This is a genomic window from Pseudomonas sp. B5(2017) (assembly GCF_002112825.1).
GTDB classification, from domain to species: Bacteria; Pseudomonadota; Gammaproteobacteria; order Pseudomonadales; family Pseudomonadaceae; genus Aquipseudomonas; species Aquipseudomonas putida_Z.
Window position 1 is genome coordinate 285,034 of sequence record NZ_NEIR01000001.1, and the last position, 57,671, is coordinate 342,704.

Consider the following 57,671-nt stretch of genomic DNA (forward strand, 5'->3'; position numbering starts at 1 on the left):
ACATGATCGACAAGGCCCGCGAGCGCAAACGGCTGTGCATCCCCCGCGTGCGCACAGTCATCGCTGACATTGCCGGCTGGTCCGCCCCCGAGCCGCAGGACCTGATCCTGGCCAATGCCTCGCTGCAATGGGTACCCGACCACGCCTCGCTGTACCCGCACCTGGTGCGCCAGCTGAGCGAAGGTGCCAGCCTGGCCGTGCAGACCCCGGACAACCTCGACGAGCCGGCCCACCGGCAGCTGCGCGAAATCGCCAGCCAGGGCCCCTGGGCGGCGAAGTTCGCTGATTTCCAGCTGCCGCCACGGCACAGCGCGGCGTTCTACTACGACCTGCTCAGCCCGCTGTGTGCGCGGGTGGATGTGTGGCGCACCACCTACCACCACCCGTTGGCCGGTGGCGCAGAAGCCGTGGTGGAATGGTTCAAGGGTTCGGCCTTGCGACCGTATCTGGGGCGGTTGGATGCCCAGGAGCAGGTGGATTTCCTGCAGATGTACCTGCAAGCGATGCAGCGCGACTACCCGCCGGCCACCGATGGCAAGGTGCTGTTGCCGTTCCCGCGGCTGTTCGTGATCGCTACCCGCTAGGGCTGCGCCAGCGCCAGGCCACGTAACCGTAGACGCCGAGGTTGAGCAGCAGCACGAAAGTGCCCAGCAGCAGCTGGATGTGCGGTGTCAGCCCGGCGGGGTAGATCAACGGCCAGATATAGTGCTCGACGAAGCCGCCCTGGTAGCCCGCGTCACCAGCCGCGCTGCGCATGCGGTTTTCCCAGGTGGTCAGCGGGCAGCCCAGGTGCAGGCATTCCACCGCCAGGCCCCAGGCCAGCGCCGGCAGGTGCAGCAGCAGGGCAGGGCGCCAGCGCAGTACCAGCAGGCCGCCGAACAGCACCAGCAGGATGAAGAGCAGGTGCAGCAGGACCAGGCTGTCGGCGGCAAGGCGGTAGAGCATGGTTTGTGTGCCGAGGGTTGAGGTTATCCCAGCATAGTTGGGTTGCCTGTACCGGCCTCTTCGCGGGCTTGCCCGCTCCCACAGGCACAGCACAGCATTCAAAACCTGTGGTGATCCTGTGGGAGCGGGTTTACCCGCGAAGAGGCGGCACAGGCTTACAACCCTTCCTCCACCATCTGCAGGAAGGTCGCCACCACCCGCCGCGTGCGCTGCTCGCTCAGGCACACCAGGGTCTCGGTCAGGTGCCGCTGGCAATCGACGATCGGCAAGGCGCACACCCGCGCATCCGCACCAAACTCCGCCGCCGACACCACCCCCACACCAATCCCCACCACCACCGCTTCCCGCGCCGCTTCCCGGCCTTCCACCTGGATAGCCGGGCGAATCCGCAGCCCGGCCCGTTGCATTTCTTCTTCCAGCGTCTGCCGCGTCACCGACCCGGGCTCGCGCAGCACCAGCGGCGTATCGTCCAGGTCTGCCAGGCTGATCGCGCCGCGGCTGGCCCATGGGTGCTGGTGCGAGACGAACGCCACCATCGGGTCGCGGCGCAGCGGCAGGCAGTGCAGCCGCTCATCGTCGACGTCCCGCCCCAGCAGGGCCAGGTCGGCCTGGTAGCTGAACAGCCGGGCCAGCGATTCGTCGGTGTTGCCAGTCTCGATCTTCACCTGGATGCCCGGGTAGCGCTGGCAGAAGCGGGCGATCTGCGGCAGCACGTGCACCGGCGCGTCCACCGCCAGCACCAGGCTGCCGGTGTGCAGCGCACGCGAATCCTGCAGCAGTTCATGGGCCTCGGCCTCGCAGGCGAAAAGGCGCTGGCTGATGCCCAGCAGGCGTTCGCCGAGGTCTGTGAGCTGCACCGAACGCTTGTTGCGGTGGAACAGCAAGACGCCGAAGCGCTCCTCCAGTTTGCGCACCTGGTCCGACACCGCCGGCTGGGTAAGAAACAGCTTTTCGGCGGCGCGGGTAAAGCTGCCGTGAACGGCCACGGCATGGAAGGCCTTGAGTTGTGCGTGGGAAACCGACATGACGACCTCAGTAACAAGCTGGGCTTATGTGTGAAATACGATAAATCGATTTTATTTATCTTAGCGCAACTGTTTCCATGCATGTCAGCCCTACGCTGGTACCACAAGTGCCGCCAGGGCCATGGCACCCACACGGCGCCATCTGACCCGATGACAGCCTCGTCATCGCTGTGCGTAACACAAGAACAAGACAGGCGTTTCTTCACATTCTGCCGGCACACTCAAGCAAGAGGTCAGACTTACATGAACCAATCCCTAGCCGCGTTCAAACGCTGGCGTATACAGATTTTCGCCATTACCTGGCTGGCCTACGCCGCCTTCTACTTCACCCGCAAGGCCTTCTCGGTGGCCAAGCTGGGCATCGGTGAAGACCCCAACTTCATGCTCGACAAGGCCGCCATGGCCAACCTCGACGCCATCTACCTGGCCGCCTACGCCGTAGGCCAGTTCACCTGGGGCATGCTTGCCGACCGCTTTGGCCCACGCGTGGTGGTGCTCGGCGGCCTGCTGATTTCTGCTGCTGCGGCGGTGGTGATGGGCAGTTACGCCACCTTCCCGATCTTCGCCACCTGCATGCTGGTGCAGGGCCTGGCGCAATCCACCGGCTGGGCCGGGTTGTGCAAGAACATCGGCAGCTTCTTCCCGGCGTCGCAGCGTGGGCGGGTGCTGGGCCTGTGGAGTTCCTGCTATGCCTTCGGCGGCCTGGTGGCCTCGCCGTTCGCCGGCTGGTGGGCCTATACCCTGGTCGGTACCTGGCACGCGGCGTTCTTCTCCAGTGCCGCGGTGGTGGCGCTGGTGGCCGTGCTGTTCTTCTTCCTGCAGCGCAACAAGCCTGAAGACGTCGGCCTGCCGGCGGTGGAGCCCGAGCCGCAGAGCATGGCCCCGGCCGGCAACCTGTGCAGCGTGTGGGCGCCGCTGAAGGAGATCATGCGCAACCGCACGGTGCTGACCCTGGGGCTGGCGTACTTCCTGTTGAAGCCGGCGCGCTACGCCATCCTGCTGTGGGGGCCGGTGATCGTCTTCGAGCAGATGCCCTCGGTGGGCAAGGTGGGGGCAGCAATCATCCCGACAGCCTTCGAACTGGCCGGGCTGCTCGGCCCGATCATCATCGGCCTAGCCTCCGACAAGCTGTTCGGCGCCCGGCGCATGCCGGCCTGTGTCATCAGCCTGGTGTTGCTGACCGTGGCGTTGGCGGCGTTCATGGCGGCCATGCACACCGGCAGCGTGATCCTGGTGGTGGCCCTGCTGTTCGTCATGGGCCTGACCCTGTACGGGCCGGACTCGATGATCAGCGGCGCTGCGGCCATCGACTTCGGCACTGCCAAGGCCGGCGCCACCGCAGCAGGCTTCGTCAACGGCTGTGGCTCGGTGGGGGCGGTGCTGGGCGGGCTGCTGCCGGGGTACTTCGATGGTGTCACGGTGTTCATCGTGTTCGCCGGCTGCGCGCTGTTCTCGGCGCTGGTGCTGCTGCCGCACTGGAACAGCCGCCCGGCCAGCGCTGCGCAAAGCACTGATGTGGCACCGAATACCAGCATGGCAATCAAGCCACTGCGTACCTGAAAGGAAAGCGAGCGAATGAGACCCTTCTGGCTGCAACAGGCCCTGGATTCGGCGCAAGAGGCGGTGTGCCCGCCGCTGCAAGGCGATGCCCGTTGCGATGTGTGCATCGTCGGCGGCGGCTATACCGGCCTGTGGACCGCGCTGATGCTCAAGGAAGCGGTGCCGGCCCTGGATATCGTGCTGATCGAGGCCGATATCTGCGGTGCCGGTGCCAGTGGCCGCAATGGTGGCTGTGCGTTGTCCTGGTCGGCCAAGTACTTCACCCTCGAGCGGCTGTTCGGGGTGGCCGAGGCGGTGCGCCTGGTGCGTGAGTCCGAGCGCAGCATCGGTGAGATCGGCGCGTTCTGCGCGGCCAATGGCATCGATTGCGACTACCGCCTGGACGGCACGCTGTACACCGCCACCAACACCGCGCAGGTCGGCGCCACCGACGCGGTGATCGCTGCGCTGGAGCAAAAGGGGATCAATTCGTTTCGCCGCCTGCCGCTGCAGCAGGTGCAGCGTCTGGCGGGTTCGGCGCGGCACCTGGAAGGCTGGTTCTCGCCGGCCGCGGCCACGGTGCAGCCGGGCAAGCTGGTGCGCGGCCTGCGCCGGGTGGCCTTGCAGCGCGGCGTGCGCATCCATGAGGGCACCGCCATGACCGGCCTGGAGCACGGCGCCCCGGTGCAGGTGCGCACAGCCCATGGCACGGTGCGCGCCGACCGCGTGGTATTGGGCCTGAATGCCTGGATGGCGCGGGCTTTCCCACAGTTCGAGCGCAGCGTGGCGATTGTTTCCAGCGACATGGTAATCACCGAACCTTGCCCCGAGCTGTTGCACCAGGTCGGCCTGGACAGCGGCATCAGCGTGCTCGATTCACGGATATTCGTGCATTACTACCACAACACCTCCGATGGTCGGCTGATGCTCGGCAAGGGCGGCAATACCTTCGCCTATGGCGGGCGCATGCTGCCGGTGTTCGACCAGCCGTCGCCGTACCGGCCGCTGCTGCGTGAAAGCCTGGGCGGGTTTTTCCCGGCGCTGGCCGAGGTGCCGCTGGCGGCCAGCTGGAACGGGCCGTCCGACCGCTCGGTGACCGGTTTGCCGTTCTTTGGCCGGCTGGACGGGCAGGGCAACGTGTTCTACGGCTTTGGTTACTCCGGCAGCGGCGTCGGGCCGTGCCACATGGGCGGGCAGATTCTGTCGTCGCTGGCGCTGGGGCTGGACAACCCATGGACCCGTTCGCCGCTGGTCAAGGGGCCGCTGGGGCTGTTCCCGCCCGAGCCGATTCGCTATCTGGGCTCGCTGATGGTGCGCAATGCCATCCGCCGCAAGGAGCGGGCCGAGGACCGTGGGCTGCGGCCGCGCAGGCTGGATGTGCGCCTGGCGCGGTTTGCCGCGGCGGCGGGCAAGGCCGATAAAGGCTGATGAGATTTCTTGTCGAACACAGGCCAGAGGGCGTATAAACTGCACCCACTTTTGGCCGGTCGCTTCCTGAACCGGCCGCTGAAACAAGAGAGTCGACATGGGCGCACAGTGGAAAGCCAAACATAAAGAAGCCGCGGCCAACGCCAAAGGCAAGATCATGGGCAAGCTGTCCAAAGAGATCCAGATCGCCGCCAAGTCCGGCGCCGACCCGGACATGAACCCACGCCTGCGCCTGGCCATCGAGCAGGCCAAGAAGGCCTCGATGACCCGCGAGACCCTGGAGCGCGCAATCCGCAAGGGCGCGGGCCTGGACGGCGATGCCGTGCAGTACTCGGCGGTAAGCTACGAAGGTTTCGCCCCGCACCAGGTGCCGCTGATCGTCGAGTGCCTGACTGACAACGTCAACCGCACCGTCGCGCAGATCCGCGTGCTGTTCCGCAAGGGCCAGCTGGGTGCCAGTGGTTCGGTGGCCTGGGATTTCAACCATGTCGGCCTGATCGAAGCCACCCCGAGCGGCGAAGCCGACCCGGAAATGGCGGCCATCGAAGCCGGTGCCCAGGACTTCGAGGAAGGCGACGAAGAGGGTTCGACCCTGTTCATCACCGACACCACCGACCTCGACGCCGTGCAGAAGGCCCTGCCGGAGCACGGCTTCACCGTGACCTCGGCGAAGATCGGCTACACCCCGAAGAACCCGGTGAGCGCGGCAACCCTGAGTGCCGAAGCGCTGGCCGAGGTGGAAGCGTTCCTCGAAGCCATCGACGAGAACGATGACGTGCAGAACGTTTATGTTGGTCTGACTGACTGATCTGCTTCTCTGGGGCCGCTTTGCGGCCCATCGCGACACAAGGCCGCTCCTACAGGGGAACGCATGACCCATGTAGGAGCGGCCTTGTGTCGCGAAACGAGGGCAAAGCCCTCGCCAGCGGTCTGGAGCCGAACCCCGATGAACCCCGCTTTCGCCTCCCTCAGCCTCGCCCACCTGCGCACCCTCGACCACCTGCTGCAGCTGAAGAACCTCAGCCATGCCGCCGAGCGCCTCGGCGTCAGCCAGTCCGCACTTAGCCGCCAGCTGGCCCACCTGCGCGAAGCCTTCGATGACCCCTTGCTGGTACGCCAGGGCCGTGGTTACGTGCTCAGCGAACACGCCGAAGCCCTGGTCGAACCCCTGCGCCAGGTTCTCGAGGAGCTGCACGCCCTGCGCCAGCCCGCGGTGTTCGACCCGGCGCGCTGCGAGCGGCGTTTCTGCCTGGCCGCTTCGGACTACGTGGCCGAGCACATGCTGCCGCTGCTGGTGGCGGCGCTTGAGCGCGAAGCGCCGGGTGTATCGCTGGAGTACCGCACCTGGCAGGCCGGCCAGTACGCCTTGCTGGCCAGCGGCGAGATCGACCTGGCCACCACCTTGTTCGACGAGTCGCCACCCAACCTGCACGGGCGCCTGTTGGGCGAGGACCGCGCGGTGTGCCTGATGCGCCACGACCACCCGCTGGCCGCCCACGGCGCGCTCAGCCAGGCCGACTACCTGGCGCACAAGCATGTGCGTATTTCCGGTGGAGGCGACAAGGACAGCTTCATCGACCGCCACTTGCGCGCCCAGGGCCTGCAACGGCGGGTCAGTTTGGAAGTGCCGTTCTTCTCCGCCACCGTGCAGGTGATCGCCAACAGCCAGGCGCTGGCCACCGTGCCCGAGCACATCGCCCGGCAGCTGTGCCGCCTGCATGACCTGGCCTGGCGGCCGTTGGGCTTCATCGACCACAGCCAGCGCTACTGGGTAGTGTGGCACCAGCGCCTGCAGGCCTCGGCCGAACACCGCTGGTTGCGCAACCGGGTGTTCGAGTTGTGGCGCCAGTCGCAGTTCGGTGTGCAGGGCGGGCATGCGGGTTTGCCATAGCAGGTATGCGCGAGGCGGGGTTATTTGCCTGGGGATAGGTGCCTAGACTGGGGGCATTATGTTGCCTGTACCGGCCTCTTCGCGGGTAAACCCGCTCCTACAAACGATGCAGTACCTGTGGGAGCGGGTTTACCCGCGAAGAGGCCAGTACAGGCAGCGAACCACCCACAGGAGACCCCAGGTGACCCCCGAACAATTCCGCCAGTACGGCCACCAACTGATCGACCTGATCGCCGACTACCGCCAGACCGTCGGCGAGCGCCCGGTCATGGCCCAGGTCGAGCCCGGCTATCTCAAGGCCGCCTTGCCCGCTCAGGCCCCCCTGCAAGGCGAACCTTTCGCAGCGATCCTCGACGACGTCAACCAGTTGGTCATGCCCGGCCTGTCCCATTGGCAGCACCCGGACTTCTACGGCTACTTCCCCTCCAACGGCACCCTGTCGTCGGTCCTCGGTGACTTCCTCAGCACTGGCCTGGGCGTGCTTGGCCTGTCGTGGCAGTCCAGCCCGGCCCTGAGCGAGCTGGAGGAAACCACCCTCGACTGGCTGCGTCAGCTGCTCGGCCTGTCTGGCCAATGGAGCGGGGTGATCCAGGACACCGCATCCACCAGTACCCTGGTGGCGCTGTTCTGCGCGCGGGAACGCGCCAGCGACTACGCACTGGTACGCGGCGGCCTGCAAGCCCAGGCCAGGCCGCTGATCGTCTATGTCAGCGCCCATGCCCACAGCTCGGTGGACAAGGCCGCATTGCTGGCCGGTTTCGGTCGCGACAACATCCGCCTGATCCCGACCGACGAACGCCATGCCCTGCGCCCGGAAGCACTGCAGGCGGCGATCGAGCAGGACCTGGCCGCCGGCAACCAGCCCTGCGCCGTGGTCGCGACCACCGGTACCACCGCTACCACGGCCCTCGACCCGCTGCGGCCGATCGGCGAGATCGCCCAGGCCCATGGCCTGTGGCTGCACGTGGACTCGGCCATGGCCGGCTCGGCGATGATCCTGCCGGAATGCCGCTGGATGTGGGACGGCATCGAGCTGGCCGATTCGCTGGTGGTCAACGCGCACAAGTGGCTGGGTGTGGCCTTCGATTGCTCGATCTACTACGTGCGCGACCCGCAGCACCTGATCCGGGTGATGAGCACCAACCCCAGCTACCTGCAGTCGGCGGTGGATGGCGAGGTGAAGAACCTGCGTGACTGGGGTATCCCGCTGGGCCGCCGGTTCCGTGCGTTGAAGCTGTGGTTCATGCTGCGCAGCGAGGGGGTCGAGGCGTTGCAGGCACGGCTGCGGCGTGACCTGGACAATGCCCAGTGGCTGGCCGGGCAAATCGGCGCGGCGGCGGAGTGGGAGGTGCTGGCGCCGGTGCAGTTGCAGACGTTGTGCATTCGCCATCGGCCTGCGGGGCTGGAAGGGGAGGCGCTGGATGCGCATACCAAGGGCTGGGCCGAACGGCTGAACGCGTCCGGGGATGCCTATGTGACACCGGCGACGCTGGATGGGCGGTGGATGGTGCGGGTGTCGATTGGCGCATTGCCGACCGAGCGGGAGCATGTCGAACAGCTCTGGGCGCGCTTGCAGGAAGTGGTCAAGGGTTGAAACTGCCGGGGCCGCGTTGCGGCCCTTTCGCTGGCAAGCCAGCTCCCACAGGGACCGCACAAGACCTGGAGCCTATGCGGTCAAGGTGGGAGCGGGCATGCCCGCGAATGGGCTGCAGAGCAGTCCCCTGCAATCTGTCAGTGGCTCACCGCCTGAAAGCTCCCTTTACGGCTAGCCTCATACGCGGTCTTGTCCATCGGCTTGGCATCGGGGTTGCCAAGGTCTTCCATTGCCAGGCGATGGGTTTCCGGGGCGATGTACGCTGCCAGGGCACACACGCAGGTGATGAAGAACGCCAGGCCACCGACCACCAGCGGGATGTTGTCCGAACCAGGCGGGGCTACCAGGGCGAACAGCGCCGGCAGCATGGCGGTCAGCATGGTGCCGATGTTCTGCGCGATGGCCATGGCCGAAACACGGTAGCGGGTGTGGAACAGCTCTGGGTAGAAGCTTGGGAACACCGCGTTGTAACCCTGGTACACCATGCCCCACATCACGATCGACGAGGCGAACGCCAGCGGTACGTTCTGAATGCTGATCGCATACAGGTAGACGAAAGCCAGCAGGCCCGAGCCCAGGCAACCGGCGATCATGGTCGGGCGACGGCCGATCTTGTCGGACAGATTGCCGACAAATGGAATCACCAGCACCGCGACGATGTTGCCGACTACCGGAATCCACAGGTACACGCTCTTGTCGAAGCCGATGCCATAGGCTGGCTGCACCGCGTAGGCCGCACCGAAGATGGTGGCGACTACCGGGATCACGTTCATCAAGGCCATGAACATCACCAGCACCATGTGCTTCCAGCTGTGGCGGAAGGCCTCGCTGATCGGCGACTTGGCGACTTTGTCCTGCTTCTCTTCCTTCACGAACGCCGGGGTTTCGTGCACTTCCTTACGAATGATGAAGCCGGCGATCAGCACGATGGCGCTCATCAGGAATGGAATGCGCCAGCCCCAGTCGTTGAAGGCTTCGCTGGGCATGAAGTAGGCCAGTGGCAGGAACACTGCCGCCGCCAACACCTGGCCAGCCTGCACGCCTTGCAGGGTGAAGCTGGCGTAGTAGCCCCGTCGACCGAACGGTGCATGCTCCATGATCATCGAACTGGCACCGGAGATTTCCCCGGCCACGGCAAAGCCCTGGATCAGGCGCAGCACTACCAGCAAGGCCGGGGCGAGCAGGCCGATGTCGTGGTAGGTGGGCAGCAGGCCAACGGCCATGGTCGACAGGCCCATCAGGAACATGCACAGCAGCAGTACGTTCTTGCGGCCGCGGGTGTCACCCCAGTGGCCCAGCACGAAGGCGCCGACCGGGCGCGCCAGGTAACCCACGCCGTAGGTGGCCAGCGAGGCAATGATGGCCATTTTCGGGTCGGTGTTGGGGAAGAAGATCTGCGGGAAAATCAGCGCAGCGGCCTGGGCGTAGATGAAGAAGTCGTAGTACTCGAGTGCCGAGCCTATCCATCCACTGGCGGTCGCTTTCTTGGCTTGAGAGCTGGAGTGAGCCATCGTTGTCTCCGTTGTTATTGTTGTTTGCACAGGTTCCGCCGGAGATTCGCCAAGGCAGGAGGCGAGGGTCGGTGTGCCTGCGTCTGTGGTTCATGTTGACCACGGGCCAGTGGACTGGCAATTCGCTAAAACCGGTTTTGTGCGATAATCGAACGCAAAACTAACCATTCCGTACAAAGAGATTGAAGCGACGACTTTACCTGCGAATAATCGATCGTGCCAGGAACTGTGGTCCTGATTTTCCAGGTCTGGCCCTATCGCCGGCAAGCCAGCTTCCACAAGGTATGCGCCAATCCTGTGGGAGCTGGCTTGCCGGCGATTGGGCCGGTACAGGCAGCCCTGGCCTCAACCCTCTAACAACAAGGAACTCCCGCCATGCAGCGTTCGATCGCTACCGTGTCCTTGAGCGGCACCCTGCCGGAAAAGCTCGAAGCCATCGCCGCCGCCGGTTTTGACGGCGTCGAGATCTTCGAAAACGACCTGCTCTATTACGCCGGCAGCCCGCGCCAGGTACGGCAGATGTGCGCCGACCTGGGTATTGCCATCACCCTGTTCCAGCCGTTCCGCGATTTCGAGGGCTGCCGCCGCGACCGCCTGCAGAAAAACCTCGACCGCGCCGAGCGCAAGTTCGACCTGATGCAGGAACTGGGCACCGACCTGGTGCTGGTATGCAGCAACGTCCAGGCCGATGCCCTGGGCGAAGAACAATTGCTGGTTGATGACTTGCGCCTGCTGGCCGAGCACGCTGGCAAACGCGGCCTGCGCATTGGCTACGAAGCGCTGGCCTGGGGCCGCCACGTCAACACCTACCAGCAAGTCTGGAACCTGGTGCGCCAGGCCGACCACCCGGCCCTCGGGGTGATTCTCGACAGCTTCCACACCTTGTCGCTCAAGGGCGACCCGAGCGCGATCCGCGACATCCCCGGCGACAAGATCTTCTTCGTGCAAATGGCCGACGCGCCGATCCTGGCCATGGATGTGCTGGAGTGGAGCCGCCACTTCCGCTGCTTCCCGGGGCAGGGCGAGATGGACATGGCCGGTTTCCTGGCGCCAATTCTTGCCACTGGCTACCGCGGGCCGCTGTCGCTGGAAATCTTCAACGATGGGTTCCGCGCCGCACCGCCCCGGCAGAACGCCGCCGACGGCCTGCGTTCGCTGCTGTACCTCGAAGAGCACACACGCCTGCGCCTGGAGCAGGAAGGTACCTCGATCGAGCCCGGTGTACTGTTCACCCCACCGGCGGCCAGTGCCTATGACGGTGTGGAGTTCCTCGAATTCGCGGTCGACGAAGCCGTTGGAGCGCGCCTGGGCAGCTGGCTGAAGCGCCTGGGCTTTGCCGATGCCGGCAAGCACCGCAGCAAAGAGGTGCAGCTGCTGCGCCAGGGCGATATCAACATTGTGCTGAACGCCGAACCCTATTCCTTCGGCCACAACTTCTTCGAGGCCCACGGGCCGTCGCTGTGTGCCACCGCGCTGCGGGTCAAGGACCAGCAAGCCGCCTTGAAGCGCGCCACCGCCTTCCGTGGCCAGCCGTTCCGTGGCCTGGTCGGGCCCAACGAGTGCGAAGTGCCGGCGGTACGTGCGCCAGATGGCAGCCTGCTGTATCTGGTGGAGCAGGGCACTGCCGGCCAGACCCTGTACGACACCGACTTCAGCCTTGACAAGAACGCCACGGCCACCGGCGGCCTGCGCCGTATCGACCACATGGCCCTGGCCCTGCCGGCCGAGTCGCTGGACAGCTGGGTGCTGTTCTACAAGAGCCTGTTCGATTTCGCTGCCGACGACGAAGTGGTGCTGCCGGACCCTTATGGCCTGGTCAAGAGCCGCGCCCTGCGTAGCCAATGCGGCACTCTGCGCCTGCCGCTGAACATCTCGGAAAACCGCAACACCGCCATCGCCCATGCGCTGTCCAGCTACCGTGGCTCGGGCGTGCACCACATCGCCTTCGATTGCGACGACATCTTCCGCGAGGTGGCGCGGGCAAAACTGGCTGGGGTACCGTTGCTGGAGATCCCGCTGAACTACTACGACGACCTAGCGGCGCGTTTCGATTTCGACGACGAGTTCCTCAGCGAACTGGCGTACTACAACGTGCTGTACGACCGCGATGCCCAGGGCGGCGAGCTATTCCACGTGTACACCGAGCCGTTCGAAGAGCGTTTCTTCTTCGAGATCATCCAGCGCAAGGGGGGGTATGCCGGTTACGGTGCGGCCAACGTTGCGGTGCGCCTGGCAGCCATGGCCAAGGCCCGCAGCGGGGCGGCGCGCAAGCCGGTCCTCTGAGCCCGGCGCGGTCCCTGTAGGAGCGGCCTTGTGTCGCGATGGGCCGCAAGGCGACCCCAGGATTTCAGCAGCACCGCATGAATCTTGGGGCCGCTTTGCGGCCCATCGCGACACAAGGCCGCTCCTACACCGACCGCGTATGCTTCAAGGGCGTTCGGCCACCAACAGCAGCGACTGCGGCAGCGCACTCTGCGGGTGCTGTGGCTCCTGCAGGCTGACCAGCCGCAACCCCGCCATGTCCAGCGCGTTCAACCAGCTGGCCAGGGTACGGAAGTACCACGGCATCACCTGCCAATCCCCGGCGAACCCGGCAAACGCCTCCTCCCGCCAGCCATCCTGGTAATCCCCATCCGCCACGCCCCACGGGTGCAGGGTCTGGATCACCAGCGCACCGCCGGGCGCCAGCAACGCATTCATCGCCGCCAGCAGCGGGATGATGTCCTGCTGCAACAGGGCGAAGTTGGCGCAGATCAGGTCATAGTCCTTGCCAACATAGGCCTGCCCGGCGGCCAGCTGTGCATAGCTGGCCAGGTGCACCTCGGCGGAACCTGCAGCACGCGCGGCATCCACCAGCGCCCGGTCTCCATCCACACCTACCGCCTCGACACCCCGGTCGCCCAGCGCGCGCAACAGCCAGCCTTCACCACAGCCCAGGTCGAGCACCCGTTCGGGCTGGCGGCCAAGAATGGCCAGCAGGATGGCCTGGTCGGTGACCTGGCGGCGGTTCTCGATACTGCCGCTGCGTACCGCATCGATCCAGGCCTGGGCGTTGTGCTGCCAGCTGTCGAGCAAGGCGTCTTCAGGGTTGCGCATGGTCATCTCCGTCGTGCTCGTTTCCGCTGGCGGCCGCCAAAGCGCTCAGCCGGCCGCAGCGTGCTGTCGCTTGATCCGGTACATATCGCCATCAGCATGGCGCAGCAGCATGTCGGCATCGTTGCCGTCCTCGGGGAAACGGGCCACGCCAATGCTGCAGGATGGCGCATCGATGCCCGCAAACTCGGCGCCGAGTGGCTCCGCCATGGCGGCCAGGATGCGTGCCACCTGCTCGGCGATGGCCTCTGGCGACACGTAGTCGGTCAGCAGCACGGTGAACTCGTCACCACCCATCCGCGCCACTGTATCGGTCGCACCTACGCAGCCTTCCAGGCGCCGCGCCAGGGTGCACAGCACCCGGTCACCCACGCTGTGGCCGTGGTTGTCGTTGATGTCCTTGAAGTCATTGATATCGATGAACAGCAACGCCAGCGGGTGGTTGTGGTGCCGGGCCGCGGCAAGGGCGGTGTCCAGCCGCTCATTGAACATGGCCCGGTTGGCCAGGCGGGTGAGTGGGTCATGGTGGGCCAGGAAGCGCAGTTCCTCCTCGGCCTGGCGTTGGGCGGTGACATCCCGCGCCACACCGACGCGGGCATCGGCCTCATCGGACCAGCAGGCGGCCCACAGGATATGCACGATACCGCCATCCTTGCGGATGTAGCGGTTGCGGAAGTCGTAGTGGGATTGGCCGTTCATCACCCGGACGATCGATGCGCGGGTGATCGCCAGGTCGTCAGGGTGCATGTAGTCGGTGATCGGGGTGCCGATCAATTCGCAGGCCCGGTAGCCCAGCAGCGCCTCGCAGGCATCGCTGACGAAAACGATCTGGTTGTCCCGGTCGACCACGAACACCGTGTCCAGCATCAGGTGGATCAGCCTGGGGTATAACGCTTGCAGGTCTACGGGCATGGGGCAGGGCGTCCGCGGCGGGGTGACCGATCATAGCCTGAAATGGAGCAAAATGCGGTAGGCGCCGCATACCCTGTGGGAGCGGCCTTGCGTCGCGATGGGCTGCGCAGCAGCCCCAGGGTTTCAGCACCAATGCAGAAATTGCCGGGGCCGCTTTGCGGCCCTTTCGCGACACAAGGCCGCTCCCACAAAGGCAGCATCAATTGGTAACCAATAGTTCCGGCCCGAGGTAATCGTTGATCTGCTGGATATCGTCATCCCCCAGGCTGCCCACCGACGATGCCAGGCGCAGCCGCGACATCAGGTAGTTCAGCTTCGCCTCGAACAGGTCATGCCGGGCGTCAAACAGCAATTCCTCGGCATTGAGCACATCCGAGTTGGTGCTGGTACCGCCTTCCCGGAAACCCTTGCGGGCCGAAAGCAGCGAGCGTTCGTTCGACGCCACGGCCTTTTCCAGCGCCTGAATGCGCAAGGCGCCACTCTGCACGCCGCGGTACTCGCGAGTGGTGCCGGAAATCACTTCCTCGCGCGTGGCGTCCAGTTCATCCAGGGCCTTGGAACTGTTGGCGCTGGCCTGGCGGGTGAGGGCGCTGGTGCTGCCGCCGCTGTACAACGGAATGTTCAGCTCCAGCCCGATCGAGCTGTAGTGGTTGCGCTGGTTCAGTTCGGAAATCGACTGGCTGCTGCCGGCGGTATAGCCCGCCACGAAATCCAGGGTCGGCCAGTGCCCGGCGCGGGCGCGTTTCACTTCTTCTTCGGCCAGCTCGTAGTTGTGCCGGCGCGCATGAATCAATGGGCTGTCGGCCTGGGCCTTGACCAGCCAGTCCTGCAGGTTGCCCGGCATCAGCGGCGGGGTGCTGAAGCCCGGCTGCAAGGTGGTCAGCGACTCCGGCGTTTCACCGATGTATTCCTCCAGCTTGCGGCGGGCGTTGACCAGGTTGTCCTGGGCCTCGATCAGGTCGGCCTCGGCCAGGTCGCGACGGGCTACTGACTCGTCGATGTCGGTAATGGTGCCGGCACCCAGCTCCATGCGCCGCTTCGCCGACGCCAGCTGCTCTTCGAAGGCATTCAGCTTGGCTTTGGCCAGGGTGATGGTTTCGCTGGCCAGCAGCACGTCGAAGTAGGCGTCGGCCAGGCGCACCGCAGCGTCCTGGGTCTTGGCATCGAACACCGCCACGCTGTAGTCGGCACGTTGCTGGCCCTGGCGGTACTCGGCCATCTTCTGCTTGTTGAACAGCGGTTGGCGCAACCGCACGTTGGCGCCCTTGGAGTCATAGTCCAGGTCGCTGTCCCGGCCATTCTGCCGCTGGCTGCCATTGACCTTGTTGAAGTAGCCCGCAGCGTTGATCTGCGGCAGCAGGCCGGCCTCGCCGATGGCGCGGTTCTCACTGCCGGCTTCTTTCTCGTGCACCGCGGCGCGGTAGATCGGGCCCTGGTACTGCAGCAGGTCCCAGGCTTGCTTCAGGTCCATGGCACTGGCCTGTACGGACAACCCCAACAGGCACAACATCAGGCACGGGCGATTCATGTCATTGCTCCTTGAACGAGGCGTCCACGCGTTCGAGCATCGGCTTGAGCAGGTAGCTGAGCAGGTTGCGCTCGCCGGTCTTGATGGTGACGGTGGCCGGCATGCCGGGGCGGATGTGGTTGCTGCCCAGCAGGCCCATGCCGCCTTGCGTCACTTCCACTTGGGCCAGGTAGTACGGCTGCTTGCTTTCTTCGTCCATCAGGCGGTCGGCGGAAATGGTCATGACCCGCCCGGGGATGTTCGGCGTCTTCGCATGGTTGAAGGCCGGGAAGGCGAGGTCCACGTCCAGGCCCGGCACCATCTTGTCGATGGCCTGCACCGGGATCATCGCGTCGACCTGCAACGGCTGGTCGAGCGGCACCACCTCCATGATCTTGGCTCCAGGCTGGATGATGCCGCCGACCGTGGCGATGCTCAGTGCCTGGACCATGCCGTCGATCGGCGAGCGGATCACCGTGTGGGTCACTTCGTAGTCCAGCGCGCGCAGGCGATCGGCCAGGGTGGTGTTCTCCTTGGCGGTATCGGTCAGTTGCGATTCCACTTCCTTGAGGTAGTCGTGCTGGCGTTGCAGGATGCGCAGCTTGATCTCGGTGGCCTGGCTGCGCGCCCGGGCAATGTTGTTGAGGTTTTCGGCCTGGCCGGCGGACAGGTCGGCATTGTTGCGCTCCAGCTCCAGCAGGCGGTTGCGTGGCACATAGCCTTCGGCGGCCAGCACGCGTGTGCCTTGCAGTTCCTGGTTGAGGAAGCCGATCTGCGAGGCGCGGGCGCCGTACACCTGCTGCAGGCCCTTGAGCTGCACCGCCGTGGCGGCCAGGTTTTCCTCGAGGATGCTCAGTTCGCCAGCAAGGCCGGCGCGGCGGGTGTCCAGCAGGCGCTGTTGCAGGTCCATGGCTGCCAGCAGGCGCGGGTCGTTGCCGTAGTGCTTGAGCAGGGCAGGGTCGAAGGTGACCTTGTCGCGGCCATCGCGTTCGGCTTTCAGGCGGTTTTCCACGGTCTTGCTGACGATGTACTGGGCACTGACCGCGCCCTGTTCGGCCACCGCGCGCAGGGCGTCCAGGCGTACCACCTCCTGGCCTTTCTTCACCATGTCGCCTTCACGCACCAGGATCGCCTCGACCGTGCCGCCGGTCAGGTGCTGCACCGCCTTGCGGTTGCTGGTGACCTTGACCGTGCCGGTGGCGACCACCCCGGCATCAAGTGGCGCCAGGCACGACCACAGCAGGAAGCCGCCAAAGCCGGCGATGACCATCCATACGCCCCAGCGTGCCGGCCGGCCCATGTCCAGGTCGATACCGTTGCGGGCCTCGGCGGGAATCAATTCGGTGTGTTGGGTCATCTGCATGATCGATCACTCCCGTGCTTTTACCGAGGCCAGCGGCGCTGCGGTCGCCGCCGGGATCACGCTGGCCTTGCGCAGCGCCGCGAACACTTCGTCGCGGCTGCCGAGCATGTGCACGGCACCGTCACGCAGCATCAGCACCTTGTCGACCGCGCACAGCACATTAGGCCGGTGGGAAATCAGGATTACCGTGGCCCCGCGCGCCTTGAGTTCGGCCAGCGCATCGACCAAGGCCTTTTCGCCAACGTCATCGAGGTTGGCGTTGGGCTCGTCCAGCACCACCAGGTTCGGCTCGCCATACAGCGCACGGGCCAGGGCGATGCGTTGCTTCTGGCCACCGGACAGCGGGCTGCCGTCGGCTGCCAGGCGGGTGTCGTAGCCCTGCGGGAAGCGCAGGATCATGTCGTGCACGCCACTGCTGCGGGCAGCGCGGATCACCGCTTCGCTGTCCACTTCGGTGAAGCGTGCGATGTTCTCGGCGATAGTGCCCTCGAACAACTCCACATCCTGCGGCAGATAGCCGAGCCACGGGCCAAGTTCGGCCTTGTTCCAGGTGAAGATGTCGGCGCCGTCCAGGCGCACCTTGCCGGCCTGGGTCGGCCACACGCCTACCAGCAGGCGGGCGAGGGTGGATTTGCCCGAGGCCGAAGGGCCGATGATGCCCAGGCTTTCACCCGGGACCAGGCTGAAGCTGACCCCGCGCACGATGTTGTTGTTGGTGCCGGGGGCGCCTGCGATCACGTTTTCCACGGCCAGCATGCCCATTGGCCGCTGCAGCGACATGCTCGGTGGCCGCTGCGGGTAGTCGTGCAGCAGGTCGTTGAGCCGGCCCCAGGCGGAACGGCAGCCCAGCAGTTGCTTCCACGCGGCGATCGCCTGTTCAACCGGGGCCAGGGCGCGGCCGGTAAGGATCGAGCAGGCGATCATCATGCCGGGGGTGATCTTGCCCTCGATCGCCAGCAGTGCGCCGGCACCGAGGATCACTGACTGCAAGGTGATGCGCACGAAGCGCCCGGTGCTGCTGATCATTGCGGCGCGGTCGGAGGCCAGGGTCTGCATCTGCAGGATGCGCAAGTGCCCCTGGTACCAGCGCTTGCCTATCTCCGGCAGCATGCCCATGGCTTCGATCACTTCGGCGTTGCGCAGGTTGTTGTTGGCATAGCTGGCCGACGACATGGCCGCCTGGTTGGCCTCGGCCAAGGGTTTTTGCGTGGCCTTCTCGGTGAGGTAGGCCAGGCCCACCAGGATCAGCGAGCCGATCAGCGTCACCAGCCCCAGCAGTGGGTGGATCAGGTAGCAGACCAGCAGGTAGATCGGCGTCCAGGGGGCATCGAAGAAGGCGAACAGGCCGTTACCGGTCAGAAACTGGCGCACCTGCGCAAGGTCCTGCAGGGCCTGGGCCGGGTTGCCGCCGGCGCGGCTCAGGTTGCGTTCGAAGGCAGCGCTGAAGATGCGTCGGTTGAGGTCCATGTCGAGGAAGTTGCCGACCCGGATCAGTACGCGGGTACGGACCATCTCCAGGGCCGACATCAGCATGAACAAGCCGATCACCAGCAGGGTGAGCATGGTCAGGGTGGTGACGTTGCGGCTGACCAGGGCGCGGTCGTACACCTGCAACATATAAATTGCTGGCGTCAACATCATGACGTTTATGACGCCGCTGAAGGCGGCCAGGGCAAAAAAGCTGCGGCGCAGGCGGAACAGCACGTCGGCCAGCTCGGAACGAGTGCGTGGTGGCTTGTGCATCGGGGCCTCCCTTTATCACAAATCGGGAAGCCCTTGCGGCGCCCCGTGCAGCGGTAATCGTGGCTTCTGGTTGGCTCGCAGGCGGATCGCTCTAATGGCGGATGCTCCAAAACGCTGCGCTGCTCCCACATGCTGGAGCGTAGGTTGCAGCGACATAGCCGGTAATATCGTTTCGCTCTATGAAGTCTTTGAACTTTTCATAAGTGCCAAAAAAACAGCTATTTGCATCGCATTATCATCGGACGATGATTTTTTCGACGGGATATTGACAACCTTTTCGCCTGCGACTTTAGTCTGATGTATTCGGGCCCTGTGCGAGCTGGGGTCGATGCATGTGCGTTACAGCTGTATCGCATGCTTAACAAGGCTCCCCGGATGGTGGGTGCCGGCTTGCGAATGATGAGGCCAGTGGGGGCCAGCACAAGAGTGTTGTGCCCACTGAACCTGGACCACCGAACCAGTATCTGCGCACGTCAACACTGACTGGGCGCGGGAAGGACCCTGTTGCCCTGTGTCATCTCCGGACAGATCGAGGGCAATTGAAATGGCAGATTTCAGCAAGTCGGACCTGGAGTTCATCCTTCAACAGATTTTCATCGCCGAAGCCCACGCCGATGGCGCGAGCCTGACCGACCTGCTGCCCAACAGCCAGGTACCGTTCGGCCTGCGCACCGTGGACGGCAGCTACAACAACCTGGTAACCGGGCAGAGCGAGTTCGGTGCCGCCGACAACTCGTTCCTGCGCCTGCTCAGCCCCTCCTTCAGCGGCGACTATGCCGGCACCGGCACGGTCACCGATTCGCAACCACGCACCATCAGCAACCTGATCGTCGACCAGACGGCGAACAACCCGGCCGCGGTCGAGGCCAATGGTGGTGCCGCTCCGGTGATCAGCCCCGGCATCGACGGGGTGTTCGGCACCGCTGACGACACCGAAGTGTTCTTCATCCCCAACGTGTCGCCCGACGTCGGCCTGACCGCCGGCTTCAACGCCTGGATGACCTTCTTCGGCCAGTTCTTCGACCACGGTCTGGACCTGGTCACCAAGAGCAGCACCGACTTCGTGTTCATCCCGCTGCAGCCGGACGACCCGCTGTTCGTCGAAGGCAGCCCGACCAACTTCATGGTGCTGCCACGGGCTGTGCGTACCGCAGGCGCCGATGGTGTTGTGGGTACCGCCGACGATGGACAGACCAACACCACCTCGCCGTTCGTCGACCAGAGCCAGACCTACAGCTCGCACCCCTCGCACCAGGTGTTCCTGCGTGAATACACGCTCAATGCCGCAGGCGACCCGGTAGCCACCGGGCGGCTCATCACCAACCGTGACCTGGGCGCCGATGGCCGCTTCGGCACCGCCGACGATGGCAACGGCGAAAGCGGTGGCATGGCCACCTGGGCGGTGGTCAAGGCCCAGGCCCGCGACCTGCTCGGCATCAATCTGACCGACGCCGACGTGCACAGCGTGCCGCTGCTGGCCACCGACCCCTACGGCAACTTCGTGCGCGGGCCCAACGGCATGCCGCAGGTGGTGATGCGCGTTAGCAATGGCGCCGACAACATCGCCGGCACCGCCGACGACGTCACCACGCTGGTCGAAGGCAACCGCGACGCGCCGATCAGCCTGGCCAATGCCGTGAGCACCGGGCATGGCTTCCTCGACGACATCGCCCACAACGCCGCGCCGGTGATCGTGAACGGTGTGCTGCAGGCCGACGCCGATACTGCCGTCGGCAACGCACAGCCGGTGGGGCCGGGTGGCAACAACCTGACCTACGACAACGAACTGCTCGACGCCCACTACATCGCCGGCGACGGCCGGGTGAACGAGAACATCGGCCTGACTGCCGTGCACCATGTGTTCCACTCCGAGCACAACCGCCTGGTGCAGCAGACCAAGGACACCCTGCTGGCTTCCGGCGACGTGGCGTTCCTCAACCAGTGGCTGATCGATGATGTCGCTGCCATCCCCACCACGCCCGCCGAAATCGCTGCGCTGGTATGGGACGGCGAGCGGCTGTTCCAGGCGGCCAAGTTCGGCACCGAGATGCAGTACCAGCACCTGGTGTTCGAAGAGTTCGCCCGTACCATCCAGCCGCAGATCGACGAGTTCCTGGCCCCCAACGGCTACGACACCTCGATCGACCCGGCCATCCTCGCCGAGTTCGCCCATGTGGTTTACCGCTTCGGTCACTCGATGCTGACAGAGACCGTCGACCGCTTCGACCCGGCGTTCGCCCCGGTGAACGGCGACCCGCAGCTCGGCCTGATCGCTGCCTTCCTCAACCCGCTGGCCTTCGCCGGCAGTGGCGCTACCGCCGACGAAGCGGCCGGCGCGATCATCCGTGGCGTCACCCGTCAGCTGGGCAACGAAATCGACGAGTTCGTCACAGAGGCGCTGCGCAACAACCTGCTTGGCCTGCCGCTGGACCTGCCCGCGCTGAACATTGCCCGTGGCCGTGACACCGGCATCCCCACCCTCAACGAGGCGCGGCGCGATTTCTATGCCATGACCGGCGACAGCCAGCTCAAGCCTTACATCAGCTGGGCCGACTTTGCCGACCATCTCAAGCACCCGGCGTCGCTGATCAACTTCATCGCCGCCTACGGTACCCACGCCACCATCACCGGGGCGGACACCGAAGCGGCCAAGCGCGCCGCCGCCGTGGCGCTGGTGCTTGGCGGTGACGGCGCGCCAGCGGACCGCCTGGACTTCCTCAACGGCACTGGCGCCTACGCCAACGTGACACTGGTCGGCGCGGACGGCATCCCCGGCACCGCCGATGACATCACCGGAGTGACCGTGACCGGCGTCGATGACATCGACTTCTGGGTCGGCGGCCTGGCCGAGCAGAAAATGCCCTTCGGCGGCATGCTCGGCTCCAGTTTCAACTTCGTCTTCGAGACCCAGCTGGAAGCCCTGCAGAACGGCGACCGGTTCTACTACCTGTCGCGCACCGCGGGCATGAACTTTGGCACCGAGCTGGAGAACAACTCCTTCGCCAAGCTGATCATGCTCAACTCCGATGTCACCCACCTGTCCAACACCGTGTTCCTCACGCCGACCTTCACCCTCGAGGTGAACCAGGCCAACCAGTTCACCGGGCTGGGGGCCGATGGCCGGGCCGACCCGACGGGCGGCATCATGATCAACGGCGTCGAAGTGGTGCCGCTGGTGATTCGCGACAACCCCGATACGGTGGGCACCGACACCAACTTCCTGCATTACACCGGCGAAGACCACGTGGTGCTGGGCGGCACTTCCGGCAACGACATCATCATCTCCGGTGAGGGCGACGATACTGTCTACGGCGACGCCGGCAACGACACCCTGGAAGGCGGTGCGGGCAATGATGCGGTGCTGGGCGGTGCCGGTGATGACATCATCACCGACTCCTTTGGCGACAACCGCCTGGAAGGCAACGACGGCAACGACGTGATCGTCGCCGGCAGCATGCTGGTGGGCGGTAACCTGATCCTGGGCGGCAACGGCCAGGACTTCATCATCACCACCGAGGACATCAGCACCACCTTTGGCGGCCAGGGCGACGACTTCATCCTTGGCGCCAAGACCAACCTGCCACCGACCGGCAACGAGGGTGACGACTGGATCGAGAAGGGCACCCAGGACGGTGCGCCCGGCGACAACTTTGCGCCGCTGCTGGGTGACGAAGTGGTCGGCAACGACATCTTCGTCGGTGGCGGTGGCTTTGACGAGATGATCGGCGAGGGCGGTGACGACATCTTTGTCGGCAGCGACGCCCAGGACAAGATGGACGGCATGTCCGGCTTCGACTGGATTACCAACAAGAATGACCAGGTTGGCGTCACCGTCGACCTGACCCTGGCCGCCCTGGCTCAACCCCATGGCAACGCACCGAACCAGAACACCGGTATTTTCAACCCGGTCGGCGCCTCGCCGGCTTCCATCCTCGACCGCTTTGCCGAGGTCGAGGGCGTGTCCGGCTCGAACTTCGCCGATGTGCTCAAGGGCGATAATGTCGATGCCGTGACCATCCTCAACCACGGCGGTGCCACCGGCAGTGCGCTGACCAACGTGGCACTGATCCGTGGCCTGCAGCAGTTCCTGGCCGATGCCGGGTTGCCAACCACCGGCTTTGCCACCGGCAACATCATGCTCGGCGGCAACGGCAGCGACCTGATCGAAGGCCGTGGGGGCGATGACCTGATCGACGGTGACAAGTGGCTCAACGTGCGCATCGCCGTGTATGCCCCAGGAGACGTCAACCACACCGGCCCTGAGATCGCCAGCTTCGACAGCATGGTCGACATGATTCCGTTCATGCTCGACCGCACCTACAACCCAGGCCAGCTCAAGGCCGTGCGGGAAATCCTGCCCGGCACCTCGACGGGAGGCGCGGCGTTCGACACGGCAGTGTTCTCGGGTGTGCAGAGCGAGTACACGGTGACGCAGAACACCAAAGGTACGCTCGACACTTCCGATGATGTCTGGACAGTGACCGACAACGTCGATGGCCGCGATGGCGTCGATACCCTGCTGCACATCGAGCGCCTGCAGTTCGCCGACAGCCAGCGGGTGCTGGTGGAGGGGCTGAATGCGCAGCCTACCGGCAGCCCGGCCATTACTGATGGCAACGGCGGTGCGATCACCGTGGGCGATGTCCTTACGGTAAACGTGGCCGGCGTGCTGGATGCCGACAACATCAGCGCCAGCAACCCGTTGGGCACGCTCGCCGACCGTTCGGTGTCGTACTACTGGCAGTTCGAGGCCACCCCGGGCAGTGGCGTGTTCGAAGACATCATCCTGCTGCCGGCCGGCGACCTGGCGTTCCAGAGCGCCGACGGCACCACGTTCAAGGTGTCGCCGGACCTGGCCGGGTTGTCGCTGCGGGTCAAGGCGATCTACCAGGACGCCCATGGCACCACCGAAGTGCTGTTCTCCCAGCCCACTACCGTGGTGCAACCGGGCGCGCCTGTGGTTCCGACGCCAGCCACGCCGGTGGCGGATGCCACTGCTGGCGGTGCCGGGCTGCACATGGTGCGTTCCGACCTCAACTTCATCCTCGACCAGATCAAGATCGCCGAGGCAGATGCCAACGGGGCAGACATCCTCTCGCTGCTGCCCAACATCCGTGCGCCGCTGGGCTTGCGTGCGGTGGATGGCTCGAACAATAACCTGATGAACCTCAACGGCATCAACAACACCCAGTTCGGTGCCGCCGACAACGTCTTCCCGCGCTTGACCGACCCGGTGTTCAACCCGGCCGAAGGTGCACCGGCAGGCTTCTTCGGCCCTGGCTCGCCTGCCATTCCGGGCTCGTCTTACGAGCAGACCAGCGGCCCGGTGTTCGACTCGCAGCCGCGCACCATCAGCAACCTGGTCGTCGACCAGACTTCCAACAACCCGGCGGCCTATGCCACCGCGTATGACCCAGGTGCGGACGGCGTGCTCAACTTCGGTGCCGTGGGCAACGACGACGTGCTCAAGGACGGCGTGCGCATCGTCGCCAGCCCGGGCCTGGACGGCCAGTTCGGCACCGCCGACGACCACGACGTGTACCTGTTCGAGAACACCGCCGCCGATGCTGGCCTGTCGGCGCCGTTCAACGCCTGGATGACCTTCTTCGGGCAGTTCTTCGACCATGGCCTGGACCTGGTTACCAAGGGGGGCTCGGGCACCATCTTCATCCCGCTGCAGCCGGATGATCCGCTGTTCGTGGAAGGTGGCTCCGCCAACTTCATGGTGGTGACCCGTGCCACCAACCTGCCTGGGCCGGATGGCATCCTCGGCAACGCCGATGACATCCACGAGCACACCAATACCACCACCCCGTTCGTGGATCAGAACCAGACCTACAGCTCGCATCCTTCCCACCAGGTGTTCCTGCGCGGTTATCTGCTGACCGACGACGGGCCTATCGCCACCGGCCGATTGATCACCAACCGGGACCTGGGCGCCGACGGCCGCTACGGTACCGCCGACGACACCGAAATTGGTGGCATGGCGACCTGGAAGGTGGTCAAGGCCCAAGCCCGTGACGTACTGGGCATCAACCTGACCGACGCAGACGTCGACAACGTGCCGCTACTGGCGACCGATGCCTACGGCAACTTCATCAAGGGGCCCAACGGTTTCCCGATGGTGATCATGAAAGGGGCAGACGGCATTGCCGGCACGGCCGACGACCAGCAGGTCGAAGGCAACCCGCTGGCGCCGATCGACCTGACCAATGCCGTGCGCACCGGTCACCAGTTCCTTGCCGACATCGCCCACAATGCCGTGCCGGTGTTCAGCAACGGCGTACTGGTGCCTGATGCCGATACCGATGTGGGCAATGCCGTGCCGGTGAACCCGCAGACTGGCGCCAACCTGGCCTACGACAACGAACTGCTCGATGCGCACTACATCGCCGGCGACGGCCGGGTCAACGAGAACATCGGCCTGACTGCCGTGCATGCGATCTTCCACTCCGAGCACAACCGGCTGGTGGCGCAGACCATGGACACCGTGCTCGATTCGGGTGACCTGGCCTTCATCAACGAGTGGCTGCTCAACCCGATAACCGTGCTGCCGGCCGACCAGGCCGCAATCGACGCGCTGGTGTGGAATGGCGAGCGGCTGTTCCAGGCCGCCAAGTTCGGTACCGAGATGCAGTACCAGCACCTGGTGTTCGAGGAGTTCGCCCGCACTGTACAACCGCGGGTCGACCTGTTCTTCGCCCCGACCCAGGTGTATGACGTCGACCTCGATGCGTCGATCGTGGCCGAGTTCGCTCACACCGTGTACCGCTTCGGCCACTCGATGCTGACCGAGACCGTCGACCGCTTCGACGTCGACTTCACCGTCATCAGCGACCCGGCCAGCGCCAACCCCGACCAGCAATTGGGCCTGATCGCGGCGTTCCTCAACCCGCTGGCGTATGCCGCCAGTGGCGTCACCCCCGAGGATGCCACCAGTGCCATCGTGCGCGGGGTCACCCGCCAGGCCGGTAACGAGATCGACGAGTTCGTCACCGAGGCGCTGCGCAACAACCTGCTCGGTCTGCCGCTGGACCTGCCGGCGATCAACATCGCCCGTGGCCGCGACGTCGGTATTCCTTCGCTGAACGCTGTGCGCCGCGACATCTACGCGCAAACCGGCGATACCCAGCTCAAGCCTTACACCAGCTGGGTCGACCTGGTGCAGCACCTGAAGCATCCGGAGTCGCTAATCAACTTCATCGCCGCCTACGGCACCCATAGCACCATCACCGGGGCCACCACGTTGCTGGAGAAACGCGCGGCGGCCATGGCCCTGGTGTTCGGCGGCGACGGCGCGCCGACCGATCGCCTGGACTTCCTCAACAGCACCGGAGCCTACGCCAACGTCACGCTGCCTGGCAGGGATGGCGTGCTGGGTACCGCCGATGACCTGAGGGCAGTGACCGTGACCGGGGTCGATGCCATCGACCTTTGGATCGGCGGCCTGGCCGAAGCGAAAACCCCGTTCGGCGGCATGCTCGGCAGCACCTTCAACTTCGTGTTCGAGAACCAGATGGAGAAACTGCAGGATGGCGACCGCTTCTACTACCTGGAGCGCACCGCCGGCCTGTCGATGAACGCCGAGCTGGAAAGCAACTCGTTCGCCAAGCTGATCATGGCCAACACCTCGGCCACCCACCTGCCGGGCCTGGTGTTCTCCGACCCGGGCTTCTACCTGGAAGTGGACCAGAGCAAGCAGTTCAACGAAGGCCTGGGCAACCTCGACCCACTGGGCGAAAACGGCGAGCAGGTGGTGTTCCGCGACAGCCCGCTGACGGCAGGCCCGGACACCAACTACATCCGCTATGCCGGTGCCGAGCACATCGTGCTGGGCGGCACCGAGGGTGACGACATCCTGGTGTCCAGCGAGGGTGACGATACGGTCTGGGGCGATGGCGGCAACGACCGCATTGAGGGTGGCGACGGCAACGACCAGCTGCGTGGTGGTGCCGGCGACGACATCATCAGCGACATGGGTGGTGACGACAACATCCAGGGCGGCGACGGCAACGATGTGTTGCACGGCGGTAATGGCGTCAACCTGATCATCGGCGGTTTCGGCAACGACTTCATCGTCACCGGTGAGGACGCCTCCGAAGCCATTGGCGGCCAGGGCAACGACTTTATCCTCGGCAGCAAGGCCAACGAGCAGGACATGGGCAACGAAGGTGACGACTGGATCGAGAAGGGCACCTCGGACGGTGCGCCTGGTGACAACTTCGACCCGCTCGGCAACGACCCGATCATCGGCAACGACGTGTTCATCGGTGGCAACGAGAACGACAAGTTCAACGGTGAAGGCGGCGACGACATCATGGTCGGCAGCCTGGGCTTCGGTGACCGCTACATCGGTGGTTCCGGCTACGACTGGGCGACCTTCAAGGGCCTGGCCCAGGGCGTGACTGCCGACTTCAGCGATCGCTTCTTCGATGTGCCGCCGGTACCGGGCTCGGGCGCGTCTGCGCTGGTGCGCTTCGACATCATGGAAGGCCTGTCGGGTTCGGCCCATGGCGACTTCCTGCGCGGTGACAGCGAAACCTCTGCCACCTTGCCTACCAACGGCGCCAACGGCAGCGTGCTGACCAACATCAGCCTGATCGACGGCCTGGCCGGCCTGCTGGCTGCCGGGGCAACGTTCTACGACGGTGGCAACATCATCCTCGGCGGCAGCGGCAGCGACCTGATCGAAGGCCGTGGCGGCGACGACATCCTCGACGGTGACAAGTGGCTGAACGTGCGCATCAGCGTGCGCGCCAACAGCGACGGCACCGGCCCGGAAATCGCCAGCTTCGACAGTATGGAGCCGATGGTGCCGCTGATGCTCAATGGCACCTACAACCCGGGCCAGCTGGTGATCGTCCGTGAAATCCTGAGCGGCACCGACAGCTACGACACGGCGGTGTTCTCGGGGGTAGCCACCGACTATAGCGTGGTGGTCGATGGCAACTCGGTGATCGTCACTGACCTGGTGGACGGGCGTGATGGTGTCGACCGCCTGACCGGTATCGAGCGCCTGCAGTTCTCCGACAGCGCCCAGGCCTCCGGTGTGGGCACTGCGGTCAACGCCGGCCCAACGGGCCACCTGGCGATCCTCGACGCTGTCACCGGCCTGCGTAACGACACATCGGTCAGCGGCCAGTTGCTGCGGGTGAGCAACGTGGCGGTGCACGATGCCGACAATGTCAGCGCCACCAATGCGAGCGGCGCCATCAACGGCCCTGTGGCGTACTACTGGCAAGTCGAGACCCTGCCAGGTTCGGGTGTCTATGAAGACATCACCTTCGTCGCTGCCGGCGAAGTTTCCCGGGCCACCGGCGCCACCTACCGGGTCACGGACGATGTGGCGGGGCTGAACATCCGCGTACGGGCGGTGTACCAGGACGCCAAGGGCACGCTGGAAATCGTCGATTCGTCGGCGAACAGCGCGCCGACCGCCGGGCCGACCGTAACCGGGCTGCTGGTGCAGAACCAGACCCTCACCGCCAACACCGCGACCATCGTCGATGCCGACGGCCTGAGCAACCCGCAGTTCACCTTCCAGTGGCAGTCCAACCGCGGGCTCGGCTGGGTCAATATTGCCGGCGCCATCAGCAGCACCTTTGTCCTTACCCAGGAGCAGGTGGGGCAGAACATGCGGGTGGTGGTCAGCTATGTGGATGACGTCGGGGTGCAGGAAAGCATCGCCTCCGACATCCTCGACCCGGTGGCCAACGTCAACGATGCGCCTACCGGTGCCGTGCTGATCAGCGACACCACGCCAGCCCTGGGGCAGACGTTGACGGCGCTTACCGGCAGTATTGCCGACCTGGACGGGCTGGGGGCGTTCAGCTTCCAGTGGCAGCAAGGAACTGGTACGTCGTTCACTAACATTGTTGGTGCGACTGCCGCTACCTTCACCCCAGGTCCGTCGCAGGCCCACTTCCAACTGCGCGTGCTGGTGCGCTACACCGACGGTTTCGGCGCCCAGGAAACTGTGACTTCTGCAGCGACGGCGGAAGTGCCGGGGGTGCCAGGTATAGTGCTGCCGGGTACAGCGGGTGCAGATACCTTGACTGGCACTGCGGGTGATGACGTCCTGCTGGGTCTGGGCGGCAACGACACGCTCATTGGCCTGAACGGGTTCGATCAGTTGTTTGGCGGGGATGGCGACGACAGTCTCGACGGCGGTGAAGGCAACGACACCCTCGACGGCGGTACCGGCAACGACGTTCTCAACGGTGGGCTGGGTGCGGATGCCATGACGGGGGGGGCCGGTAACGACACCTTTGTCGTCGACAACGTGGGTGACACCATCACAGAGGTGGCAGGCGGGGGCTCGGATCTGGTGCAAACCAGCTTGACAAGCTACAGCTTGGCCGGCAACGCCAACGTCGAAAATCTGAGCTTCATCGGTACTGGCAACTTCTTTGGTGTGGGCAACGCGTTGGTCAACATCATCACTGGCGGCGCCGGAAACGATTTCCTCAACGGTAGCTTAGGTGCCGACCTGCATGTGGGGGGTGCCGGCAACGATAGCTACGTTGTCGAGAATATCGGGGACGTGATCGTGGAACAGGCAGGGGCTGGTACCGACCTGGTGCGCACGACGCTGACCAGCTGGACGCTGGGCAACAATTTGGAGAACCTGACCTACTTCGGTGCCGCCAACTTCGTCGGTACTGGCAATGCCCTGAACAACGTCATCACCGGTGGTTCAGGTAATGACATTCTCAACGGTGGTGATGGCAACGACACACTCAATGGTGCGCTCGGCGCAGATCTGATGATTGGCGGTACCGGCAACGACACCTTCGTGGTCGACAACGTGGCGGATGTCGTCACTGAGGCAGCCGGAGGGGGCTCGGATCTGGTGCAGACCACACTGGCAAGCTACACCTTGGGCGTCAACGTCGAGAACCTGAGCTATACCGGCACTGGCAATTTCCTGGGTGTGGGTAATGCCCTGGCCAATACCATCATTGGCGGCGCCGGAAACGATTTCCTCAACGGTAGTTTGGGGGCCGACCTGCACATAGGCGGCGCTGGCAACGACAGCTACGTGGTCGAGAATGCCGGGGACGTGATCGTGGAACAAGCAGGAGCCGGTACAGACCTGGTGCGCACGACGCTAACCAGCTGGACGCTGGGCAACAACCTGGAGAATCTGAGGTACTTCGGCGCCGCCAACTTCACCGGTACCGGTAATGGCCTGAACAACGTCATCACTGGCGGCTCGGGCAACGATGTCCTCAACGGTGGGGCTGGCGCAGATACTCTGACGGGTGGTGCCGGCAACGACACATACGTCGTCGACAACGTGGGTGACACCGTTACCGAGGCGGCAGGAGGGGGAGCGGATCTGGTGCAGACCAGCTTGGCAAGCTACACCTTGGGCGCGAACGTCGAGAATCTGAGCTTTACCGGCACTGGCAACTTCCTGGGTGTGGGCAATGCTTTGTCCAATACCATCATTGGCGGCGCCGGAAACGATTTCCTCAACGGTAGCTTGGGTATCGACCAACTGGTGGGCGGTGCTGGCAACGACAGCTACGTGGTCGAGAATGCCGGGGATGTGATCGTGGAACAGGCCGGCGGTGGTACCGACCTGGTGCGCACGACGCTGACCAGCTGGACGCTGGGCAACAACCTGGAGAATCTGAGGTACTTCGGCGCCGCCAACTTCACCGGTACCGGTAACGCCCTGGATAACGTCATCACTGGTGGCTCAGGTAACGACATCCTCAACGGTGGCGACGGCAACGACAGCCTGGATGGTGGTCTCGGTGTCGACATCCTGAACGGTGGGGCAGGCAACGACACGCTGTTCGGCGATGATGGCAACGACATCCTGTCGGGTGGTAACGGCAGTGACTTCCTCAACGGTGCGGCTGGCAACGACACGGTCAACGGCGGCGCGGGCGATGACACGATGATGGCCACTGATGGCAATGATGTCTTCCAGTTCGCCGCAGGCTTCGGCAATGACCTGATCATCAACTTCGACAGCGATGCGGCGGGTGGGCAGGACCTGCTGGATATCACCGCCTTCAACATCACCGCGGCCACCTTTGCCGCCAACGTTACCATCGCCGATGACGGCGCGGACACGCTGGTCAGCATCGGTGCTACCGACTCCATCCGCCTGGTGGGAGTGGCGGATGCAACCACGGTGACCGCAGCGGACTTCAACCTGTCGGTTTGAGGAACCGCAGGAAAAGCTGTTGGCTTGAAATGCACGGGCTGCTGCGCAGCCCGTCGCGACACAAGGCCGCTCCTACAGGAGATCCCCTGTAGGAGCGGCCTTGTGTCGCGATGGGCCGCAAAGCGGCCCCATGTCGCACGCAGTTACTTGATGAACCGCACCTGGCTGTTGATCTTCTTGATCACCGCCCCCTTGCGTTCGTTGAACCGGGCCTTGTTCTGCTCGAACAGGTTGTTGCCCTTGGTGTCGATGGAGATGATCAACGGGCCGAACTCGCGCACGCGGTTCACCCATAGCGTCTCCGGCATGCCCAGGTCCTGCCATTCCGCACGCTCGATCTCTTCCACCTGGGTCGCCGCCAGCACCGCGCAACCGCCCGGGAACACTGCATGCACTGCCTTGTTCTCCAGGCAACCGGTCGTGGTCTCCGGGCCCATTCCGCCTTTACCGACGATCAGCTTGACGCCGGTCTGCTCGATGAACTGCTTCTCGAACTTTTCCATGCGCATGCTGGTGGTCGGGCCGATGGAGACCATCTCGAAGCTGCCATCGTCCTTCTTCCTGACGATGGGGCCTGCGTGGAAAATCGCGCCGCCGCGCAAGTCGACCGGCAGCTCGCGGCCCAGTTCGATGAGCCGGCGGTGGGCAACGTCACGGCAGGTCACCAGTTGGCCGGTGAGGTAGACCACATCGCCCACGTTGAGGTTGGCCAGGTCTTCGTCGCTGATAGGTGTGCTCAGGATCTTTTTCACAGTACTACCCCTTCGTGCGAGAGGATGTCGTAGGACAGGTCGGCGTTGATGCGGATCTTGCCGCGGCGGTGCGCCCAGCAGCCGGTGGACACCGCCACGCCGATGGTGGACGGGTGGCGGGCCGAAGACTCGATGTTCACGCCCATCACGCTGCTGTTGCCGGTCAGGCCCTGCGGGCCGATGCCGATTTCGTTGAGGCCTTCCTCCAGCAGCTTTTCCATCATCGCCGCGCTTTCGTTGGGGTGGCTGGAGTCCACTTCGCGCAGGATGGCCTTCTTCGACAGGCGTGCCGCCGTCTCCACCGAGGTCGATACCCCTACACCCACCAGCAGTGGCGGGCAGGCGTTGACACCGCGCGAGGTGATGACATCGAAGACGAACTCGGTCACCCCTTCATAACCTTGCCCCGGCATCAGTACCTTGGCCGAGCCAGGCAGCGTGCAGCCGCCGCCGGCCATGTACACGTCGACGATGGCGTAGTCGGCATCGGGGATGATTTCCCAGTCCAGCCACGGGATCTTCGAGCCAGTGTTGGTGCCGGTGTTCTTCTCGATGAAGGTTTCCACCGCATTGTGGCGCAGCGGCCCCTGGATGGTGGCTTCCCTGGTGGCGTTCTCGAGGATGCCTTCCATCTCGCCCAGTAGCGGGAAGCGCGCGCCCGCCGAGACGAAGTACTGGATGACGCCGGTGTCCTGGCAGCTGGGCCGGTTGAGCTTGTCGGCGTATTCCTGGTTGTCGGCCATCGAGTCGTACACGGCGATGGCCAGCGGGTTGGTTTCGGCGGCGCGCAACTTGGCGGTCTTTTCCTTGACGTCGCGGGGCAGGCGCTTGCCGATATAGGCGGTGAACTTGGCCATCACGTCGGTAAGCGATGACACGGCTGTTTCTTTGTCCATGATTATTTCCTCACTGCATCACAAGGCGGGTTCTTTTTGCTGTTTTTCGAAAGGTCAGGGTGCGGGTGTGCCGGCCTCCATGCGTGCAAGGGCAGGGTGCGGCACAGCGGCCTCGGGTTCGGGGTCGGCCGGCAGCTGGCCGTCCAGGGCCTGGGCCATGCGCTGCTTGTCCAGCGCACCCACCCAGTTGGCGATTGCCACGGTGCCGACCGCGTTGCCGATGGTGTTGGTGATGGCCCGGGCTTCGGACATGAAGCGGTCCACGCCCAGCAGCAGGACCATGCCGGCCACCGGGATGTTGTCCATGGTCGCCAGGGTCGCGGCCAGGGTGATGAAGCCCGAGCCGGTTACGCCTGCAGAGCCTTTGGAGGTGAGCAGCAGCACACCCAGCACGATCAGTTGGTCCATCAGGGTCAACGGTGTGTTGGTGGCCTGGGCGATGAAGATGGCGGCCATGGTGTAGTAGATGCACTGGCCGTCCGGGTTGAAGGTAAGGCCCGAGGGGATCACCAGGCCGACCACAGGCTTGGACACGCCAACCTTTTCCAGCTTGTTCATCAGTTGCGGTACCACCGACTCGGATGAGCTGGTACCCAGTACCGTGAACAGTTCTTCCTTGAGGTACTTGAGGAACTTCCACAGGTTGAAGCCGCACAGCCGGGCAATGGCGCCCAGCACCACCACCACGAACAGGAAGCAGGTCAGGTACATGGTCGCCATCAGCTTGCCCAGCGAAACGATCGAGCCCAGCCCGTACTTGCCTACGGTGAAGGCCATGGCCCCGCAGGCGGCCAGCGGTGCCACGCGCATGATCATGCCGACGATGAAGAACATGCCGTGGGAAAACGCTTCGAGCACATCCACCATCGGCTTGCCGCGCGGGCCCAGGTGGGAGAGGGCGATGCCGAACAGGGTGCTGAACAGCAGAATCGGCAGGATCTCGTTCTTGGCGAAGGCATCGGTCACGCTGCCGGGTATCACATGCAGCAGGAAATCGATGAAGCCGCCGCTGTTGCCGGCTGCCGCGGCGGTGTAGGTGGAGATGCTCTTGGCATCCAGGGTGGCAGGGTCGACGTTCATGCCCTGGCCGGGCTGCACGATGTTGACCACCACCAGCCCCAGTACCAGGGCAAAGGTGGACAGCACTTCGAAGTAGATCAGCGCGCGCACGCCGACGCGGCCGAGTTCCTTCATGTTTTCCATCTTGGCGATGCCCAGCACCACCGTGGCGAAGATGATCGGGGCGAAGACCATCTTGATCAGTTTGATGAAGGCATCACCAATGGGCTTCAGGTCAGCGCCAACCTGTGGCCAGAACACCCCGATCAGCACCCCGAGGGTTACGCCGATCAATACCTGTACGTAGAGCTTGCCGAACAATCGCTTGGCCATTGCCGTCTCCGAATTATTGTTGTGAGTCGGATTTATCTGGCGGCCGGGCTGCTCGTGAGGGGTGCAGGTCACACCTGGCCTTGGCGGCCGAAGAGCCCAGCTTTCTTGTGGTTAATCACGCAGGGCAAAAGGTAATGGTTTTTCAAAAATGCTGTAATACAATGAAATTCAACTCATTGTTTCCCTCAGGTTAATTATGAATCCGGTATCGGAGCTGGCGTTCTTCACCCAGCTGATCAGGGTGGGTAGCCTGGCGGGCACTGCTCGCGAACTGAACCTGACCCCGCCAGCGGTCTCCAAGCGCCTGGCCCAGCTGGAACAGCGCCTGGGCGTGCGCCTGCTCAACCGCACCACACGCAGCATCAGCCTTACCGCCGAAGGCGAGACTTACCTGGTGAATGCCAAGCGCATACTGGGCGAGATCGAGGAAATGGAGCGGCAGGTGTCCAGCAGCCGCGCCGAGCCCAAGGGCTTGCTGCGGGTCAATGCGCCGCTGGGCTTTGGCCGTACCCACGTGGGGCCGGCGGTGTCATCGTTTGCCAAGCGCTACCCCGAGGTGGAGGTGCAACTGCACCTGACCGACCGCCCCATTGCCCTGCCGAACGATGCCATCGACGTGGCCATCCGCTTTGGCGAGTTGCCCGACTCGCGGCTGATCGCCCGCAAGATCGCGGCCAACCGCCGCCGATTGTGCGCATCGCCCGGTTACCTGGAAGCCCACGGTACCCCCGAATCGCCAAAGGACCTGGCCAGCCACAACTGCATCGTGTTGCGCCAGAACGACGCCGCGTTCGGTATCTGGCGGCTCAGCCGCGGCAAGCAGAGCGAGTCGGTGAAGGTGCATGGCAGCCTCAGCACCAACGATGGCGAGGTCGCCCTGAACTGGGCGCTGGACGGGCAGGGCATCCTGCTGCGGGCCGAGTGGAACCTGGCCGACCACCTGCGCAGCGGGCGCCTGGTGGAGGTGCTGGGCGATTACCACACGCCGCCTGCGGATATCTATGCGGTGTACCTGGAACGCCTGAACCTGTCGGCCAAGGTGTCGTGCTTCGTCGAGCACCTGAGGGCATTCTTCCGCCAGGGGGACAGCCTGGCAGCGTGGCATTGAGGCCTTTACCACAGGCGATCGCGTTATACTCCGCGCCTTTGCCCATGCCCGGAATCCGCCCATGCGCCAGGTTTTGCTCATTGTCGATGTCCAGTCCACCTTCAGCCCGCCCGAGTGGCTGGTCGATGGCCTGCGCCGGTTGTCGGCGAACATCCCCACCATCGCCTCGGTCGAGTTGCACGACGAACAGGTCACGCCGTTCGAGCGCCAGCTTGGCTGGCACCCGGCGGCCGAGGACGACAGCCTGGTCGAGGCCGACCAGGTGTTCGTCAAGCATGGCTACGGGCAGAGCGCCGAGGCTATCGACTACATCAAGAAATTGGGTGTGGAGCGCGTGCTGGTATGTGGGTTGCAGACCGAAACCTGTGTGCTGGCCGCCGGTTTCGCCCTGTTCGATGCGGGGCTGATGCCCACCCTGGTCACCGACATGACGGTAGGCTCTTCGCTCGACAGGTCGGGCAAGCTGGGCATCGACCTGTGGAAGCATCACTTCCGCCAGGTCACCACCTCGGCCGAGGTGCTCGCAGAAGTGGCTGTACCAGGCTAGCGCTTGCAGGCCCATTCTCATAGAACTGCACTAACTCATTGAATTAGCAGGGACCCTGTGGGAGCGGCTTTAGCCGCGAACACCGGCGCAGCCGGTGCCATGCACCGCGTTGGATTCTTCGCGGCTAAAGTCGCTCCCACAGGGTACGAGGATCGCTTGCGAATTCAGTTATCTGTGCGACAGCGCAGCCCAAAGGGCTGGGTAATCTCCCACAGGTTAAAGCATGGTCTTATCGGGCCGTGGTGATCGTGTGGGAGCGGCCTTGCGTCGCGAAAGGGCTGCGTAGCGGCCCCAGGATCTCGGCATCACAGCCGAAATTGCCGGGGCCGCCTCTCATAGAACAACACATAACTCATTGAGTTGGCAGTGACCTTGTGGGAGCGGGCGTGTCGAGGCGTCGAACCGCCGCGAACACCGGCGGAGCCGGTGCCAGGCACCGCGTTGGATTCTTCGCGGGCACGCCCGCTCCCACAGGGGAACACCTACATGCGAACTTGCAAGGACAGGCCTCAGGCCACATCCACCAGCACGATCTCGCTGTCCTCGATGGCGGTCACCCGCAGCACCTCCTCCTGCTCGATCGCCACGCCATCGCGCGCCTTGGCACGCAGCCCGTTGACCTCCACCAGCCCCTTGGCCGGCACCAGGTAGCCCCGGCGTGCGGCATCGAGGCGGTACTCGGCAGTTTCACCGGCACGCAGGGTGGCAGCCACCAGCCGCGCATCGGTGCGGATCTGCAGGCTGTCCTCATCGCCCGCACGGCCGCTGGCCAGGGTCACGAAGCCTTCGCCACGCTCACCTTTGGGGAACGGCCGGCTACCCCACTGCGGTGCTTCGCCAGTGCGCTCCGGCACGATCCAGATCTGGAAAATACGCGTGTCGACGTCTTCCAGGTTGTACTCGCTGTGCACGATGCCGGTACCGGCGCTCATCACCTGCACATCCCCGGCTTCGGTACGGCCTTTGTTACCCAGGCTGTCCTGGTGGCTGATCGCACCTTCACGCACATAGGTGATGATTTCCATGTCGCGGTGCGGGTGCGGCGGGAAGCCGCTGCCAGCAGCGATCAGGTCGTCGTTCCACACCCGCAGGTTGCCCCAGTGCATGCGGGCCGGGTCGTAGTACTCGGCAAACGAGAAATGATGGTGGGCGTCGAGCCAGCCGTGGTTGGCGTGGCCGAGGCTTTCGAACGGTCGCAGTTGCAGCATGGTCGTGCTCCTCGAATCAGTGGAATGAGGCCATGATGCGTCAAAGAAGCATCGAAAATAAGCGTAAATATCGGCTTAAAATAATCAGTAAAATAGATTGATGGCGATGGAGTGTTTTATCCGCTTCATCGCCTAATCCACTGATCTGCAAGCATTCGCTGGCGATTTTTTGTCGATGCGGCGAACATGCCCGCTGATTTTGTTTTTCAACGGAGTGACCGTGGCCCACGAGCAACCCCAGGCCCCCGCCGACCTTACCCCTCCTGCCCAACTGCCCTGGTTTCGCCGCCTGGCGGCCCGCCTGCTGGGGCGCGGCCTGACCCGCCTGCATGCCCAGCACCGCGACTCCTGGTTCCTCGGCCACGCCAGCGGCCAGCGCAGTGGCCATGCCGATGGCGTGCGTGAAGGGTTCGAACGCGGGCGGGTGGAAGGTTATGAGGCCGGGCGCCAGGTGCTGGTGATCCGCGATACCCGGCCCGACACCGCCGCGGTGCCGGGCCGGGATGACAACCTGTTCGATGACTGGCGCCTGCCCCTGACTGCCGAGCTGAAAAAGCGCTTCAAGGCCGATGTCGCCCAGCGCCTGCCCGCCGAGGCGCAACCCAGTGCCGCGCAATGGAAGCTGATATTCAGCGACACACCGTCCACCTGCGTGGTGGCAGGGGCCGGGGCGGGCAAGTCCACCTCGCTGGTGCTGCGCATCCTGCTGTTGCGCCACTACCTGGGCTACGAGCTGGATGCGATGACCGTGGTCACCTTCACCCGCGAGTCGCGCAAGGACTTCATCAAGCGCCTGTTGCAGGTGTTCGCCCTGTGGCAGATCAACCTGCAACCGCTGCAGGCCCGCGAGCTGGTGCGCACGTTCCATTCGCGCATCCTGCCGCTGGTGCGCAGCCTGCCGGGTTTTGGCCAGGTGCGCGCGTTCGAAACGCTGGGCAACGAGATGCCGGCCGGGCGTGAGGCCGAGGCCGAGAGCAACCCGTTCGACCTGCGCCTGAACGATGCCCAGCGCCAGCAACTGAACCAGTGCTACAGCACGCTGCTGGGCGAGAGCCCGCGTTTTGCCGAGCTGGTCGGCCTGTTGCGCAGCGAAGCCCTTCAGCTGAAGCCGCTGGACCCGAACAACCCCGATGTGCAGAAGCGCGCCCAGGTAACCCAGCTGGCTGCCCAGCGCGACGAAGAGCTGTGCGACGTGATCGAAGACCTGTGGTTCGCCGCCGGCGCCTGGCCGATCAAGGGCATCGAACCCTGCCGCGAAACCATCCAGATCCGTGGCAGCCGCTTCCATGTGCATGGCCGTCTGGCTGGCCAGGGGCCTTTGCTCGTGCTGGGCTTCGACCCGGCGGAAAGCGCGCAGTACCAGCGCCCCGGCGCCAAGCTGGCAGTGCGCGCCGAGTGGGCGGTCAAGCGCACCCTGTTGCAGGCCTTCTGCGACCAGCCGCTGATCTGGCTCGACAACTACGCCATGGCCCGGCGCCTGGCAGCCTCGCTGGCCGGTGATGCCGTGGCCGGCCCCGGCTTCGAATACAAGGTCAAGGGCGAGCTGGCCCCGGCGCCGCTGCTCGATGCCTTTGTCGGTGCGGCGAACTTCATCGAGAACCTCGGCCTGGAGGTGAACACTGCCGTGGCGGCGATGAGCTTCCCGTCCGGCGACAGCGATGCGCTGTTCTTCGAGGCCCTGGCCCTGTACTGGAAGGCCCTGGAGGCGCACCTGCTGGACCAGTCGCCGCCGGTGATGAGCTACAACCGCATGTTCGCCTTGTTCGGCGAGAACAACCCGGAAAACCTGCAACTGCTGCCCGACCCGTTGCTGCGGCCGCTGGCGCACCTGATGATCGACGAGTTCCAGGACGTGTCACCGCAGATCGTCAGCTGGCTGCGCGCCAGCCTCGCCGAGATCCGTCGTCGCGGCCCGGCGATGCACACCGGGCGCCATGCCCAGCATTCGTCGCTGCTGTGCGTGGGCGACGACTGGCAGTCGATCTACGGCTGGCGTGGCAGTTCGCCCAAGTACTTCATGGAGTTCACCAAGGCCTTCCCGTCGCCGGCCAACACCCGGGTGATGCTGGTCGACAACTACCGTTGCCAGCAGCAGGTGATCGACGCGGCCGAGCATCTGGTCAAGGGCACCCCGGCGATTGCCGGCAAGAAAGCCCGGGCCAGTGGGCCGGCGGCCGAGTTGCCAGACTCGCCGGTCAAGGTGTTCGACCGTGACGAGGCAGCCCTGGGTGAAACCCTGATCGAGCACTACCAGCGTGGCGAGACGGTGATGATGCTGTACCGCAAGGGCAGCGACAGGGCGCTGATGAACGAACACCTGCAAGGCGTGCTGCACGCCGAGGCGGCGTTGCCGGCCGAGCAGCGCCGGCTGCGCCAGTTGACCTACCACAGTGCCAAGGGCTTGCAGGCCGATGCAGTGTTCATGCTGGGCGACTGCCAGTACCTGACCAGTTCACCCTACAAGAACCAGGTGTATCGCCAGGCCGGGCTGGGCAAGGCCGGTGATGCCCAGCCGTTCGATACCGCGCAGAAGGAAGAGGTGCAGCGCCTGGCCTATGTGGCGGTAACCCGCGCGGTCAGGCACTGCTATTGGCATGTGGAGGCGGCCAACGCAGAGGCGGCGGCAGCGCCGCGTGCGTCGAGCCAGGTGGATGGGCGGCAGGCCTTCTTCGAAGACCTGCGTGGTCATTGATCAGCGTTCAGGCGTCGAGGACGTCCTCTTGCCGGGTAAGGCTCAGCAGTAGCCCTGCTTCCACCTCCTGCTGTGCCTCGGTCAAGGCTTTCGTAGTCCTGACATAGGCTTGCTCATTGAGAGGAACCCGACGTAGCGTGCCATTTTCGTCCAGTGCAGGGTCAGGCATTTCCGGGGCCAATGCACGTAATATCGCGTCGTCCAGGTGCGTGACCGGCTCCTGAGTTTCATCCAGGCAATAGAACAGGTAATCGAGGCCCGGCCGCCAGAAGTCGGTAATGGCTTCGAACTGGCTGGCATATTGGCGCTTGAGGTAGTCAGCCCAGACCGGCTGTTGGCTCATCCACTGCTGTCGGGCGGAGGAGTCGGCATCGAGTTCGAGCACAGCAGCGCGGACGTTGTCGACGATTTGCTGGTTTATGTTGGCGAAATGGCGATAAATCATGCCGCTGCTAGGTTCGGGGAAATCGAGTTCTTCGGCCAAGGACTGGCGCAGTGCCAGGCGAACTTCGATATCGTCGACCCGTTCTCTGGCCAGGACCGCATCAGGGATTGCCGCAGGGACATCCAGCACGTCAAGGTCCGGTAACTGACCGGCATCTCCACCTAGCGCCGCCCTGCGCACGATGCGATGCGTGCTGATGCGGTCCGCCAGTTCGTTGACTTTTTCGCGACGATACAGCTTGCGGTAAAGGTCGAGCAGCGGCTTGGCCGTACCCCTTGCCAACCCTGAGGCCTGGCTGGCCAGCAACTCTACTTCCAGGGCGCTGAATGCATCGGCGCCGGCATCACCGCAAGCGGGTGGGAAGGTATGCGCCACCTCGTTCAACCGCTCGCGCAGCGCTGTATCCTCGTGGGCCTGCTTCAACAGTGCCCACACTCGGGCACGCAGGCCTTGCGGATCCCTTTGCGCTTCCAACGAGTAGGTCAGGCGCTCCAACACCGTTTGCAGGTCGCCATTGTCGTTCTGGTCGAACAGGTCGGACCACATCTGCTGCTGCTGGTCGGTCGCGGCGTCGCGCCAGAGCCCTTGCCACTCCTGCCTTTCGGGCGTGTGCTCGAAGATATTGACGCCGCTGGCTCTCAGGCGCCTGGCCGACTCGGTCTCCAGATCGTTGTAGTTGAAGAGCCAGCGGCGCTCGGGCAAGCGGGCGGCGACGTCCCGCGCATAGGGGCTGCGCAGGATACCTTCGAGGTCTGGAACATGGTGAATGCGGTTGGATGAGAGGTCCAGGTAGCGCAACTGGTACTGTGGCTGATTCATCAAGGTGGTCAGGCCAGTAGGAAATGCCTGCAAATGAGCGTTGGACAGGTTCAGGCGCTGCAGCCGCGCCATGTAGCGCACATCAGGCGCGTGCTGCAGCGGGTTGAAGTCCAGGTCCAGTTGCTGCGGATGGATCATGTCCTGAAAGCGCGTGGCGAGGTTTTCATCGAGTGTGATGCCATTGTGCCCCAGCCTCAGGACATCCAGTGGCCGGCCGCAGAGGAAAGTCATTGTCGCTTCATCCAGTGTCAGCTGGTTGCGGCGCAAATTCAGTTGGCGCAGGTCTGGCATCGCCGCCAGCACACGTTGTGCGGTGGGTGAGAGGGTAGCAAGGGTGTTGTTGGTCAGATCCAGCGTGCGCAGCCTGGGCACCGCTTCAAGTGCCTCGAACAGTGCTTGCGCGTCGATTGTACGGTTGTTGGTCACTTCCAGCACTTGCAGGTTGGGGAAGCGTGACAGGAACGCCCTGTCCAGTCGTTGCAGTTGCAGCTCGTCCAGCTTGAGTTCACGGATGTGGGGCAGGCTGGCTGTGATCGCTGGCAACTCGCCTAACTGCATTCGCTCCAGCACGAGCGTGTCCAGGTTGCCGGGGCCCTCCCGCCGCCAGGCAGCCTTGAGGCGGTCGGCGCATTGTTGTCGCTCGAAGCGCTGGCTGATGTTGCGTGCGGTCAGGTACCACGTTTCCAGATAGCGTTTCAGATCTTGCCACTCTGCCTGCAGTTGCCGCACCGCCGCGCCCAGGTCACCGGTCTGGCTCAGTTCGGCTCTCAAGGCGCTGATCTCGTTGCTGTTCAGTGAGGGGAAAAGTGACTTGAGCCGGCGTGTCGCGGCGCTTTCGCCGAAAGGGCCTGCTCCTCGGCCACTGAGCGGGTAACCGATTCGCCCATGTGCCAGGCGCATGGGCGAGCGAAAGCCTGGCCTGATTGGCTGCTGGCCGAGCAGCACGGCGCAGCCCGAGCGGTCGGCGAGGGCGCTGGCGAACAGCTCGGCTTCACTCGCCTGCGGCTGTTCGGCTACCAATGCATCACGCAGCAGTTGGCTGTCGGCATTGGCCAGGTCTGCTCGGTACAGGCCGGTCAAGGCACGATCGAGGCGGGCACGGGCCTGCAGGTAGCGGGCTTCTTCAGCCACGCGCAAGGGCACGCGCCCGTTCTTCAGGCGTTCGCGTTCGGTGCTGTCGGCATGCGCGACGAGTTCTTCCAGGGCATTGTCAGGCAAACCGGGGAACTGGCGGCCCAAGGTCTGCGCTTCGTCGCCAAGCGGTGCGCGATGGCTTTCCAGCATGCTCGCGAAGACTTCGCGACGACGTGCTGTCAGGTGGTTGGCCAGTAGCTCGTTCAGGGCGCCCGGGCGCTGCTCTTCTGGCGTATCGGGTAGCAGCTGCTGTATGACATCTTCATCCATCTCTGCCAGGACAACCTTGCTCAGTTCGCCTTCGTCAAGCTCCCCGCGGCCGATCTCGATCTGCAGCGTGTCGGCTTTTGGCTGCGCACCGAAGTAGACGGCGTCCCCCCATTTTTCGGCACCGGTGAAGACCTTCAGCCTGTAGTTCGTGGGCCAGCCAGGCAGCTGTACCAGTTCCGGTAGCGCGAAGTTCATATGTGCAGCCAAAGGCTGGCCATGACGTACCCGGGTGATGATGCCCTCCACGTCGTCAGCCAGTCGCAGGCGCAGCAAGGTATCGGCCAGCAGAGCCGGCGGCCGCGAGCCGGTGACCTGGCTGCGACGCAAGGTGTCTGCGTCGACGTCGGTAATGCGCAAGGCGGCAAGTTTCTCCGATGCATCCAGCCCCTGGCCGAACCGGCCCAGTCCCTCGAGCAACTGCGCATCGTCCCATTCGAGCGGGTTGTCGCGGGCCAACTGCCAGCGCTGGTCGCCGAGGTAGCGCAAGGCCGGAGTGTAGGCATCGGGGGCGTCCGGGTGACGCACATGCCACTGTCCATCGGTTTCGAACACCTCATACAGTTTGCCTTGAAGCCAAACGTGGGTTTTGCCACCGATGATGTAGAGCCCTTGGGCATTTTTCTGCACACCCTCCGGCAACGAGTTCGAAGTGCTGTAAGGGCCCATGTCGGGGTGCCAAAGCCGTTCGCGGCCACCTTTCCAGACGCTTTCCAGCGCATCGACGAACCCTGATGCCTTGACCGCGCTGCTGCCGACGGCAAAACCGGCGATCACGGCGGCATTGATGGCCAGTGACTCGAGTTGTTGCAGCGCTTCCTGGGTATCGCCTTCTTCCCAGGCTTCGAACCCGGTGAACACCGAATCCATGAGGTCGTAGGCAAATACCCCAAGCATCGCGGCATCCAGCCCAGGCACGAAGAAGGCGGCCACGTTCAGTACGTTCATGCCTGCGTCCAGCCAGTGCTGCAGCCGCTCCTTGCGTGCCTTGGCGTCGGCATCCGCGGTCGGTACCGCGATCGTTCTGGCGTTCGCCTTGATGCGGCGCTTGTGGTCGTTGTAAAGCACTTGCCAGATGGGAAAGGCCAGGCGGGTTCGCTTGAAGTGCAGCTCAGGCTTGTTCTTGGGTTTGCGCGTGGAGGTGCCATGCTCGAACAGGGCATTTTCGAGCTTGCGGCTGAGTTCGACTTGGTTGTCCTTGTCAGCGAAGCTGATCAAGTGCTGGCGAAACGTGGTTTGCAGCAGGCGTTGACGTATGTGAGTGCCGGCCTGTTGCAAAGAAGCGAACTCCCTCACCGGGTGTTGGGCATCCTGGGGAATGTAGAGCATGCAGGGGTTGGTCTGGTCGGCTTCATCAGGGCCTATCAGCAGTACGCCATGAATCGGGATGCCGAGCAGGCTGAAGCGCCAGCAGCGAAGTTTGTGTTCGCCGTAGCGCGGCGTACTTTCGTTGTCGCATAGCTGTACCAGAGCATCGTGGCCTTTGAGCGTCACCAGGTTCTTGAGGTAAGCGATCATTGCCTCGGTTTTCAGTGCCTGCTGGCTTGCATCGATCCACTGCTGTTCGATTGCGGCCTTTCTGGCGCCTTCATAAATACCCTGCAGGTGGTCTTGATACTGCTGGCCCAGGTCCAGGCTTCGGCAAAGGTTCACGAACGCTTCGGGCTCGAGCCCGGGCAGTGAGGCGACGTTGTCCGGGCCAAGGGTCAGGGTGTCGAACGGGCCCACTTCGTCGGGTCCTTCGAAATTGTGCAGTGCGGCCTCCAGCAGCGAGCGCTTCTGTGGAGGCCCTTCGGGGCGCTTGATGTACGTATCGTCACCGCTTGAAAAATCGAGGCCTGGGACATTTACCAGCGTGGTGTACACCTTGAACGGCTGGTGCAGGTACTGGGCTTTGTCCACTTCGACATCCGGGCCCAACCGGCCCTCGAGCAAAGGCTTGCAGAATTCGCTGATCTGCCTGAAGTCATCGAGCAAGGCTTGCAGCGCTTTGAACCCGGCATTGCGGGCGCTGATCAGCTGTCGTAAACGCGCTTTGTCTTCATCGCTGGCTGCAGCGTACCAGGCGTAATGCGAGCCGTTTTCGTCGAGGTAGTCCTTGCGCACGCTCTGCACGACGCGGCGGGTATGGTCGGGGTGCATCGTTCGGCACCAGGTAGGCAGGTTACGGACAATCTGGGCCTGATGGAAAGGCACGGGTGTGCTGGTCATGCTGAAGTCTCCGTGGTCAATGGAGGCGCCAGTCGACAGGTTTCGCCTTGGCATGCGGTGGTATTTAGTTGAATGCGCAGGTCGGTCCTGTGCACGAGAGCGTCGGTAGGGGAGCAGCGCGGGCAGGGCTGTTGGGAGATGGTGGCGCAAGGCATGGGGTAGGCATGTCGTGTGGATGACGCCGGCGTGTGGGGTATGGGTCGGTGTCATGTGATGCCTGGCCATGGGCCGGCGCTCTATCAGGGAGAACTACGATGCATTCGCTGTGCAGTCCCAAGGATCACCTGCTGGACCTCGACGGTATTGAAATTGCGGTACGGACCTGGGGGGCGGAGGATGGCATCCCGGTGCTGGCCCTGCATGGCTGGCTGGACAACGCCGCCTCGTTCGAGCGCCTGGCACCGATGCTCGACGGCTGCTTCGTGGTCGCTCCCGACCTGGTCGGCCACGGCCGCTCGGACCATCGCCGCCACGACAGTGGCTACTACCTGTGGGAACATGCCGAGGACATGCTGGCGGTGGCCGACAGCCTGGGCCTGGCGCAATTCCATGTGCTGGCCCATGGCATGGGCACCGGGGTGGCGTCGCTGCTGGCGGCCATGACCAGCGGTATTGCCAGCATGACCTTCCTCGACGGCATGGGCGCACCGTTCACGGTGGCCGAGGACGACCGCGTGCAGCACCTGGCCAGGGCCTACCGGCTCAAGCGCATGGTGCAGCGCAGCCAGTTGCAGGGTTTTGCCGAGCCGGACGTCGGCCGTTTCGAGGACCTGGACACAGCCTTGGAACAACGCCGCGAGCGCCTGGATACCGGGCTGTCGGAAGAAGCGGCACGGCTGCTGGCGCTGCGCGACCTGCTGCAGCTGGGCGAGGGCTATTGCTGGCGCCACGACCCACGCCTGGTGCTGCCCGAACCCATGCCGCTGACCGAGCGCGAAGCCTGCGACCTGCTCAGCCAGATCCGTTGCCCGTTGTACCTGCTGTTCGGCCGCCAGGGGGCATTTACTGGTGAAGCCTTTACCCGGCGCCAGGCGGCCTTGCCCAGCCAGGCGAAGATCTCCTGGCATCCGGGCGGGCACCACTTCCACCTGGATGCGCCGGACCGGGCGCTGGTCGATCAACTGCTGCGCATCCTGGCCCGCCATGAAGGGGGCGTGCTGCAACGGTTGGTAAACGAGTAACTGGATATGGTCATGCCATGCGCACGTGGGCTATGGTGGTGAATCTCATCGGGCTTGCGTGATCCCCTGTGGGAGGTTGTCCAGCTCTTTGGGCTGCGCTGTCGCGCAGATAACTGAATTCGCAAGCGATCCTCGTACCCTGTGGGAGCGGCTTTAGCCGCGAAGAATCCAACGCGGTGCATGGCACCGGCTGCGCCGGTGTTCGCGGCTAAAGCCGCTCCCACAGGGGCCCTGCTAATTCAATGAGTTATGTGCAGTTCCATGAGAGCGGGCGAAGCCCGTGTCATTCACCGCAACGCCTGATTCGCGGGCACGCCCGCTTCCGCAGGAATCCAGCGGCCACAAGGAGCCTTGGCATGCGACCATTCGTCATCAAGCATATCGACCACCTCGTCCTGCGGGTCAGCGACCTGGAGCGCAGTGTCGCTTTCTACACCCAACTGCTCGGCTGCACGGTCAGCCGCGTGCGCAAAGACCTGGGTATGGTCCACCTGGCCACGGGCACGGCGATGATCGACCTGGTGACCCTGGACGGTCCCTTGGGCCAGCCTGGTGGGGCGGCACCGGGGGCCGAGGGGCGCAACCTGCACCATTTCTGCCTGCGCATCGAGCCGTTCGACGAGGCTGCACTTACGGCCTACCTGCAAGCTGCGGGGGTTGAAGTCGAACCTGCCGAAAAACGCTATGGCGCCGAAGGCGAGGGGCTGTCGCTGTACTGCTACGACCCTGATGGCAACCAGGTCGAGCTGAAAGGGCCGGCACCGGCAACGGAGGCTCCATGAGCAACCTGCACACCCGCGAGCACTGGATCGACACCGCACAAGGCAAGCTCTTCGCCCAGGAATGGGCGCCGCTGCAGGCGCAGGGCGCGCCTATCGTCCTGCTGCACGATTCGCTGGGTTGCGTTGCTCTGTGGCGCGAGTTCCCGGCGCAGCTTGCGCAAACCACCGGGCACCGGGTAATCGCCTACGATCGCCTGGGCTTTGGCCGCTCCGACGCCCACCCCGGCAGCTTGCGCCTGGGCTTTGTCGAGGACGAGGTACAGCAGGGGTTCACGGCGCTGCGCGAGCATTTTGGCATTGGCGATTTCATTGTCTTCGGCCACAGCGTTGGCGGCGGCATGGCCGTGGCCTGTGCGGCGGCCTTCGCCAGCCAGTGTGTGGGGCTGATTACCGAATCGGCGCAGGCGTTTGTCGAGGCCCGTACCCTTGAGGGCATTCGCGTGGCCGACCAGCAGTTTGCCGAACCCGGGCAGCTGCAACGGCTGGAGCGCTACCACGGCGGCAAGGCCGAGTGGGTATTGCGTGCCTGGGTGGACAACTGGTTGTCCGAGCACTTTGCCGACTGGAGCCTGGATGCGCTGCTGCCGCAGGTACGCTGCCCGCTGTTGAGCCTGCATGGCGACAACGACGAGTTCGGCTCGCCGGCACACCCCGAGCGGCTGGTGGCGCTGGCTGGCGGCCCGGGGTTGATGCGCCTGCTGCAAGGTTGTGGCCATGTGCCGCATCGGGAGCAGGCCGAGCGGGTACTGGCGGAAGTCCTGCAGTTCTTGCGCTGACCTTTCTCCCCAGGCTCACGCGATCCTACACGGATTGCGCGAGGCTCAAGTGGATATCCCGGCAAAGCCTATTATGCTTCAGTTACCTTGCTGCGATCCGAGGCGGCCTGCCTCGTCGTGCTTCGCATATCCAAAGCAAGCCCCCCAGGGCCTGGGTGCGATGGTGAAAAAGATTTGAGGTGCTCCCGGCCTGCATGACGACAAGACGGAGGCACCCCATGGCGGTTCTCGACAGCACATCCACGGGCAGCGCGCCCCAACGCGGTATCACCCGGGAGGAGCGCAAGGTCATCTTCGCCTCATCCCTGGGCACGGTATTCGAATGGTACGACTTCTACCTGTACGGCTCCCTGGCGGCGATCATCGCCAAGCATTTCTTTGCCGGGGTCAATGAAACCACCTCGTTCATCTTCGCCTTGCTGGCCTTTGCCGCCGGCTTTGCCGTGCGGCCATTCGGCGCCATCGTGTTCGGCCGCCTGGGTGACATGATCGGGCGCAAGTACACCTTCCTCATCACCATCGTCATCATGGGCCTGTCCACCGCTGTGGTGGGCCTGTTACCCAGCTATGCCACGATCGGCGTGGCCGCGCCGATCATCCTCATCAGCCTGCGCCTGCTGCAGGGCCTGGCATTGGGTGGCGAGTACGGCGGCGCGGCCACCTACGTGGCCGAGCATGCACCCAAGGGCCGGCGCGGTTTCTTCACCGCCTGGATCCAGACCACTGCCACTCTGGGGCTGTTCCTCTCGCTGCTGGTGATCATGGCCTGCCGCACGGCCATGGGTAACGAGGTATTCGAGGCCTGGGGGTGGCGGGTGCCGTTCCTGCTGTCGATATTGCTGCTGGCGATTTCGGTGTACATCCGCATGCAGCTCAACGAGTCGCCGGTGTTCATGAAGATGAAGGCCGAGGGCAAGGCGTCCAAGGCGCCACTGACCGAATCGTTCGCCCGCTGGGACAACCTCAAGGTGGTGATCATGTCGCTGCTCGGCGGCACCGCCGGCCAGGCCGTGGTGTGGTACACCGGGCAGTTCTATGCGCTGTTCTTCCTGTTGCAGATGCTCAAGATCGAGCCGCAGACCGCCAACCTGCTGATTGCCGGTTCGCTGTTGATCGGCACACCGTTCTTCATCTTCTTCGGCAGCCTGTCCGACCGCATCGGCCGCAAGAAAATCATCATGGCCGGTTGCATCATCGCCGCGCTGACCTACTTCCCGATCTTCAAGGCACTGACCCAGTACGGCAATCCGGACGTGTTCGTCGCCCAGGAGCAGAACCCGGTAGTGGTGATGGCAGACCCTGCCCAGTGCGCGTTCCAGTTCGACCCGGTGGGCAAGGCCAAATTCACCAGCTCGTGCGATATCGCCAAGAGCCTGCTGGCCAAGCGGGCCATCCCCTATACCAACGAAGCGGCCGAGCCTGGCAGCGTGGCGCAGATCCGCATTGGTGAACGGGTGCTGCCAAGCTTTGATGGACGCAGCCTGGCGGCAGCGGACTTCAAGGCACAGAGCGACGCCTTCACCGCGACCTTGAGCGGAGCGTTGAAGGAAGCCGGCTACCCGGAAAAGGCCGACCCGGCGAAGATCCACTACCCGATGGTGCTGTTGCTGCTGACCATTCTGGTGATCTACGTGACCATGGTCTACGGCCCGATCGCGGCCTGGCTGGTGGAGCTGTTCCCGGCGCGTATCCGCTACACCTCGATGTCGCTGCCTTACCACATCGGCAACGGCTGGTTCGGCGGCTTCCTGCCGACCGTGGCGTTTGCCATGGTGGCGGCGACCGGGGATATCTATTACGGCTTGTGGTACCCGATCGTGATTGCGGTGATGACGGCGGTGCTGGGGATCTTCTTCCTGCCGGAGACCAAGGATCGCGATATCAACCACACATGAAGGTTTAGGCTGCCAGTACCGGCTTCTTCGCGGGCTTGCCCGCTCCCACAGGGATACCACTGTGCCCTGTGGGAGTGGGTTCACCCGCGAAGAGGCCGGTACAGTCAACCCATCAGTCGAAATAGCCACGCAACCCAAAGGCATACCCGGTATCCACCCCGGCAGCCTCGCCCCGGCTCCAGCGCTTCTTCAACACGAACTCGAACGCCGGCTCGTACAGCCCGTCCCGCACCAGCGCACCCGCCAGCACCTCCACGTCATACCAGCCATTGTCCAGCTCGATGATCGGCCGCCCCGGCACCTGGTAGCGCGCCATCAGGTCACCCAGTGTCTTGGGCGTGAAGTGCTGCAGGATGCGCCAGGTGTACAGCATCAGCGCACCGTGCTCGACCTGCAGCACATAGCCATTGCGGCGGTGCTTGAGGCGGCTGCCGGGTTCGCGCAGAGCCGGGGTGTGGTTGTCCAGGGTGAACAGGATGCGGTAGGGCAGGTTATCGACCCCGGCCAATGGCAGCACGATCCCTTCACGCACGGCCTGGTCGCCGCTGTCGCCATGGGTGAACGCATGGGCCAGGTCGTCGGGCAATTCATGTTGTTGCTTGAAGCGCTCGAGCAGCTGGATATCGCCGAGCAGAAAGTAGTCGACCAGGTCGTTGAGCACTTCGCTGAATTCGTGGCGCATCTGTTTTCCTTGTTGGTGCGCATGAGGGCAATGGCAAATGTAGCACTTCAGATTGGCTTCAGATTGCCCCCTGATACTGCCCCCGAGACCTGACTTGAAAGGGGGACAGCCATGACCCAGGCAGACAGCGCCAGCCTGTTTCCACTGGCTATCGGCAACCACGGCGATCGCCTTGCCCACATGACACTGAAACACCCGGGGGAGCCGGGGCGCGACGAGCTGGAACAGTTCATTCACGCCCGCTTTGCCTGCGCGCACCACGCCGACGTGCAGCACTACCTGCCCGAACTGCTCGGCCTGCATGACAGCCACGGGCGCCTGATGGCCGCTGCCGGCATACGCCTGGCCAGCAGTGGCCCGACCTTCATCGAGCGTTACCTGGATGAACCGCTGGAAGCGGCCGTGACCCGGCTGTCGGCCAGCCCGGTCAGCCGTACGCAGTTGGTCGAAGTGGGCAACCTGGCCGCGCTCAGCGCCGGCAGCGCGCGGATCATGATCATTGCCGTGACCTGGTTGCTGGCCGCTCGCGGCTTGCAGTGGGTGGCCTTCACCGGTGCCGCGACCCTGGTCAACAGCTTTCATCGCCTGGGCCTGGTGCCCACGGCGCTGGCCGTGGCCGACCCTGGCCGGCTGAACGGCGATGCCGACAGTTGGGGCAGTTACTACGCGCAGCACCCGCAAGTGTTCGTCGGCAACATCGACTACGGCCATGCAGCCCTGGCCCGCGGCGGCGTTTTCGAGCGGCTGGGCTTGCCCGCGAGCGTGCAGGAGGCCGGCCATGCCGCGTGAATGCCAACTGTTCAGGGAAGTGTTGCACCTGCACGCTCGTCACCGAGGGGCGCAACCGGCGTTGCTGGGCCTTGGCGGGCCGTTCACCTATCAACAATTGCTGGACGAGGTCGAGCAACGCCAGGCCTGGTTGAGCGCGCAGCCATCGGGCACCTTCGCCCTGGCCCTGGAGAACGGTCCCGAGGCGCTGTTCTGGGACCTGGCAGCGCTGTTCGCGGCCCGCCCCATCGTCATCCTGCCGGCGTTCTTCAGCAGCGCCCAGCGCCGCCACTGCCTGGCACAGAGCGGGGCGGTGCTGGCGCTGGCCGACGAGGCTTTCGCTGACGACTTGCACGCCAGCGGCTTCACTGCCAGTGAGCGCTTCTGGAGCCGGCGGCCGCCAGCGGCCGCACCCTTGCCACTGGGTACCGCGAAAGTCACCTACACCTCCGGTAGCACCGGTGCACCCAAGGGCGTATGCCTGAGCGCCGATGCCATGCTGCGGGTAGCGCGTGAACTGGAGGCCGCCAGCCGGCCCACGGCGCCAGGCAAGTACCTGGCGGTATTGCCCCTGGCGGTGCTGCTGGAGAACCTGGGCCTGTACGCGGCCCTGCTGGCCGGGGCGAGCATTGCCCTGTACCCGCAGACGCAACTGGGCTTTCGCGGTGCCAGCCAGGTCGACTTCAAGCAATTGCTGGGCGCCATCGCCTTGAGTGGGGCCGAAAGCCTGATCCTGGTGCCGCAACTGCTGCTTGGGCTGGTCACTGCCATCGAGCGCGGCCTGATGCGGGTCGGCCCGTTGCGCTTCGTGGCGGTGGGCGGCGCGCGGGTGGCACCGAGCCTGCTGGCCCGGGCCAAGGCTGTCGGGCTGCCGGTGTTCGAGGGCTATGGCTTGTCCGAATGCGCCTCGGTGGTATGCCTCAATCGCCCCGGGGCGCACCGCCCGGGCAGTGTCGGGCGGCCGCTGCCGCATGTGCAGGTGCGCATTGCCGAAGACGGCGAAGTGCAGGTGGCCGGTTCGGCGTTGCTCGGCTACCTGGGCGAGCCGCCCTTCAGCGAGCCGTGGTTGCCGACCGGTGACCTGGGCCACTTCGACAGCGACGGTTTCCTGTACCTGGCCGGGCGCAAGAAGCACCAGTACAGCACCAGCTTCGGGCGCAACGTCAACCCCGAGTGGGTCGAGGCCGAACTGACCCAGGGCGGGGTGATCGCCCAGGCGTTCGTCCACGGCGAAGGCCTGGCGCACAACCTGGCGCTGATCTGGCCGCTGGACCCGCAGGCTGACGACCACACCCTCGAACAGGCCATCCGTCAGGCCAATGCCGGCCTGCCGGACTATGCCCGGGTGCATGCCTGGCGGCGCCTGCCCGAACCCTTGAGTGCCGCCGGGCAAACCCTTACCGCCAACGGCCGGCCACGCCGCGAACAGATCCTGCGGTGTTACCAGTCCCTGTTATCCGACCTTCAATGACCCACGAGGTTTGCCATGCTTTTCTTCGATACGCTGCAGCAGGAAACCGCCGACGAGCGTACGGCATTGTTCAGCGTCCCGGTCATCCGCGACGCGCTGGCCGGCAAGGCCAGCCTCGAGGCCTATGTGGCCTTTCTGACCCAGGCCTACCACCACGTGCGGCACACCGTACCCTTGATGATGGCCTGCGGGGCCCGTTTGCCGGCGCGGCTGGAGTGGCTGCGCGGCGCAGTGTGCGAGTACATCGAGGAGGAGTACGGCCATGAGCGCTGGATTCTCGATGACATCGCCGCCTGCGGTGGCGACCCCCAGCAGGTGGCGGGCGGCCGCCCGGCATTGCCTGTCGAGCTGATGGTGGCCTTTCTCTACGACCAGATTGCCCGTAGCAACCCGGTCGGGCTGTTCGGCATGGTCAACGTGCTCGAAGGCACCAGCATTGCCCTGGCCACCCAGGCTGCCGGTACCCTGCAGGGCAGCCTCGGCCTGCCGGACCAGGCGTTCAGCTACCTGAGTTCCCATGGCGCCCTGGACCAGGACCACATGGCCACCTACCGTGGCCTGATGAACCGCCTGGACCAAGCCGAGGACCAGCAAGCAGTAATCCACGCTGCCAAAGTGGTGTACCGCCTGTACACGGCCATGTTCGAAGGGCTGCCGCGTAACGCGCAGCAGGAGGTACAGCATGCGCTTGCCTGATTGCGTGGCGGTGCTCACCGGCGCCAGCGGTGGCATCGGCCTGGAGCTGGCGGACCAGCTTTGCAGCGCCGGGGGCCGCGTACTGGCGGTCAGCCGGCAGCAGGGCAAGCTGGCCGAACTGATGGCGCGCTACCCCGGCCAACTGCGTTGGCAGCAGGCCGACCTGCGCTGCGCCGAAGGCCGCCGTGACGTGCTGGAGGCGGCGCGGGCGATGGGCAGTTGCAACCTGTTGATCAACGCCGCCGGGGTCAACCGCTTCGCCTTGCTCGAACAGATGGACGAGGCCGCCCTGGACGAGTTGTTCGACCTCAACATCAAGGCCGCCGTGCAGCTCACCCGCCTGTGCCTGCCGTTGCTGCGCGCGCAGCCCAGTGCGTTGGTGGTGAACGTGGGGTCGATCTACGGCTCGATCGGCTACCCCGGCTATGCCACCTACTGCGCCAGCAAGTTTGCCTTGCGCGGGTTCTCCGAGGCATTGCGCCGCGAGCTTGCCGACACCTCGGTGAACGTGCTGTATGCCGCACCGCGCACCACCCGCACGACGATGAACAGCAGCGCCGCGCAGGCCCTGAACCAGGCGTTGAAGGTAGGCGTCGATGACCCGCAGGATGTCGCCCGGGCAGTGCTCGACGCGGTGCAGGCCGAGCGCAGCGAACTGTACCTGGGCTGGCCGGAAAAACTCTTCGTGCGCCTTAACGGCATGCTGCCGGGCGTGGTCGACCGCGCCCTGCGCAAGCAACTGCCGCTGATCCGCCGCTACAGCACCTGGCACAGCAAGGAGTCGAGCAAATGAAACGACTGATACTGGCCGGCCTGCTGGCCATCGCCCCGTTCACCTGGGCCCTCGACCAGAACGGTACCCAGCAACTCAATGCCATCCAGCAGCGCTGGGCGGTTATTCGCTACAACCTGCCCGAAACCCAGCGTGCCGGGGCGTTCGAGGCCCTGGCGGTACAGTCGGCGGCGTTGGTGCGCCAGCACCCGGGCTCGGCCGAGCCGCTGATCTGGGACGGCATCGTCAACAGCAGCTGGGCCGGTGCCACCGGCGGGTTGGGCGCGCTGGGCAAGGTCAAGGCCGCCCGCGCCAGCCTGGAAAAGGCCCTGGCCATGGACCCCAAGGCCCTGCAGGGCTCGGCCTACACCAGCCTGGGCGCGCTGTACGACCAGGTGCCCGGCTGGCCGCTGAGCTTCGGCGACCAAGCCAAGGCCGAGGCCATGCTGCGCCAGGCGCTGGCGATCAACCCCGACGGAATCGACAGCAACTACTTCTGGGCTGACCACCTGTACCGGCAGAACCGCTACGACGAAGCCCGCGCCGCTCTGCAAAAGGCGTTGCAGGCACCGCCCCGTCCCGGGCGGGAGCTGGCCGACCAGGGCCGGCGCGGTGAAATCGATGCTTTACTCAAAGCGATCAAGGACAAACAGGATTAAGCATGCGCCTGCTGCTGGTAGAAGACGATGCCGCGTTGGGGGAGGGGATCTGTGACGGCCTGCGCCGCGAGGGCTATACCCTCGACTGGCTGCAGGATGGCGCCAGCGCCTTGCATGCCCTGTGCCACGAGGAATTTGACCTGGCCATTCTCGACCTGGGCTTGCCGCGCCTGGATGGCATCGAGTTGTTGCGGCGCCTGCGTGCGGCCGGGAAGAGCCTGCCGGTGCTGGTGCTGACCGCCCGCGACGCCACCGAGGACCGCATCGCCGGGCTGGACGCCGGCGCCGACGACTACCTGGTCAAACCCTTCGACCTCAACGAACTCAAGGCCCGCTTGCGGGCCTTGCTGCGGCGCAGCAGTGGCCGTGCGCGGGTGTTGATCGAACACGCCGGGGTGTGCCTGGACCCGGTCAGCCAACAGGTGCACTACCAGGGCCAGCCGGTGGTGCTCACGCCCAAGGAATACCTGCTGCTGCACGAATTGCTGGCCCAGCCGGGCAAGGTGTTCACCCGCGAACGCTTGACCCAGTTGCTGTATGGCTGGGATGAAGAGCCGGAGAGCAACACCCTGGAAGTGAACATCTACCACCTGCGCAAGAAGCTGTTCAACGGCCTGATCCGCACCGTGCGCGGGATTGGCTACCTGGTGGAACGCAAGGCATGAGCTCGCTGCGCCAACGCACCTTGTGGCGGGTGATGCTGCTGTTGCTGGTCGGCAGCGGGTTGCTGGCGCTGTACAACTACCACGACAGCCGCCACGAAATTAACGAGGTGTACGACGCCCACCTGGCGCAGAACGCCCGGCTGCTGCAGGGCATCATGAGCCTGCCGGTGCAGGAGCAGAGCCGTGACGAGTTGTACCGTGCCTTCGACGAGGCCTTGAGCAAGGCCGGGCACCACAAGGTGGGGCACCGCTACGAGAGCAAGCTGGCCTTCCAGGTGTGGGCCGACGACAACGGGCTGCTGGTGCACACGCCCAGCGCCCCCCAGCTGGGGCAGGCGCCGCGGGTGCCAGGGTTTGCCGACGTGGTGGTGGACGGGCGCCGTTGGCGCAGTTTCGTCTTGCCGGTGCCGGAAAAACACTGGGTGATCTGGGTGGGCGAGCGCAATGACGTGCGTGACGACCTGATCGAACGCATCGTGCGGCACACGCTGTTGCCATTCCTGTTCGGCAGCCTGGCCCTGGCCTTGCTGGTGTGGGCGGCCATAGGCTGGGGGCTGCGGCCGCTGCAGAACATGGCCAGGGTGATCCGCGCCCGCCACGCCGAGTCGCTCGAGCCGTTGCAACTGGTGCCGTTGCCAAAGGAGCTGGAACCGATGCAGGCGGCGATCAACCGCCTGCTCGGGCAGATCGATGACCTGCTGCGCCGCGAGCACCGTTTCATCGCCGACGCTGCCCACGAGATGCGCACGCCCTTGGCCATCCTGCGCCTGCATGCGCAGAACGCCCTCAATGCAGACAGCGCTGCCGAGCGGGACAAGGCCCTGCAGTTCCTGATGGGCGGTGTCGACCGCCTTGCCCGGGTGGTCAACCAGCTGTTGACCCTGGCCCGCCTGGAGCCGCGGCCAGGCCGGCGTGACTGGCCGCGGGTGGACCTGGAGGGCGTGGTGGCCGAGACCCTGGCCGAGCTGACGCCATGGATTCTGGAGCGCGGGCTGGAGCCTTCGCTGGACATCGCTGCCGGCGACTACCACTTGCACACCGACGCTGGCGCGCTGGGTATTGCCTTGCAGAACCTGGTGGCCAATGCCGTGGACCATTCACCGGCAGGCGGTCGGGTCACCGTGACACTGCAGCGCGAAGGGCAGGCCTTGCTGGTCAGTGTCGATGACGAAGGGCCGGGCATCGCCGAAGTCGACCAGCAGCGGGTGTTCGAGCGCTTCTACAGCAAGGGCTCGACCAATGGCGCCGGGCTTGGGTTGTCGATCGTCAGCACCATCATGACCCGCCTGGGTGGCAGCGTGCAGTTGCGCAACCAGGCGCCACACGGGTTGCGCGCGACCTTGCGCCTGCCCGTGGGGTCCTGAACATCGCTAGTGTTTCTGGGCGATCTGGATCAGGTTACCGCAGGTGTCATCGAACACCGCTACGGTGACGGGCCCCATGTCGGTGGGCGTCTGGGTGAACTGCACGCCTGCCGCGCACAGCCGGGTATATTCGGCCTGGATGTCACGCACGCCGAACGAGGTGGCGGGGATGCCATCCTGCTTGAGCGCGGCCTTGTAGACCTTGGCGGCCGGGTGCGCGTCGGGTTCGAGCAGCAGCTCGACGCCGTTGGGGTCGTTGGGGGAGGTGAGCGTCAGCCAGCGGTGTCGGCCCATGGGGATATCGTGCTTGGGCTCGAAACCGAGTACGTAGTGGTAGAAAGCCAGGGCTTTGGCCTGGTCGTCGACGAGGATGCTGGTGACCACGATCTTCATAAGCGCACGCCCTATGTCTGGAGCCGATGAGTACTAGTAAAGACAATCAGGGGTATTTGACCAGCGGGCTGCCAGGCTCCTGTGGGCTTTAGCCGCGAACACCGGCGAAGCCCGTGCCATGCGCCGCGTCGGATTCTTCGCGGCTAAAGTCCCCCTACAAAAAACCTGCTCAAGCCATAGGTAAATCCTTCATCACCCGGCCCCCACCCAGCCGCTGCCAAGGGTAAAGTGACAGGCATGATCCCAGCGCGCCCAGACCGGCGTCAGAGAGGTGCCCGTGGCGGCCTACACATTGCGACAACTCAAGTACTTCGTCACTACCGTCGAGGCCGGCAGCGTGGCCGAGGCTTCACGCCAGCTGTACATCGCCCAGCCTTCCATCTCCACGGCCATCAAGAGCCTGGAGGAAAGCTTCGGCGTGCAGCTGTTCATCCGTCACCACGCCCAGGGTGTGTCACTGACGCCCAGCGGCAAGCGCTTCTATGCCAAGACCAAGTCGCTGCTGCAGATGGCCCACGAATTCGAACAGAACGCCCTGGCCGACAACGACACCGTGGCCGGGCAAATCGACATCGGCTGCTTCGAAACCGTGGCACCGCTGTACCTGCCGCGCCTGATCGCCGGCTTTCGCCAGCGTTACCCGGGGGTGGATATCCGCCTGCGCGACGGCGAGCAGCAGGACCTGATCCAGGGCCTGACCGCCGGTACCTTCGACCTGGCGTTCCTCTACGACCATGACCTGGACGGCACCATCGAGGCCGAGCCGCTGATGCCGCCGCAGAAACCCTATGTGCTGCTGCCCGAGAACCACCGCTTCGCCGGGCAGGCCCAGGTGTCGCTGCGTGACCTGTGCCCGGAGCCGATGATCCTGCTGGACGTGGCCCCCAGCCGTACCTACTTCGTCAGCCTTTTCAACGAAATGGGCCTCACGCCCAACATCGTCTTCAGCTCGCCGTCGATCGAGATGGTGCGCGGCATGGTCGGGCAGGGCTTCGGTTTTTCGCTGCTGGTGACGCGGCCGCACTCGGAGTACACCTACGACGGGCAACGCCTGGCCATGCTGGATATCGCCGAGCCAGTGGCGCTGTCAGGGCTGGCGGCGGCCTGGTTGAAGCGGGTGCAGCTGACCAAGCCGGCGCAGTTGTTCGTGGAGTTCTGCCGGGAGCAGCTGGCGAAGTTCTGATACGGGCACGCCGTGCAGGAGCATGGCGTGCCCGTTGGTCAGGGGTTGACCTGATAGCCGCGCCCTTGCAGGCACCCGGCATAGGCACTGGCATGAGCCTGGGCTTTCGCTTCGTCCTGGCCGCGCCGGTCCTGACGGCGGTCCTGACGCTGGCGCATGCCACCGACCGCAGCACCGG

39 protein-coding genes (2 of these 39 only partly in view) are annotated in these 57,671 nt (G+C 64.6%); 23 read left to right on the forward strand and 16 right to left on the reverse strand.

Annotated elements, in window-relative coordinates:
* Positions 1-584: the 3' portion of a trans-aconitate 2-methyltransferase gene (gene tam / locus CAG00_RS01395; RefSeq protein WP_085663260.1), read on the forward strand. It extends 193 nt beyond the left edge of the window; the window shows 584 of its 777 coding nt (coding positions 194-777); its start codon lies beyond the left edge, outside the window; the stop codon is at positions 582-584.
* Here the strand turns inward: tam and CAG00_RS01400 are convergent.
* Both CAG00_RS01400 and CAG00_RS01405 read right to left on the reverse strand, forming a co-directional pair.
* Entirely contained in the window at positions 574-945 is a 372-nt protein-coding gene (locus CAG00_RS01400) for a DUF2784 domain-containing protein (protein WP_085663261.1), read from the reverse strand. The genes tam and CAG00_RS01400 overlap by 11 nt on opposite strands.
* A 155-nt stretch (positions 946-1,100) precedes the next feature.
* A complete protein-coding gene (locus CAG00_RS01405) occupies positions 1,101-1,970 on the reverse strand; it encodes a LysR substrate-binding domain-containing protein (RefSeq protein WP_013972053.1) in 870 nt (289 codons plus the stop codon).
* Positions 1,971-2,213: 243 nt separating this feature from the next.
* Here CAG00_RS01405 and CAG00_RS01410 point away from each other — a divergent pair, with 243 nt between their 5' ends.
* The 5 genes from CAG00_RS01410 (at position 2,214) to CAG00_RS01430 (ending at position 8,422) form a co-directional block, all read left to right on the forward strand.
* Complete coding sequence (locus CAG00_RS01410) at positions 2,214-3,530, forward strand: MFS transporter (protein WP_085592731.1); 1,317 nt, start codon at positions 2,214-2,216, stop codon at positions 3,528-3,530.
* A gap of 15 nt (positions 3,531-3,545) precedes the next feature.
* Positions 3,546-4,937, forward strand: a complete 1,392-nt coding sequence (locus tag CAG00_RS01415; protein ID WP_085663262.1) for an FAD-dependent oxidoreductase — start codon at positions 3,546-3,548, stop codon at positions 4,935-4,937.
* Positions 4,938-5,034: 97 nt separating this feature from the next.
* A complete protein-coding gene (locus tag CAG00_RS01420; protein WP_085663263.1) occupies positions 5,035-5,745 on the forward strand; it encodes a YebC/PmpR family DNA-binding transcriptional regulator in 711 nt (236 codons plus the stop codon).
* Positions 5,746-5,883: 138 nt separating this feature from the next.
* Positions 5,884-6,828, forward strand: a complete 945-nt coding sequence (locus tag CAG00_RS01425; protein WP_085619196.1) for a LysR family transcriptional regulator — start codon at positions 5,884-5,886, stop codon at positions 6,826-6,828.
* Positions 6,829-7,009: 181 nt separating this feature from the next.
* Positions 7,010-8,422: a DOPA decarboxylase gene (locus CAG00_RS01430; protein WP_085663264.1), complete on the forward strand. Its 1,413-nt coding sequence runs from the start codon at positions 7,010-7,012 to the stop codon at positions 8,420-8,422.
* Positions 8,423-8,559: 137 nt separating this feature from the next.
* Here CAG00_RS01430 and CAG00_RS01435 read toward each other — a convergent pair whose 3' ends face one another.
* The gene (locus tag CAG00_RS01435) at positions 8,560-9,933 is read right to left on the reverse strand and encodes an MFS transporter (protein WP_025338609.1); all 1,374 of its coding nucleotides are present in this window, start codon (positions 9,931-9,933) and stop codon (positions 8,560-8,562) included.
* Between the two features lie 375 nt (positions 9,934-10,308).
* On the opposite strand from CAG00_RS01435, the gene quiC reads away from it, so the two are divergent.
* Positions 10,309-12,216 carry a 3-dehydroshikimate dehydratase QuiC gene (quiC, locus tag CAG00_RS01445; protein WP_025338610.1) on the forward strand — a complete coding sequence of 636 codons (1,908 nt, stop codon included), beginning with the start codon at positions 10,309-10,311 and terminating at the stop codon, positions 12,214-12,216.
* Positions 12,217-12,360: 144 nt separating this feature from the next.
* On the opposite strand, the gene CAG00_RS01450 is transcribed toward quiC, so the two are convergent.
* From CAG00_RS01450 to CAG00_RS01470, 5 genes are all read right to left on the reverse strand, one after another.
* A complete protein-coding gene (locus CAG00_RS01450) occupies positions 12,361-13,029 on the reverse strand; it encodes a bifunctional 2-polyprenyl-6-hydroxyphenol methylase/3-demethylubiquinol 3-O-methyltransferase UbiG (RefSeq protein ID WP_085663448.1) in 669 nt (222 codons plus the stop codon).
* A 45-nt stretch (positions 13,030-13,074) separates the two neighbouring features.
* A complete protein-coding gene (locus tag CAG00_RS01455) occupies positions 13,075-13,938 on the reverse strand; it encodes a sensor domain-containing diguanylate cyclase (protein ID WP_085663266.1) in 864 nt (287 codons plus the stop codon).
* A gap of 199 nt (positions 13,939-14,137) precedes the next feature.
* On the reverse strand, positions 14,138-15,466 hold the full coding sequence (locus CAG00_RS01460; protein WP_085619186.1) for a TolC family outer membrane protein: 1,329 nt from the start codon (positions 15,464-15,466) through the stop codon (positions 14,138-14,140).
* A gap of 1 nt (position 15,467) precedes the next feature.
* Complete coding sequence (locus CAG00_RS01465; RefSeq protein ID WP_085663267.1) at positions 15,468-16,808, reverse strand: HlyD family type I secretion periplasmic adaptor subunit; 1,341 nt, start codon at positions 16,806-16,808, stop codon at positions 15,468-15,470.
* 6 nt (positions 16,809-16,814) lie between these two features.
* On the reverse strand, positions 16,815-18,551 hold the full coding sequence (locus CAG00_RS01470) for a type I secretion system permease/ATPase (protein WP_085592709.1): 1,737 nt from the start codon (positions 18,549-18,551) through the stop codon (positions 16,815-16,817).
* Positions 18,552-19,095: 544 nt separating this feature from the next.
* Here CAG00_RS01470 and CAG00_RS01475 point away from each other — a divergent pair.
* On the forward strand, positions 19,096-30,735 hold the full coding sequence (locus CAG00_RS01475) for a peroxidase family protein (RefSeq protein ID WP_085663268.1): 11,640 nt from the start codon (positions 19,096-19,098) through the stop codon (positions 30,733-30,735).
* A gap of 143 nt (positions 30,736-30,878) precedes the next feature.
* On the opposite strand, the gene ttdB is transcribed toward CAG00_RS01475, so the two are convergent.
* The 3 genes from ttdB to CAG00_RS01490 are packed head-to-tail and all read right to left on the reverse strand — an operon-like array spanning position 30,879 to position 33,775.
* Positions 30,879-31,487, reverse strand: a complete 609-nt coding sequence (ttdB, locus tag CAG00_RS01480; RefSeq protein WP_085663269.1) for a L(+)-tartrate dehydratase subunit beta — start codon at positions 31,485-31,487, stop codon at positions 30,879-30,881.
* On the reverse strand, positions 31,484-32,383 hold the full coding sequence (ttdA, locus tag CAG00_RS01485) for a L(+)-tartrate dehydratase subunit alpha (RefSeq protein WP_013972067.1): 900 nt from the start codon (positions 32,381-32,383) through the stop codon (positions 31,484-31,486). The genes ttdB and ttdA overlap by 4 nt, the downstream gene beginning before the upstream one ends.
* A 54-nt stretch (positions 32,384-32,437) precedes the next feature.
* The gene (locus CAG00_RS01490; RefSeq protein ID WP_085663270.1) at positions 32,438-33,775 is read right to left on the reverse strand and encodes a dicarboxylate/amino acid:cation symporter; all 1,338 of its coding nucleotides are present in this window, start codon (positions 33,773-33,775) and stop codon (positions 32,438-32,440) included.
* 196 nt (positions 33,776-33,971) lie between these two features.
* Between CAG00_RS01490 and CAG00_RS01495 the strand changes: the two genes are divergently transcribed.
* Both CAG00_RS01495 and CAG00_RS01500 read left to right on the forward strand, forming a co-directional pair.
* Positions 33,972-34,883: a LysR substrate-binding domain-containing protein gene (locus CAG00_RS01495; RefSeq protein WP_075044816.1), complete on the forward strand. Its 912-nt coding sequence runs from the start codon at positions 33,972-33,974 to the stop codon at positions 34,881-34,883.
* A 61-nt stretch (positions 34,884-34,944) separates the two neighbouring features.
* On the forward strand, positions 34,945-35,430 hold the full coding sequence (locus CAG00_RS01500; RefSeq protein ID WP_085592701.1) for an isochorismatase family protein: 486 nt from the start codon (positions 34,945-34,947) through the stop codon (positions 35,428-35,430).
* A gap of 509 nt (positions 35,431-35,939) precedes the next feature.
* Here CAG00_RS01500 and CAG00_RS01505 read toward each other — a convergent pair.
* Positions 35,940-36,638: a pirin family protein gene (locus CAG00_RS01505; protein ID WP_085663271.1), complete on the reverse strand. Its 699-nt coding sequence runs from the start codon at positions 36,636-36,638 to the stop codon at positions 35,940-35,942.
* A 175-nt stretch (positions 36,639-36,813) separates the two neighbouring features.
* Between CAG00_RS01505 and CAG00_RS01510 the strand changes: the two genes are divergently transcribed.
* Positions 36,814-39,330, forward strand: a complete 2,517-nt coding sequence (locus CAG00_RS01510) for a UvrD-helicase domain-containing protein (protein WP_085663272.1) — start codon at positions 36,814-36,816, stop codon at positions 39,328-39,330.
* A 7-nt stretch (positions 39,331-39,337) separates the two neighbouring features.
* Here the strand turns inward: CAG00_RS01510 and CAG00_RS01515 are convergent, their stop codons facing one another.
* Positions 39,338-44,206: an NEL-type E3 ubiquitin ligase domain-containing protein gene (locus tag CAG00_RS01515; protein WP_371915760.1), complete on the reverse strand. Its 4,869-nt coding sequence runs from the start codon at positions 44,204-44,206 to the stop codon at positions 39,338-39,340.
* Between the two features lie 254 nt (positions 44,207-44,460).
* On the opposite strand from CAG00_RS01515, the gene CAG00_RS01520 reads away from it, so the two are divergent.
* From CAG00_RS01520 to CAG00_RS01535, 4 genes are all read left to right on the forward strand, one after another.
* Entirely contained in the window at positions 44,461-45,387 is a 927-nt protein-coding gene (locus CAG00_RS01520) for an alpha/beta fold hydrolase (protein WP_085618479.1), read from the forward strand.
* 356 nt (positions 45,388-45,743) lie between these two features.
* On the forward strand, positions 45,744-46,169 hold the full coding sequence (locus tag CAG00_RS01525) for a VOC family protein (RefSeq protein ID WP_085663274.1): 426 nt from the start codon (positions 45,744-45,746) through the stop codon (positions 46,167-46,169).
* Positions 46,166-46,945 carry an alpha/beta fold hydrolase gene (locus CAG00_RS01530; RefSeq protein ID WP_085663275.1) on the forward strand — a complete coding sequence of 260 codons (780 nt, stop codon included), beginning with the start codon at positions 46,166-46,168 and terminating at the stop codon, positions 46,943-46,945. Before CAG00_RS01525 ends, CAG00_RS01530 begins: the two co-directional genes overlap by 4 nt.
* A 218-nt stretch (positions 46,946-47,163) precedes the next feature.
* On the forward strand, positions 47,164-48,840 hold the full coding sequence (locus CAG00_RS01535; RefSeq protein WP_085663276.1) for an MFS transporter: 1,677 nt from the start codon (positions 47,164-47,166) through the stop codon (positions 48,838-48,840).
* A gap of 112 nt (positions 48,841-48,952) precedes the next feature.
* On the opposite strand, the gene CAG00_RS01540 is transcribed toward CAG00_RS01535, so the two are convergent.
* The gene (locus CAG00_RS01540) at positions 48,953-49,522 is read right to left on the reverse strand and encodes a hypothetical protein (RefSeq protein WP_023662794.1); all 570 of its coding nucleotides are present in this window, start codon (positions 49,520-49,522) and stop codon (positions 48,953-48,955) included.
* A 111-nt stretch (positions 49,523-49,633) separates the two neighbouring features.
* On the opposite strand from CAG00_RS01540, the gene CAG00_RS01545 reads away from it, so the two are divergent.
* The 7 genes from CAG00_RS01545 to CAG00_RS01575 are packed head-to-tail and all read left to right on the forward strand — an operon-like array spanning position 49,634 to position 55,917.
* Positions 49,634-50,311, forward strand: a complete 678-nt coding sequence (locus CAG00_RS01545; protein ID WP_085663277.1) for a thermostable hemolysin — start codon at positions 49,634-49,636, stop codon at positions 50,309-50,311.
* Complete coding sequence (locus CAG00_RS01550) at positions 50,301-51,761, forward strand: AMP-binding protein (protein WP_085663278.1); 1,461 nt, start codon at positions 50,301-50,303, stop codon at positions 51,759-51,761. The genes CAG00_RS01545 and CAG00_RS01550 overlap by 11 nt, the downstream gene beginning before the upstream one ends.
* Before the next feature lie 15 nt (positions 51,762-51,776).
* Positions 51,777-52,457 (forward strand): TenA family transcriptional regulator, encoded by a 681-nt coding sequence (locus CAG00_RS01555; protein WP_085663279.1) that lies wholly within the window; start codon positions 51,777-51,779, stop codon positions 52,455-52,457.
* Positions 52,444-53,250: an SDR family oxidoreductase gene (locus CAG00_RS01560; RefSeq protein WP_085592678.1), complete on the forward strand. Its 807-nt coding sequence runs from the start codon at positions 52,444-52,446 to the stop codon at positions 53,248-53,250. Before CAG00_RS01555 ends, CAG00_RS01560 begins: the two co-directional genes overlap by 14 nt.
* Positions 53,247-53,888: a tetratricopeptide repeat protein gene (locus CAG00_RS01565; RefSeq protein WP_085663280.1), complete on the forward strand. Its 642-nt coding sequence runs from the start codon at positions 53,247-53,249 to the stop codon at positions 53,886-53,888. Before CAG00_RS01560 ends, CAG00_RS01565 begins: the two co-directional genes overlap by 4 nt.
* Positions 53,889-53,890: 2 nt before the next feature.
* Entirely contained in the window at positions 53,891-54,553 is a 663-nt protein-coding gene (locus CAG00_RS01570) for a response regulator (RefSeq protein WP_075044829.1), read from the forward strand.
* Positions 54,550-55,917: a sensor histidine kinase gene (locus CAG00_RS01575; protein ID WP_075044830.1), complete on the forward strand. Its 1,368-nt coding sequence runs from the start codon at positions 54,550-54,552 to the stop codon at positions 55,915-55,917. The genes CAG00_RS01570 and CAG00_RS01575 overlap by 4 nt, the downstream gene beginning before the upstream one ends.
* A gap of 6 nt (positions 55,918-55,923) precedes the next feature.
* Here CAG00_RS01575 and CAG00_RS01580 read toward each other — a convergent pair whose 3' ends face one another.
* Complete coding sequence (locus CAG00_RS01580; RefSeq protein WP_085663281.1) at positions 55,924-56,310, reverse strand: VOC family protein; 387 nt, start codon at positions 56,308-56,310, stop codon at positions 55,924-55,926.
* Between the two features lie 277 nt (positions 56,311-56,587).
* On the opposite strand from CAG00_RS01580, the gene CAG00_RS01585 reads away from it, so the two are divergent.
* Positions 56,588-57,493, forward strand: coding sequence for a LysR family transcriptional regulator (locus CAG00_RS01585; RefSeq protein ID WP_025338637.1), 906 nt, complete (start codon positions 56,588-56,590; stop codon positions 57,491-57,493).
* A 38-nt stretch (positions 57,494-57,531) separates the two neighbouring features.
* Here the strand turns inward: CAG00_RS01585 and CAG00_RS01590 are convergent, their stop codons facing one another.
* Positions 57,532-57,671, reverse strand: the end of a protein-coding gene (locus tag CAG00_RS01590; RefSeq protein ID WP_025338638.1) for a YMGG-like glycine zipper-containing protein. The gene runs 334 nt beyond the window's last position; the window shows 140 of its 474 coding nt (coding positions 335-474); its start codon lies beyond the right edge, outside the window — the gene reads right to left on this strand; its stop codon occupies positions 57,532-57,534.

Excerpts from the sequence above, each read along its gene's own strand:
- CAG00_RS01400 (WP_085663261.1), bottom strand. The coding sequence starts at position 945 with ATGCTCTACCGCCTTGCCGCCGACAGCCTGGTCCTGCTGCACCTGCTC.
- CAG00_RS01405 (WP_013972053.1), bottom strand. The coding sequence starts at position 1,970 with ATGTCGGTTTCCCACGCACAACTCAAGGCCTTCCATGCCGTGGCCGTT.
- CAG00_RS01410 (WP_085592731.1), top strand. The coding sequence starts at position 2,214 with ATGAACCAATCCCTAGCCGCGTTCAAACGCTGGCGTATACAGATTTTC.
- CAG00_RS01415 (WP_085663262.1), top strand. The coding sequence starts at position 3,546 with ATGAGACCCTTCTGGCTGCAACAGGCCCTGGATTCGGCGCAAGAGGCG.
- CAG00_RS01420 (WP_085663263.1), top strand. The coding sequence starts at position 5,035 with ATGGGCGCACAGTGGAAAGCCAAACATAAAGAAGCCGCGGCCAACGCC.
- CAG00_RS01425 (WP_085619196.1), top strand. The coding sequence starts at position 5,884 with ATGAACCCCGCTTTCGCCTCCCTCAGCCTCGCCCACCTGCGCACCCTC.
- CAG00_RS01435 (WP_025338609.1), bottom strand. The coding sequence starts at position 9,933 with ATGGCTCACTCCAGCTCTCAAGCCAAGAAAGCGACCGCCAGTGGATGG.
- quiC (WP_025338610.1), top strand. The coding sequence starts at position 10,309 with ATGCAGCGTTCGATCGCTACCGTGTCCTTGAGCGGCACCCTGCCGGAA.
- CAG00_RS01450 (WP_085663448.1), bottom strand. The coding sequence starts at position 13,029 with ATGCGCAACCCTGAAGACGCCTTGCTCGACAGCTGGCAGCACAACGCC.
- CAG00_RS01455 (WP_085663266.1), bottom strand. The coding sequence starts at position 13,938 with ATGCCCGTAGACCTGCAAGCGTTATACCCCAGGCTGATCCACCTGATG.
- CAG00_RS01460 (WP_085619186.1), bottom strand. The coding sequence starts at position 15,466 with ATGAATCGCCCGTGCCTGATGTTGTGCCTGTTGGGGTTGTCCGTACAG.
- CAG00_RS01465 (WP_085663267.1), bottom strand. The coding sequence starts at position 16,808 with ATGCAGATGACCCAACACACCGAATTGATTCCCGCCGAGGCCCGCAAC.
- CAG00_RS01470 (WP_085592709.1), bottom strand. The coding sequence starts at position 18,551 with ATGCACAAGCCACCACGCACTCGTTCCGAGCTGGCCGACGTGCTGTTC.
- CAG00_RS01475 (WP_085663268.1), top strand. The coding sequence starts at position 19,096 with ATGGCAGATTTCAGCAAGTCGGACCTGGAGTTCATCCTTCAACAGATT.
- ttdA (WP_013972067.1), bottom strand. The coding sequence starts at position 32,383 with ATGGACAAAGAAACAGCCGTGTCATCGCTTACCGACGTGATGGCCAAG.
- CAG00_RS01490 (WP_085663270.1), bottom strand. The coding sequence starts at position 33,775 with ATGGCCAAGCGATTGTTCGGCAAGCTCTACGTACAGGTATTGATCGGC.
- CAG00_RS01495 (WP_075044816.1), top strand. The coding sequence starts at position 33,972 with ATGAATCCGGTATCGGAGCTGGCGTTCTTCACCCAGCTGATCAGGGTG.
- CAG00_RS01500 (WP_085592701.1), top strand. The coding sequence starts at position 34,945 with ATGCGCCAGGTTTTGCTCATTGTCGATGTCCAGTCCACCTTCAGCCCG.
- CAG00_RS01505 (WP_085663271.1), bottom strand. The coding sequence starts at position 36,638 with ATGCTGCAACTGCGACCGTTCGAAAGCCTCGGCCACGCCAACCACGGC.
- CAG00_RS01510 (WP_085663272.1), top strand. The coding sequence starts at position 36,814 with ATGCGGCGAACATGCCCGCTGATTTTGTTTTTCAACGGAGTGACCGTG.
- CAG00_RS01515 (WP_371915760.1), bottom strand. The coding sequence starts at position 44,206 with ATGACCAGCACACCCGTGCCTTTCCATCAGGCCCAGATTGTCCGTAAC.
- CAG00_RS01520 (WP_085618479.1), top strand. The coding sequence starts at position 44,461 with ATGCATTCGCTGTGCAGTCCCAAGGATCACCTGCTGGACCTCGACGGT.
- CAG00_RS01525 (WP_085663274.1), top strand. The coding sequence starts at position 45,744 with ATGCGACCATTCGTCATCAAGCATATCGACCACCTCGTCCTGCGGGTC.
- CAG00_RS01530 (WP_085663275.1), top strand. The coding sequence starts at position 46,166 with ATGAGCAACCTGCACACCCGCGAGCACTGGATCGACACCGCACAAGGC.
- CAG00_RS01535 (WP_085663276.1), top strand. The coding sequence starts at position 47,164 with ATGGCGGTTCTCGACAGCACATCCACGGGCAGCGCGCCCCAACGCGGT.
- CAG00_RS01540 (WP_023662794.1), bottom strand. The coding sequence starts at position 49,522 with ATGCGCCACGAATTCAGCGAAGTGCTCAACGACCTGGTCGACTACTTT.
- CAG00_RS01545 (WP_085663277.1), top strand. The coding sequence starts at position 49,634 with ATGACCCAGGCAGACAGCGCCAGCCTGTTTCCACTGGCTATCGGCAAC.
- CAG00_RS01550 (WP_085663278.1), top strand. The coding sequence starts at position 50,301 with ATGCCGCGTGAATGCCAACTGTTCAGGGAAGTGTTGCACCTGCACGCT.
- CAG00_RS01555 (WP_085663279.1), top strand. The coding sequence starts at position 51,777 with ATGCTTTTCTTCGATACGCTGCAGCAGGAAACCGCCGACGAGCGTACG.
- CAG00_RS01560 (WP_085592678.1), top strand. The coding sequence starts at position 52,444 with ATGCGCTTGCCTGATTGCGTGGCGGTGCTCACCGGCGCCAGCGGTGGC.
- CAG00_RS01565 (WP_085663280.1), top strand. The coding sequence starts at position 53,247 with ATGAAACGACTGATACTGGCCGGCCTGCTGGCCATCGCCCCGTTCACC.
- CAG00_RS01570 (WP_075044829.1), top strand. The coding sequence starts at position 53,891 with ATGCGCCTGCTGCTGGTAGAAGACGATGCCGCGTTGGGGGAGGGGATC.
- CAG00_RS01575 (WP_075044830.1), top strand. The coding sequence starts at position 54,550 with ATGAGCTCGCTGCGCCAACGCACCTTGTGGCGGGTGATGCTGCTGTTG.
- CAG00_RS01580 (WP_085663281.1), bottom strand. The coding sequence starts at position 56,310 with ATGAAGATCGTGGTCACCAGCATCCTCGTCGACGACCAGGCCAAAGCC.